Origin of the sequence: Paenibacillus sp. FSL R5-0470 (genome assembly GCF_037975205.1) — a bacterium.
In the GTDB taxonomy this organism is placed as follows: domain Bacteria; phylum Bacillota; class Bacilli; order Paenibacillales; family Paenibacillaceae; genus Paenibacillus_AQ.
Genome location: NZ_CP150238.1, coordinates 2,479,309 through 2,536,979, shown reverse-complemented (window position 1 = coordinate 2,536,979; position 57,671 = coordinate 2,479,309). Strand labels below are relative to the sequence as shown.

General features: G+C 42.5%; 42 protein-coding genes (2 of these 42 only partly in view). 15 read left to right on the top strand and 27 right to left on the bottom strand.

Annotated elements, in window-relative coordinates:
* The 5 genes from MKY99_RS10830 to MKY99_RS10810 form a co-directional block, all read right to left on the bottom strand.
* Positions 1–1,308 carry the 5' portion of a sugar ABC transporter substrate-binding protein gene (locus MKY99_RS10830; protein ID WP_339270422.1) on the bottom strand. Its footprint begins 330 nt before the window's first position, so the window shows 1,308 of its 1,638 coding nt (coding positions 1–1,308); its start codon is at positions 1,306–1,308; its stop codon lies beyond the left edge, outside the window.
* 120 nt (positions 1,309–1,428) lie between these two features.
* Complete coding sequence (locus tag MKY99_RS10825) at positions 1,429–2,316, bottom strand: carbohydrate ABC transporter permease (RefSeq protein WP_042187049.1); 888 nt, start codon at positions 2,314–2,316, stop codon at positions 1,429–1,431.
* A 14-nt stretch (positions 2,317–2,330) separates the two neighbouring features.
* A complete protein-coding gene (locus MKY99_RS10820; protein WP_042193674.1) occupies positions 2,331–3,272 on the bottom strand; it encodes an ABC transporter permease subunit in 942 nt (313 codons plus the stop codon).
* A gap of 276 nt (positions 3,273–3,548) precedes the next feature.
* The gene (locus MKY99_RS10815) at positions 3,549–4,559 is read right to left on the bottom strand and encodes a LacI family DNA-binding transcriptional regulator (protein WP_042187045.1); all 1,011 of its coding nucleotides are present in this window, start codon (positions 4,557–4,559) and stop codon (positions 3,549–3,551) included.
* A 128-nt stretch (positions 4,560–4,687) separates the two neighbouring features.
* Positions 4,688–4,975 (bottom strand): ArsR family transcriptional regulator, encoded by a 288-nt coding sequence (locus tag MKY99_RS10810; RefSeq protein WP_081382732.1) that lies wholly within the window; start codon positions 4,973–4,975, stop codon positions 4,688–4,690.
* 129 nt (positions 4,976–5,104) lie between these two features.
* Between MKY99_RS10810 and MKY99_RS10805 the strand changes: the two genes are divergently transcribed.
* Entirely contained in the window at positions 5,105–5,356 is a 252-nt protein-coding gene (locus MKY99_RS10805; RefSeq protein WP_339270420.1) for a hypothetical protein, read from the top strand.
* Between the two features lie 31 nt (positions 5,357–5,387).
* On the opposite strand, the gene MKY99_RS10800 is transcribed toward MKY99_RS10805, so the two are convergent.
* From MKY99_RS10800 to MKY99_RS10790, 3 genes are all read right to left on the bottom strand, one after another.
* The gene (locus MKY99_RS10800; protein ID WP_339270418.1) at positions 5,388–7,769 is read right to left on the bottom strand and encodes an alpha-L-arabinofuranosidase C-terminal domain-containing protein; all 2,382 of its coding nucleotides are present in this window, start codon (positions 7,767–7,769) and stop codon (positions 5,388–5,390) included.
* 197 nt (positions 7,770–7,966) lie between these two features.
* Positions 7,967–8,872 carry a hypothetical protein gene (locus MKY99_RS10795; protein WP_042187039.1) on the bottom strand — a complete coding sequence of 302 codons (906 nt, stop codon included), beginning with the start codon at positions 8,870–8,872 and terminating at the stop codon, positions 7,967–7,969.
* Positions 8,873–9,079: 207 nt separating this feature from the next.
* Positions 9,080–9,901 (bottom strand): AraC family transcriptional regulator, encoded by an 822-nt coding sequence (locus MKY99_RS10790; RefSeq protein WP_339270416.1) that lies wholly within the window; start codon positions 9,899–9,901, stop codon positions 9,080–9,082.
* Positions 9,902–10,017: 116 nt separating this feature from the next.
* Here MKY99_RS10790 and MKY99_RS10785 point away from each other — a divergent pair, with 116 nt between their 5' ends.
* Positions 10,018–13,131 (top strand): glycoside hydrolase family 2 TIM barrel-domain containing protein, encoded by a 3,114-nt coding sequence (locus MKY99_RS10785; RefSeq protein WP_339270414.1) that lies wholly within the window; start codon positions 10,018–10,020, stop codon positions 13,129–13,131.
* A gap of 63 nt (positions 13,132–13,194) precedes the next feature.
* On the opposite strand, the gene MKY99_RS10780 is transcribed toward MKY99_RS10785, so the two are convergent.
* Positions 13,195–14,025 carry an AraC family transcriptional regulator gene (locus tag MKY99_RS10780; RefSeq protein WP_339270412.1) on the bottom strand — a complete coding sequence of 277 codons (831 nt, stop codon included), beginning with the start codon at positions 14,023–14,025 and terminating at the stop codon, positions 13,195–13,197.
* Positions 14,026–14,147: 122 nt separating this feature from the next.
* Here MKY99_RS10780 and MKY99_RS10775 point away from each other — a divergent pair, with 122 nt between their 5' ends.
* From MKY99_RS10775 to MKY99_RS10765, 3 genes are all read left to right on the top strand, one after another.
* The gene (locus tag MKY99_RS10775) at positions 14,148–15,608 is read left to right on the top strand and encodes an alpha-L-fucosidase (RefSeq protein ID WP_339270410.1); all 1,461 of its coding nucleotides are present in this window, start codon (positions 14,148–14,150) and stop codon (positions 15,606–15,608) included.
* 208 nt (positions 15,609–15,816) lie between these two features.
* Entirely contained in the window at positions 15,817–16,842 is a 1,026-nt protein-coding gene (locus MKY99_RS10770; RefSeq protein WP_339270408.1) for an ABC transporter substrate-binding protein, read from the top strand.
* 140 nt (positions 16,843–16,982) lie between these two features.
* The gene (locus tag MKY99_RS10765) at positions 16,983–18,638 is read left to right on the top strand and encodes an AraC family transcriptional regulator (protein WP_339270406.1); all 1,656 of its coding nucleotides are present in this window, start codon (positions 16,983–16,985) and stop codon (positions 18,636–18,638) included.
* Here the strand turns inward: MKY99_RS10765 and MKY99_RS10760 are convergent, their stop codons facing one another.
* The 4 genes from MKY99_RS10760 to MKY99_RS10745 are packed head-to-tail and all read right to left on the bottom strand — an operon-like array spanning position 18,639 to position 21,553.
* Positions 18,639–19,364 carry a hypothetical protein gene (locus MKY99_RS10760; RefSeq protein ID WP_339270404.1) on the bottom strand — a complete coding sequence of 242 codons (726 nt, stop codon included), beginning with the start codon at positions 19,362–19,364 and terminating at the stop codon, positions 18,639–18,641.
* Positions 19,361–20,074 (bottom strand): hypothetical protein, encoded by a 714-nt coding sequence (locus MKY99_RS10755; protein ID WP_042187031.1) that lies wholly within the window; start codon positions 20,072–20,074, stop codon positions 19,361–19,363. Before MKY99_RS10755 ends, MKY99_RS10760 begins: the two co-directional genes overlap by 4 nt.
* On the bottom strand, positions 20,071–20,925 hold the full coding sequence (locus tag MKY99_RS10750; protein WP_042187029.1) for an ABC transporter ATP-binding protein: 855 nt from the start codon (positions 20,923–20,925) through the stop codon (positions 20,071–20,073). Before MKY99_RS10750 ends, MKY99_RS10755 begins: the two co-directional genes overlap by 4 nt.
* Position 20,926: 1 nt before the next feature.
* Positions 20,927–21,553, bottom strand: coding sequence for a TetR/AcrR family transcriptional regulator (locus MKY99_RS10745; RefSeq protein ID WP_339270402.1), 627 nt, complete (start codon positions 21,551–21,553; stop codon positions 20,927–20,929).
* Positions 21,554–21,726: 173 nt separating this feature from the next.
* On the opposite strand from MKY99_RS10745, the gene MKY99_RS10740 reads away from it, so the two are divergent.
* The 3 genes from MKY99_RS10740 to MKY99_RS10730 all read left to right on the top strand — a co-directional run bounded on the left by MKY99_RS10740 (position 21,727) and on the right by MKY99_RS10730 (position 23,806).
* Positions 21,727–22,638: a YafY family protein gene (locus MKY99_RS10740; protein WP_339270400.1), complete on the top strand. Its 912-nt coding sequence runs from the start codon at positions 21,727–21,729 to the stop codon at positions 22,636–22,638.
* A gap of 79 nt (positions 22,639–22,717) precedes the next feature.
* Positions 22,718–23,233, top strand: a complete 516-nt coding sequence (locus tag MKY99_RS10735) for a DinB family protein (protein WP_339270398.1) — start codon at positions 22,718–22,720, stop codon at positions 23,231–23,233.
* Between the two features lie 3 nt (positions 23,234–23,236).
* A complete protein-coding gene (locus MKY99_RS10730) occupies positions 23,237–23,806 on the top strand; it encodes a YdeI/OmpD-associated family protein (RefSeq protein ID WP_339270396.1) in 570 nt (189 codons plus the stop codon).
* A gap of 135 nt (positions 23,807–23,941) precedes the next feature.
* On the opposite strand, the gene MKY99_RS10725 is transcribed toward MKY99_RS10730, so the two are convergent.
* From MKY99_RS10725 to uvrA, 3 genes are all read right to left on the bottom strand, one after another.
* Complete coding sequence (locus tag MKY99_RS10725; RefSeq protein ID WP_339270394.1) at positions 23,942–24,472, bottom strand: HAD family hydrolase; 531 nt, start codon at positions 24,470–24,472, stop codon at positions 23,942–23,944.
* Between the two features lie 20 nt (positions 24,473–24,492).
* Positions 24,493–25,506, bottom strand: a complete 1,014-nt coding sequence (locus MKY99_RS10720; protein ID WP_339270393.1) for a LacI family DNA-binding transcriptional regulator — start codon at positions 25,504–25,506, stop codon at positions 24,493–24,495.
* A 264-nt stretch (positions 25,507–25,770) separates the two neighbouring features.
* On the bottom strand, positions 25,771–28,275 hold the full coding sequence (gene uvrA, locus MKY99_RS10715; protein ID WP_339271592.1) for an excinuclease ABC subunit UvrA: 2,505 nt from the start codon (positions 28,273–28,275) through the stop codon (positions 25,771–25,773).
* Between the two features lie 261 nt (positions 28,276–28,536).
* Here uvrA and MKY99_RS10710 point away from each other — a divergent pair, with 261 nt between their 5' ends.
* Entirely contained in the window at positions 28,537–28,974 is a 438-nt protein-coding gene (locus MKY99_RS10710; protein WP_339271590.1) for a MarR family transcriptional regulator, read from the top strand.
* Between the two features lie 98 nt (positions 28,975–29,072).
* Here the strand turns inward: MKY99_RS10710 and MKY99_RS10705 are convergent, their stop codons facing one another.
* From MKY99_RS10705 to MKY99_RS10670, 8 genes are all read right to left on the bottom strand, one after another.
* Complete coding sequence (locus tag MKY99_RS10705) at positions 29,073–31,826, bottom strand: alpha-mannosidase (protein ID WP_339270391.1); 2,754 nt, start codon at positions 31,824–31,826, stop codon at positions 29,073–29,075.
* 45 nt (positions 31,827–31,871) lie between these two features.
* Positions 31,872–35,021, bottom strand: coding sequence for a beta-galactosidase (locus tag MKY99_RS10700; protein ID WP_339270390.1), 3,150 nt, complete (start codon positions 35,019–35,021; stop codon positions 31,872–31,874).
* Positions 35,018–36,337: a glycoside hydrolase family 125 protein gene (locus tag MKY99_RS10695; RefSeq protein ID WP_339270388.1), complete on the bottom strand. Its 1,320-nt coding sequence runs from the start codon at positions 36,335–36,337 to the stop codon at positions 35,018–35,020. The genes MKY99_RS10700 and MKY99_RS10695 overlap by 4 nt, the downstream gene beginning before the upstream one ends.
* 123 nt (positions 36,338–36,460) lie before the next feature.
* A complete protein-coding gene (locus MKY99_RS10690; RefSeq protein ID WP_339270386.1) occupies positions 36,461–37,978 on the bottom strand; it encodes an ABC transporter substrate-binding protein in 1,518 nt (505 codons plus the stop codon).
* A gap of 85 nt (positions 37,979–38,063) precedes the next feature.
* Positions 38,064–38,987, bottom strand: coding sequence for a carbohydrate ABC transporter permease (locus tag MKY99_RS10685; protein WP_076283087.1), 924 nt, complete (start codon positions 38,985–38,987; stop codon positions 38,064–38,066).
* A gap of 19 nt (positions 38,988–39,006) precedes the next feature.
* A complete protein-coding gene (locus MKY99_RS10680) occupies positions 39,007–39,936 on the bottom strand; it encodes an ABC transporter permease subunit (RefSeq protein ID WP_231573424.1) in 930 nt (309 codons plus the stop codon).
* A 280-nt stretch (positions 39,937–40,216) separates the two neighbouring features.
* A complete protein-coding gene (locus tag MKY99_RS10675) occupies positions 40,217–41,785 on the bottom strand; it encodes a response regulator transcription factor (protein ID WP_339270383.1) in 1,569 nt (522 codons plus the stop codon).
* Positions 41,785–43,599 carry a sensor histidine kinase gene (locus MKY99_RS10670; protein WP_081382735.1) on the bottom strand — a complete coding sequence of 605 codons (1,815 nt, stop codon included), beginning with the start codon at positions 43,597–43,599 and terminating at the stop codon, positions 41,785–41,787. The genes MKY99_RS10675 and MKY99_RS10670 overlap by 1 nt, the downstream gene beginning before the upstream one ends.
* A gap of 248 nt (positions 43,600–43,847) precedes the next feature.
* Here MKY99_RS10670 and MKY99_RS10665 point away from each other — a divergent pair, with 248 nt between their 5' ends.
* The 4 genes from MKY99_RS10665 (at position 43,848) to MKY99_RS10650 (ending at position 49,877) form a co-directional block, all read left to right on the top strand.
* Positions 43,848–46,979 (top strand): alpha-mannosidase, encoded by a 3,132-nt coding sequence (locus tag MKY99_RS10665; RefSeq protein WP_339270380.1) that lies wholly within the window; start codon positions 43,848–43,850, stop codon positions 46,977–46,979.
* Between the two features lie 168 nt (positions 46,980–47,147).
* On the top strand, positions 47,148–48,338 hold the full coding sequence (locus MKY99_RS10660; protein WP_339247092.1) for a pectin acetylesterase-family hydrolase: 1,191 nt from the start codon (positions 47,148–47,150) through the stop codon (positions 48,336–48,338).
* Positions 48,339–48,382: 44 nt separating this feature from the next.
* The gene (locus MKY99_RS10655; RefSeq protein WP_052404243.1) at positions 48,383–49,003 is read left to right on the top strand and encodes a TetR/AcrR family transcriptional regulator; all 621 of its coding nucleotides are present in this window, start codon (positions 48,383–48,385) and stop codon (positions 49,001–49,003) included.
* A 94-nt stretch (positions 49,004–49,097) separates the two neighbouring features.
* Positions 49,098–49,877 carry a helix-turn-helix domain-containing protein gene (locus tag MKY99_RS10650; protein WP_339270378.1) on the top strand — a complete coding sequence of 260 codons (780 nt, stop codon included), beginning with the start codon at positions 49,098–49,100 and terminating at the stop codon, positions 49,875–49,877.
* 55 nt (positions 49,878–49,932) lie between these two features.
* On the opposite strand, the gene MKY99_RS10645 is transcribed toward MKY99_RS10650, so the two are convergent.
* Positions 49,933–52,788, bottom strand: a complete 2,856-nt coding sequence (locus MKY99_RS10645; protein ID WP_339270376.1) for a glycosyl hydrolase 115 family protein — start codon at positions 52,786–52,788, stop codon at positions 49,933–49,935.
* A 237-nt stretch (positions 52,789–53,025) separates the two neighbouring features.
* Here MKY99_RS10645 and MKY99_RS10640 point away from each other — a divergent pair, with 237 nt between their 5' ends.
* Positions 53,026–54,768, top strand: a complete 1,743-nt coding sequence (locus tag MKY99_RS10640) for an SGNH/GDSL hydrolase family protein (protein WP_339270374.1) — start codon at positions 53,026–53,028, stop codon at positions 54,766–54,768.
* Positions 54,769–54,821: 53 nt separating this feature from the next.
* Here MKY99_RS10640 and MKY99_RS10635 read toward each other — a convergent pair whose 3' ends face one another.
* Positions 54,822–56,186 carry an MATE family efflux transporter gene (locus MKY99_RS10635; protein ID WP_339270372.1) on the bottom strand — a complete coding sequence of 455 codons (1,365 nt, stop codon included), beginning with the start codon at positions 56,184–56,186 and terminating at the stop codon, positions 54,822–54,824.
* A gap of 183 nt (positions 56,187–56,369) precedes the next feature.
* Between MKY99_RS10635 and MKY99_RS10630 the strand changes: the two genes are divergently transcribed.
* The gene (locus MKY99_RS10630; RefSeq protein ID WP_339270370.1) at positions 56,370–57,251 is read left to right on the top strand and encodes a LysR family transcriptional regulator; all 882 of its coding nucleotides are present in this window, start codon (positions 56,370–56,372) and stop codon (positions 57,249–57,251) included.
* A gap of 73 nt (positions 57,252–57,324) precedes the next feature.
* Here the strand turns inward: MKY99_RS10630 and MKY99_RS10625 are convergent, their stop codons facing one another.
* Positions 57,325–57,671: the 3' end of a 2,3-diaminopropionate biosynthesis protein SbnB gene (locus MKY99_RS10625; RefSeq protein WP_339270367.1), read on the bottom strand. The gene runs 619 nt beyond the window's last position; only the last 347 of its 966 coding nucleotides appear in the window; its start codon lies off the right edge, out of view — the gene reads right to left on this strand; it ends in the stop codon at positions 57,325–57,327.

The window sequence follows — 57,671 nt, the reverse complement described above, 5'->3', positions numbered from 1 at the left end:
AAAGAACATAAATTCGCCCATCCGGTAATCCTTTTTAAATTTATCGGCATTATTCAATTGAAGATCTTTGATTTCAGGTAAAAATTCAATTTTACCATCTTCGTTAACCTTATAGGTTTCCCCTTCAATACCATAGTTCATAAGTTTTTGTCCTTCTTCACTCAATAGATAAGTGTAGATCTGAATCGCTTTGGCAGGGTCTTTAGCCTTTTTAGTGACATAGGTAATCATCCAGCCTGTAATTCCTGACTGATTCAACGTTGGCTCATGTCCAACTGTGCTTTGCGGTCCATCAATAGCGATATATTCTTTGTCTGGATTTTCTGTCATGAAGATTTGCAGGTTACCACTTTGTTGAGGTGTTCCATCGAGCATCAGCGTTGCATATTTACCGGATTTCAATTTTTCTTCAAAAGCCGTCCCGTCATCTGCAAAGCTGTCATCGCTGATGTCACCATTTCTGTAGACTTCATTTAATGTTTTCAACCAAGTCAGATAATCCTCATCTAGGTTACGGTTGTAGAATTCACCATTTTCGGTTTCCATCGGTACGCCGATGAAATCCTGAAGAACATCTCCCAAAGAACCAGTGCCTGTGCCAATAGAGTTAAAACCAAAAGGAATCATTGCCGGGAATTGCTTTTTGATTTGCTGCATAACACTCTTGAATTCTTCAGGAGTTCCAATGGTTGGTTTTCCAATCGCTTCGTAAACATCCTTACGGATTACAAATGCCGTTTTAGCAGGAATGTTACCGCTGTCAAAATCGTTTTGCGTATTAGAATAGTTAGGATAGCCATAAGTCTTACCGTCTGCTAATTGGAACCAGTTCATCGTATCTTTTGCTGCTACTTTATTGAAATAAGGATCATATTTATCCGCCAGATCATTCAAAGGCAATGCCCAAGTTGCGGCTTTTTGTACCACTGGTGAGTTCGAATCAAAGATAGTCAGCATATCCGGCATTTCGCCACCGGCAAAAATAGTATTTAACTTCGTGTCGTCCCCAGTAATGAATTTAATATTGATGTTCAGGTCCTCTTTAATCTTTTTAGTAACGAGGTCCTTACCAAAGTCTGTGTTCCACCAATCCGCATTTACATACCAAGTGAGATCCGTAGTTTCTTCTTTTTTATCAAGCTTCCAAGCTGGTGTTTCTGGGTCAATTGTATATCGCCCTTCAATGGAACTTAATTCTTTGCTGGAGTTATCAGAACTACCCTTCGATCCACAACCCGTAAATACCAATACAACAGCCATAAGCGCAGTACAAAGTTTGAGTCCTTTTTTCCCAAATGCTTTGTTCATCCCTTGTTTCCCCCTAAAAAAGTTTTGGTAGTAACGGAAGTGTAGATCTGATAGTACAAGCTACACTTCCGATGGATCATTTCGTACATAAGTGTTTGCTATAAACCCCCTCCAATCTTTCTATTCTTTCACCGCCCCCATCATCATTCCTGAAATAAAGTACCTCTGTAATATTGGATACATCACAACAATCGGCAAAGTTGTAATGACAATTGTTGCTAGTTGAACCCCTTTAGTAGTAGTTTCGATAATCGCAGATCCGCCGACATTTTGCATGGATTGCGTTTGCGACTGAACGATAATTTCATAGAGCTTCATCTGCAGCGGATAGAGTGCTTGATCGGTAATGTATAATTTGGTGGTCATAAAGTCATTCCACTGCCCAACCCCGTTAAATAACGCGATCGTAGCCATAGCCGGCATGGAAAGAGGGATAAAAATCTTCAGGAATATACGCCAGTCACCTGCACCATCGATTTTGGCTGACTCTTCAAGTGAATCCGGTACGTTTCTAAAGAAGTTCATTAGAATAACTACGTCATAATAACTGAACAAGGCCGGGATAATATAAACCCAAAAGCTGTTCAATAGACCGAGTGATTTAATCAATAAATACGTTGGAATCATACCACCTGAGAAGAACATGGTGATTACACCCATGGCAACGTATAGCTTGCGGCCACGTATGTATTTTTTACTCAAGCCATAACCGATCATCGCGCAAAAGAATACGTGGGTAATGACACCGATGAACGTTTTGGCAATAGAGACTAGAAAGGCTAATCCTATCGTCTCGTCATTAAATACTGCGCGGTAATTCTCTAAGGAGAAATCAGTAGACCAGAATATAAATCCACCTTCCGCGAGCGCCTTACCTGAGCTTAAGGAGGATATGACCACATTCCATAAAGGAACAACGATAATTACTGTACAGATACAGAGTAAAATAATATTTATAGTGTTAAAGATTCGACTGTCGAGATCTTCTTTAGCTACCGTACGATTCACAAAAATGCCTCCTTCTACAGAACTGATTGATTATCATTTAATTTGCTGGACACTTTGTTGGCACTAATCAGTAGGATCACAGAAACAATGGAGACACCTAAACCAACAGCAGTAGCATAAGAGAAGTCACCTTGCGTCATACCCATACGATACACATAAGAATTGATTACCTCTGCTTTGGCACGGTTCTGAGAATTCATCAAGACCAATGTTTGATCCAGATTCGATCCTAATAAACCGCTTACAGTCAGAATCAGATTTAAACTGATAATTGGCTTCATATTAGGTAGGGTAATATTCCAAATTTGTCTCATACGACTTGCCCCATCTATTTTGGCAGCTTCATAATAAGTAGGATCAATTTTGGACATGATGGCTAAGTATAAAATTGTTCCCCAACCTGCCTCTTTCCAAATATCCGATAACGTTGCAATCCACCAATACTTGTTCGCATCAAGCAAGATATTTACCGGTTTCGAAATGATCCCCAAATTGAGCAGGATTTCATTAAACATACCGGAGGAAGAGAACCAAGCAATCAACATCCCGCCCAGAACGATCCAGGACAAAAAGTGTGGTAAATAAGAGATTGTTTGTACTATTTTCTTAAAGCGTCCACCGCTTAATTCATAAATCATGACGGATAGAATAATTGGAATAACAAAACCTATAGCTAATTTCAGAAAGCTGATCCCCAAGGTATTGACTACAGCATCCCAAAAATATTTGTCTGATAAAATAATTCTGAAATTATCAAGCCCCACCCAAGGTGCAGAATCGAGCGTGTCTATTACGGTGTAGCTCTTAAAAGCAATCGTTAATCCGTAAATAGGAATGAAACAAAAGATAATCATAAAAATGATTCCCGGGATGACCATGGACTGAATCTCCCATTGCCTCTTATAATCAATCACAAATTCTTTGACCCTCTGTCCCATAGGTTTCTTACTGTTCATTGGATTCTTCCCGTTCACTGGCACTACGGCTAATTTATCCACGTTTTTCTTCTCCCCTCCAAATCATGATCCCCATAACAATAAAAACGTTTTTATTTCTTTTTAAAAAAAACCTCCTAAAAGCAATAAAATTATCAAGCATAAACGCCTTCAGTGTCCTTATCAGGACGATATGCGTTTAAGCGAGAAATATAAGTTATAAAGTATAGGTGCAAACTTATACTTTCTTATATTTAAAAATGATCGGGTACTATCTTGTTGCCCTTCTTGAAAGCGTTAGTACCGATCAATCTTCACTTGAGTAGAACCACGTACAATTAGTTCACCTGGCAATTTCATCATTTCGCCCTGTTCCTTCTTCTGAATCATGCGAACCAGGTGATTTATAGATAGAATACCTTGTCTGGCAATTTGATTTCTTACCGTCGTTAATGGCGGTGAGAAGTACTGCGCGATATCAATATCGTCAAACCCCATAACGCTTATATCCAACGGGACTTCATATCCATTCGATTTCAAAGCTTGAATACATCCAATGGCACTCAAATCATTCCCCGCTAAAAAAGCATCAGGCATTTTTTCAGGACTTAAATGAACTAGAGACTTTATAGCGTTATAGGTGCTCTCTTCCTCAAAATATCCTTGGATAATATACTCTTCGTTCGTCGGAAGCTGATATTGACGCAAGGCGGCCAAGTATCCTTCTTTCCGCTGAACACTGTCATACATCTCATCTACACCAGATATGTAAGCAATTTTCTTGTGTCCCAGACTGATTAAATATTTAGTTGCTTCGTAAGCAGATTCAAACGAATTAAAGATTACGCTTCCCATCGTTTCATTCTTAAGTGGTCGATCCAGAAACACAGCCTTGATCTTGTCTTTCACCATTGCGGCAATTTCTTCTTCATCTATTCTCAGCTCTTCGTAGATAATGACACCATCCACACGTCGGCCTAGAATATTGCTCATAATTACTTGTTTATCCTTTGTAACAAATACATTTAAACCATAACCTAACCGATCACATTCACGAGACATGGACTCCACCAGCTTATAGAAGTACGGGCCCGCTACACTTGTCGTGAAAAAACCTAGCATTTTAGTTTTTCCGTTTCTTAAGAGCTTGCCATTTAGGTTTGGAACATAATTTAATTGCTTCGCGACCTTAAGCACATGTGATTTGGTCTCCGGATTTAATACATCAACGTCATTTAGTGCGTTGGAAACTGTAGAAATGGACACTCCAGCCTCTCTAGCAACGTCTTTGATAGTTACCTTTTCCATAACGATTCAATCTTCCTTTACAAATAAAAACGTTTTTATAAATTTAAAATATCATAAAAACGTTTTCATTACAATATATTTTTTTTATTTTTATTAATTCTCTATTTCGTATCATTCACAATATCTGATTAGCAGATTCCCCGAGATCCTGATAATTTAATCTGCAGGCAGTTCGTAGACAGTGAGCAATACTTATATGTCCCTCCATCCACACGTCTCATTTTAGAGTTAATCAGGCCTGCTTTTTGCAGCTTGGCAACATGGGTGCTAACCATCGCACTACTTATATAGAGCTCGGCAGCCAGTTCTTTAATATGCATCTCTTTTCGGTCTAGTAGTTCGATAATCCTTAACCTGACTTCACTTGCAAGTGCTTCATAGACTCGAAGCGATTCTGTATCTGTAGTTAAGTGCATTTTATTGTCTCCTATGCCTTTGAATTAGTATTTTTATGTATTCACAAATCACATTTCTTAGTTAACAATAATATTAATCATTAATTTAACATAAGCGAGATAAGTATGGATGCAGTGTAGCTACTACCTGTGATTATATTCAAGCTAAGAAAAAGAGCAAGAAGAAAATTAGAGTTCGAAGATGTATACACACTAGAAGAACACTGGTCGTGGCTGCTGTCTCATTACATTACTAAAACATGTGAACCGTGTAAAGATGGTCTGCATCGGCCAGCTATTAATGATATTGCACCTATCATGACCGAGAATATCCTAGAATGTGATCGTCTGTGGGTGAACAGCTATACAACCGGACATAAACGCCCCTTTGAACCTTTTTAACACTAAGGATTCAGAGGGGCGTTTTTAGTTTTTATTTTATTCTAAAAATCGTTACGGATTGTTTAGGGAACTCATAAAAAAAACTGCTGCCCATCGTCGTAAAATTGGTTTGCTTAGGAGAGACAAGCTCTTTATTCTCGAAGTTATTTTCATCCTCAAGCTGGTACCCCGACAGTTCATATACTTCGATGGACAAGTCCTTTTTTGCCATCTCTTCTAATATAATCTCAGCAGAAACGCTGTCCTCTTGTACATTCACTGTCTTAAGAATGATATCCCCTGTGGAATCCTCCATGCTTGCTGTGTAATACAGCGGTTCGATGACCGGAAGTTTGTCCTCCGTCTCATTGATCAGCTCTCCGTTAATATAAGTACGAATATGTCTGTCTGATACTTCTAGCTTCAGATCGTATTCTACGTCTGTTTCAACTGTAAACATAGAATGTGTAAGCACAGAGTTTCTCCCGTTAATAATTGATGCCACAATGGAATCCTGATTCTGCCAGCCACCTAGTTCCCAATACAAATGATTCTGATCATCTGCTTTACCAAAATAGAACACAAACCCTTTATTCCCTGCGGTTCTAGTAGCCTTAAAATTCAAGGTATAGCTCTCCCACTCCGTCTCTCCAAGCTCTAGTGTTCGTTTGGCCGTTCCGTTCTGAGCAGGATCAGGCAGGTTTGATACTTCTTCTGACAACTCAGAATACGTCTTCACTTCTCCCGTAACATTGTTGACCAGTGTGATTTCTGAATATCGAGCAGCGGATGCATCCACACCCAAGCTAATCGCTCCTGTGATCGCTTCAACTTTGCGTTCCTCAGGTACTGTGAAGCCGTTCGCTTTTATCTCCAGTAGCTGATCTCCCTGATGGTTCATGAATAGCTTTTGAACATAGTAGTTCGCAGTTCCGTACACTTCATGATTATTAAACCAGATTAGATCCGGCTTCCAGTTGATATAATCCACATTGCAGAGCATGGGAGCATAACATGCCAAACCAACCGCATGAGCGTTGTTCTGAAGTCCTGTCATAAAAGCCGCTTCCACTAATGCGTTATAATAGGTATTGCCCCATGAAGCATATTCACCTAAGAATACTTTCGGTTCGTCGCCCTTAAAGTCATCATAACGATGATGATTCGCCAGGAACCATTCAGGTGTACAGTAATAATGCTCGTCTACAAGATCAGACTTATTCTCTTTTGCCGATGTCCAGCCCCGTTCATATTCCTTACCAGCAGAGAATGGACCGCTCGAATTAATGACCTTAATATCCGGATATTTCTCTTTAATGGCTTGATGGAAGTATGGATATCTCTCGAAAAAGGGTGCACCTACCTCTTCATTGCCGATGCCGATATACTCTAGCCCAAAAGGTTCCGGGTGACCAAGGTTCGCACGTATCCTTCCCCACTTCGATGAAATGTCCCCATTGGCAAATTCGATCAAATCCAGTGCATCCTCAACCCAGGGCATTAATTGACCCAGCGGCACCATACGTTTATGATGCGGATCGTATCCGCCCGGAAGAACGGGAATCGGCTTAGCTCCAATATCCTCACAGAACTGAAAATATTCAAAGTATCCTAACCCAAGCGTCTGATTGTAGGACCAGTTATTCCGCCTTGCCGGCCTTTGTGCCACATCCCCTATTGTATTCTTCCATCTGTACATAGAATCTCTGTCATCTGGATTTAAGGAACCGTCATGTACCAGACAACCTCCCGGAAACCGCATGAATTTAGGCTTTAAGTCGGCGAGTAACAGTGAAATATCTTCACGCATGCCCCCAGGTCTGTTCATAAAGGTCTTCTCCGGAAACAGAGAAACCATGTCCAGATATACCCTCCCGCTGCCTTTGGTAGCGATTACAAGACGTGAACTAGTATCTGTAGCCTTAGACTTAATAACTGCTTCGTATCGAGTCCATTCGGAGTGATTCACAGCGATTTCCGCTTCACCATGAATGATACCATTTGTACTTTCAATGGATACGATAAGGGGTACGTCAAAGCTTGTCTCCCGACGAGCATATACCGAGAACTTATAATTCTCGCCCTCTTTTACTGGAATACCACTATTGAATCCCAGATTCATCAACCCAACGCCGTCACCTTCAGCCACAATATCAATGGCTACATAATGTGGATTACGATCATTCAAGGGCTCGCTATCTTCCACGGTGATTACGGTTTTCCCATCTCCACGTTCTATATGCTCCCAAGCCATTAACGAATGATAATCGGCCCGATCTATCGGATCAAATTCAAAGGATCGATTCTGAACTAGCTCAGCATAAAGTCCACCATCTGCCGCATGATTTAAATCCTCAAAGAAGATTCCAAATAAATCACCTAATGCTGCACCACGCTTCTGTGTATGTATTGTCAGAGTTCCTTCTGTCTTCATTCTTTCATCACTCCCTTGTAAAATTCAGTTTAGTTTATGTTTATATTATTTAGTTCATATCTATATAAATCATTATAGTGAGTTCACTTCACATTCGTCAATTCAGATGCTTTGAATGTACAACAAAAAAGCCGATATCGTATGAGAATCCATACAACATCAGCCTTTATAACACAGGTCCATTTATACCTACTCATTTATTTGGCAGTCATTTGCCCTACTAAGAACTCAACAAAATCAGTTGATTTGTTCTTATCTTCATCTTCTCCAAACACCCCAATGATCATCTTCCGTGAATGAATTGGAAGGTCTGTAGCAAATTTCGTATCTGTGATATCTACGCCTGTGATCCATTCTTCACCGTTCTCCGTATTTTTTATACGTTTCAAACGAATATCATCTAAAGGAAGTCCCGCTGATTTAACAAACGGCTCTAGATTCTTAAGTCCCTGCTGTTGTCCGATCCAATCAAAAGTAGCATCATCCAAAATAAGAATATTCGGACGATCCGCCGCCAGCATCGCCATCGCGCGCTGGATATAAGTCATGTCTAACGCGCCTCCACCTTCTCCACCTGTTGAGGGAAGGTATACGACTTCCGTCTTTACCCGCTTCCAAGCTGGATAACGATTGACGATTTCTTGTTTAAGCTCTTCATCCTTACCTGATGGATCTTGAGATTCATAGTTTCCTAGAAACATGATAGTTACATCCACTGGCGGGAGTGAAGCTTCATATTTTTTGGCTTGATATTGATTATAAAGAGCGTTACCTCCAAAGATTAGCACTAACAGCACAACGATAGATACAAATGTATGGACTTTGTATAGCCTAAAAAAATTCTCCGATTTACGCGCTATGCCGGAAAATGCTCCCCATTTCTCTAGCCGCTTGTCCTCTGCCTCCTGAATTTCCTGCTGATCTAAGCCGTCTAGGATCGTTTTGTAAGCCAGAAATTCTTCTTCATAGGCTGCAGCCTCAGTTTCTGAGGAATTTGATTTACGGCGTTTCAAATGCAAATCAAACTTTTTATTCAGTTCCTCCCGGGTAATGTCTACAGGCAAGTCCAAACGTTCGTATGCCTCTTTTAACTTCTCATTCAAATTGATGACTCCTTCCTGATGCTTAACTAGATATCTTATCGAAAATTTGGTTCTATGTATTGATTTCAGGTGAACATACTAATTATGCAAGAGAATGAGCGAATTCGTGAAATAAACAACATATGAACTCAATTAAACTATATCATGGAGTGCTAGACGCTAACAAGTAAGCGTTTATCATAGGGCTTAGAGGCATTCTCTATTACACTAGTCCAAACCATGCAGCTGTTTAAATTGCTCTGGACTCATTCCAGTCAACCGCTTAAACACTAGACAAAAGTAGCTGGCATTCTCGAAGCCCACTAACTGAGCAATTTCATACATTTTTTTATCTCGTTCATTGAACATTAGCTGTTTACTCAAGTTTATACGTTGCTTGTTGATATAGGTTACAGGTCGATCATGAATTGTTTTTTGAAAAAGCCTGCATAAATACTGTGGCGACACTGCAATAACCTCCGCAAGTTCCTTTAATGGGAGGGTCCTATGAAGATTCCTTTCTATATGTCGCAACACCGGTTTAATTCGCTCCAATTCAAGAGCCTCGTTTAGAGGAGAAACTAGGTTGCTTTTTAAATCCAGCAGCAGCGCGTATAGTTGTTTGGATCGTTCCAGATTCGTTTCCAGTTCATTACTATCTGACAAGTTGAGCATTTCTTTTAAAGGATTTAGCCACTTATCCTCCTTCAACCTTGCAGGGCCTGATTCGCGGATTCCTGCGTACAGCAGCATTTGACCGGCCTCTCTACCATTAAACGAAATCCATGACAGCTTCCACTTACTACTGATTGGCGCATACGAATGCGTAATATTCGGGAACAAAAAGAATACATCCCCTGAACCCACAATATATCGTTTCTCCTGAATGACAAGTTCGCCTTTGCCTTCGTGAATCTGATGTATTTGGTAATCCGGAAATCCGGTAGGACGTAAGGTTTCTGCCTGATGCTGCCAAAATCCAATGGTTGTAGCATACAGCGGCAGCATATTCGTATCTTCCGTTTGGCAAAAGATTATTTTACTCTCCATCTGATCACTCGTTTCATATTTTGTTATATTGGATGAAAAATCTTTTATATCTCTTACCATTACTCCAATTTATAATATGAATATAATAACATCACTATTATAAAGGAGATTTACTCATGCGAGCAAAATTTGTTTACCAGCCTCCTGCAAACGGTTATCCAGAATGGAATAATAATCCGGAAATCTTCGAACTAAATCGCTTGGATGCACATGCTTCCATGATCCCTTATAGCAATCTAACGCAAGCCCTGGTGGGAGATAAAGAAACCTCGCCATACTACAAAACGCTTAATGGTATTTGGAAGTTCTCTTTTTCCGAAACACCGGATCTACGGGTCGTGGATTTCTATAAAGCTGATTTCGATTGCAGCAATTGGGCTACGATTCCTGTACCTTCTCACTGGCAATTCCATGGGTATGATTACCCGCAATATACGAATGTCCGATATCCTTGGGCGGAATCTGAACCTGATCTCAAGCCACCCTTTGCTCCGACAAAATATAATCCCGTAGGCTCGTACATTCGAACCTTTACTGTACCTGAATCTTGGAACGGTCAACCTGTATACCTTAGCTTTCAGGGGGTTGAATCCGCTTTCTATGTATGGGTAAACGGAGAACGGGTCGGTTACTGTGAAGACACCTTTACACCTTCCGAGTTCGATATTACCCCTTATTTAATTGCTGGTGATAATAAACTAGCTGTCGAGGTCTATCGTTGGTGTGATGCCAGTTGGCTGGAGGATCAAGATTTTTGGAGGCTTAGCGGTATTTTTCGGGAGGTCTATCTGTACACGGCCCCTTCTGTTCATGTTGCTGATTTTTTCGTTAAAACCGAGCTAGATGAAGCTTTCGTACATGCGGATTTAAACGTAGACATCAAAGTAGAGAATTATTTTAACGAGAAACTAAACCCTTATACACTCCAAATGCAGCTATACAATAAAGAGGATCAGCCTGTATGGGAGGCTCCAGTATCTACGTTTACTTCCTTTGATCAAGAGGGTGTTCAGCATTTCAAGCTTTCTGAACATGTAGAAGACCCTTATAAGTGGAGTGCTGAGACACCGTATCTGTATACATTGGTTCTCTCCATGATTGACGATAAAGGAAACACTACTGAAACGGTCAGCTGTAAGGTCGGATTCCGTACCTTTGAGATCAAAGACGGACTTATGAAGATCAACGGCAAAAGAATTGTACTTAAAGGCGTTAACCGGCACGAGTTCTCTTGTGACACAGGACGTGCGCTATCCAAAGACGACATGATCCGAGATATCAAACTGATGAAAACACATAATATTAATGCGGTTCGGACCTCTCACTACCCGAATCAGTCTGTTTGGTATGAGCTTTGTGATGAATATGGACTTTACGTTATCGATGAAACCAATCTGGAAACACACGGTACTTGGCAGTATGGGCAACAAGGTATACATGAGGGAAATGTACCTGCTAGCAAACCAGAATGGCGGGCCAATGTGATTGACCGTTGCAACTCCATGATGCAAAGAGACAAGAACCATCCTTCGGTTATCATCTGGTCACTGGGAAATGAGTCCTACGGTGGTGATAATTTTATCGCCATGCATGACTATCTCAGAGAAGCTGACCCGACACGACCTGTTCATTATGAAGGAATCTTCCATTGCAGAGAGTCAGAAGCAGCTAGTGATATAGAGTCGACTATGTATGCTAAACCGCACGATGTTGAAAAATATGCGCTAAGTCATCCTCAGAAGCCTTACATCATCTGCGAATATAGCCATGCTATGGGGAATTCTTGCGGTGGACTACACCTATACACCGATATGTTTGACAAGTACGATGTATTTCAAGGTGCATTTATTTGGGATTGGGTGGATCAGGCTATCCGAACCAAAACATCCGAAGGTGTCTCATATTTAGCATATGGAGGTGACTTTGGTGAGTCGCCACATGATGGAAACTTTAGCGGAAACGGATTACTTTTTGCCGATCGTTCGGTTACTCCAAAGCTATTTGAGGTCAAAAAATGCTATCAAAATATTAAAGTAACTGCTTTAAATATCCGTGAAGGTCTCTTTCAGATTCGTAATAACTTTTTATTTACCGACATTGAACAATACGAACTTAAATGGGAAGTTGCTTTAGACGGAGTAACTGCGCAAGAAGGTTTGCTGCAAATCTCTGCTGCACCAGGAGAAATCGTTGAATGCACTATCCCTTATGAACTGATTTCACATAGAGGTGATCATGAAGCTATTCTGAATCTCTCCTTTATTCAGCGTTCAGAAACTTCTTGGGCTGATGCTGACCACGAAATCGCTTGGGAACAGTTCATTCTGTCCCCGCGTATCGTGACAAAGGTTCAAAAGACAACAGATGGAACGTTACATGTGCAGGAACATGAAGGTGCATTGACCGTACAGGGTGGGAATTTCACTCTAAACTTTAATACAACAACTGGTGAGCTAAACTCATACCATGCTGCCGGTAAAGAACATCTGCTTGAGCCCGTAAGACCTAACTTCTGGAGAGCGGTCACGGATAATGATCTTGGCAATGGATTGCCAAAGCGCTGTGCAGTGTGGAAGCAGGCTTCTAATGAGCGGAATCTGTTGAGCATGGTATATAGAACTGAAGGAAATCTCTGTTTCGTTTCCACCACTTACCTTCTGCCAACGAATCCGTATTCCACCCTTCTTGTTCAGTATGAGATTCGCCCTGACGGATCTTTAGAGATCCTGCAAGAACTGAATCCGGGTAGTAGCGATCTGCCAGAAATTCCTGAGTTCGGAATGATGTTCGTGCTTGCTGGAAGACTCGATACCCTTTCATGGTACGGCCGCGGACCCCATGAGAATTATTGGGACAGACAGACCGGAGCACCACTTGGCCGCTATACGGGCAAAGTCAGTGACCAGTTCACCCCTTATCTTAGACCGCAGGAGTGCGGCAATAAGACGGATGTCAGATTTGCTTCGATTACAGATGGCAACGACGGATCAGGACTTTATTTTGATAGTGCAATCCCTATGGAGATTAATGCTCTGCCTTGGAAACCCGAGGAATTGGAAGCACATGATCACGTATATAAATTGCCAGTCTCGAACAAAAGCGTACTGAGAGTCAACTACAAGCAAATGGGAGTTGGGGGTGACGATAGCTGGGGTGCACCAACCCACGAAGAGTTCACTCTACCGGCTAATCGCCCATATGCATTCCGTTTCACCCTTTCTCTTCTCTAATTTCATCTATTAAAAAAGGCCGTCTCTGGTTGGTTTCTACCAAACAAGACGGCCTTGTTCTATTTATTTCAGCACTACTGTTCCTTGTCTGAATTCCGAAGGACTCAGTCCAACATTTTTTTTGAACTGTTTGGAGAAATAATAAAGATCACTAAAACCGAGATCATGGGCAATCTCACCGACAGAACGTTGCGTGCTCCTCAATAGCTCCTTGGCCTTAGTTATCTTTTTTCTGGTTATATACTGAATGGGTGGAACTCCGATTTGCTGTTTAAATAGCCGGATAAAATAGTTGGGATGCATGTACGCAATCTCTGCAAGCTCATGTATGGTGATATTACGCTCGATATGAGCGTCTATGTAAGTTAATACTTTCGTTAATTTTTCGATCGAGCTTGGATTCTTAAAGGTGATTTCGTCTACATCTATGTTCATAATAAAATATGAAAATAACTCCATTAACTTACTTTTCGCTAACAAATGAGCATACACCGCATCAGATTTCATATGACTCGTTAGACTACTGAATATCTCTTGGATTACATGAGGATCTACTTCTCTGCATACATGACTTAACTCTATCATATTGAATAGATTTATATCTCCGACTTTTGCGCTGAAATGGCACCAATACTTCTCAAAGGGTTGATCACTTATGCAAGAATAAGATTGATTAGCTCCCTCAGGCATTAAAAAAAGCTGACCAGGCTTCGGATAATATTCCCGATCTCCAATCTTTAACCACCCCTCCCCATCGCAAATAAAATAAAATTTACTATAGTCTGGTGTATAGTCGAGATCTCTCCAGTCACGGCCACAAAGATTGTAATCAGCCATAAATAAATCAACCTTTAAATTGGATAAATAATTTGTAAGCAAAACATGGTTATCCATCCCTTACTCCGCCTTATCAGGTTAGTTTTGTACATCTAAAAGTTAATGTCCTACATTTTGTTTCCTACATCTAATCACTACAATGAAGGTAAGAAATAAGCGTTTGAAAGGATGAGCACAACATGATGGATAAAAGCAAGTATTTAAAAGTGATCGACGATACCATTTCAAATGGAAGATTCAAAGACGATTGGGATTCACTAAGTCAATTTCAAGTACCGACGTGGTATGAGAAAGCCAAGTTTGGCATTTTCATTCATTGGGGTCTTTATTCGATTCCGGCCTTCGCTAGTGAATGGTATTCCCGAAACATGTATATACAGGGATCAAGCGAATATGAGCATCACATTGCTACTTATGGTGAACATAAAGATTTTGGCTATAAAGATTTCATCCCCTTGTTCAAGACTGAGCAGTTCAACGCTGAGGAATGGGCTAATCTCTTCAAATTATCTGGTGCCAAATACGTGATGCCTGTAGCAGAGCACCATGACGGCTTTCAAATGTATAAGAGCGCTTACTCCCACTATAACACATATGAGATGGGTCCCCAGCGGGATTTAGTTGGGGAAATGAAAGACGCTTTTGAGCATCAGGGATTAGAGTTTTGTGTATCTTCCCATAGAGCTGAACACTGGTTCTTCCTGTCTCATGGCAAGGAATTTGATTCCGATATTCAAGAACCGCTTGTATGCGGAGATTTCTATTGGCCATCTATGACGGAACCCGATCATCAGGATTTATTCGGCTCTCCGCCGAATAAAGAATTTCTGGAGGATTGGTTAATTCGCTGCTGTGAGCTGGTGGACAATTATAAGCCGAAGGTCTTTTACTTTGATTGGTGGATTCATACAGCTGCCTTCAAACCCTATCTTAAAAAGTTCGCCGCTTATTATTACAATAAGGGAGATGAATGGGGGACTCCGGTTGCAATTAATTATAAGCATGATGCATTTATGTTCGGCTCAGCGGTACCAGATATTGAAAGAGGACTTTTCTCCGAGCTTAAGCCTTATTTCTGGCAGACGGATACAGCTGTAGCCAAAAATTCATGGTGTTATACAGCGGATAATGATTATAAGTCTGCCATGGAGATCATCAGAGATTTAGTAGATATCGTAAGTAAAAACGGCAATCTCCTACTCAATATAGGACCTAAAGCAGACGGAAGCATCCCCGCTCAGGATCGGGAGATTCTTCTTGCCATTGGAGATTGGCTAAAAATAAATGGTGAAGCGATCTATGATACAACCTACTGGCGCACCTTCGGTGAAGGTCCTACTAAGATCCTCGAAGGGCAGTTTACGGATGGAACCACAAAGACTTTCACTAGTGAAGATATCCGTTTTACAGTTAAAGGAAGTTGTCTTTATGCAACCGTTCTTGTATATCCAGAGAATGGGATCGTTCATATCCAATCTCTTAAAGAAAAGTCCACCCACTTCCATGGGATAATAAAAGATATCCATATCTTAGGATTTGATGAACGGCCTACTTGGGAAAGAACAGATGAGGCATTAACCATTTATACGTCCACTGTCCACAGTGAGGCTCCGGTTGTTTTACGGATTGAGTTAGATTAAGATAAAAATAGTTTTCTCATCAGTCCTAATGTAGTTACTCTACATTAGGACTTTTTTGAACCACGTCAGAACAATAGGCTTGTACAAATCAAATAGCCTTAATGTGTTTTGTCCATTGAGTAAAAGGAAACTTTAATTTATGATAGTTTTCGTCGAGAATGATTATCATTATTGGTGATCGCTACATATTTTAGGGAGGCAATATTATATGAATAAGGTAAGACAACCGTTCACCGTATTATGTGTACTCTTTCTGATGACCACATTACTACTCGCCTGCGGAAACTCAGGAGAACAACCAGCCAAGAACAATGCGTCGAACGCAGCCGGAAATAATACTTCAGCTACCACTGTACCTTCTCCAGAAACATCCGACAAGGGCACTAATGAAACTGCGGCAACTACTCGCTCCTACACGGATTACATAGGCCATACCGTAGAAATACCTGTTAACCCGAAGCGCGTGATTTATTCAGGAGAAACCTATGGTGATCTACTCGCACTTGGTGTGCAAGCGGTAGGATATCCACTTTCCATGGGTGAGGGTCAGGTTTTTGAAGATCAGCTACAAGGTGTCGAAGATGTAGGGTTCCCTATCAATCTGGAAAAGACGCTGGAACTTCAGCCTGATTTGATTATCTATGCAGGAACTGATGAAGCTGATTTCGAGCAGCTGTCCAAAATCGCACCCACGATAATATTTGATACATTTGCCCCACTAAATGAACGGATGCTTGATATTGGTGGAATTCTTGGGAAAACGACCGAAGCAGAGGCATGGCTGGCTAAGTATAAAACGAGTGAAGATGCCATGTGGGAACAATTAAAGGCAGCGGGCATAAAAGAAGGAGAAACAGCTTCGGTCTTTACTTATTATCCTGGTGACAGACTATTTGTTATGGCGACGACCGGACTTTCGCAAGTCCTTTATGGAGAGAATGGCTTCAAGCCAACCCCAGCAATTCAGAAGGTCCTTGATGAAGGTATGGGATTCCAGGAAGTATCCATGGAAGTGCTTAAAGAATATGCCGGAGATCGGATTTTCATTCTAACTCCTGTGGCCGATGAAGCCAAGCAATCCACAGCTACTCTATTAAAGAGTCCGATCTGGAAAGGTCTCCCTGCCGTCAAGAACGGATATGTCTATACTCAAGATATTATGAAGACTTCAAGTGATGCAACAACAAGAGAATGGCTGCTCGGTGAACTCCCACAGCTTTTGAATATGAAATAATTTTCACCTTCATGAAGCGTTTGGCACTTAGCTGACAGAAAACTGCAAGAAGCATGTCAACAGCTGTTGATATGCTTCTTTATTTTATATACAATGAATTAATTGATAATGATTCTCACTAAATGAACGGAGGCTTCCTCTTGCTGCAAACATTACCCGTCGCTGCACCGCTCCGCTCGTTGCTGTTTCAGCTGACTGATGCGGAACTACATATTCAACCGGCAGGCTCTTGCGCTAAGGCTCTTTCAGCTCACTTTTATAGACTTCTAGTATTCACTGGCGGTAGTGGACAGCTGATCCTTAGCGATCAAACCATAACACTGACTACAGATACATGTTATCTCCTATCTCCTGGAACTTCCTATAGCACGGACAATCAAGAGACGACTCTTTATTATTATCTCATCACTTTTACAGCAATTAATAACGCCGAGTTTCCCGAATATTATTCAGAGGAACTCCTTCCAGGTAGGCAGGAGCTAATTGTCCACCCGTTCACTAGGGTAATCCGCCTTGCTGAAGATCTGCTTATGAGCAAAAAAAATGCCGATGATGTGCATTTTTTTAAGCGGCAATTAAAATTCCAAGAATTGCTGCTCTTACTCTTTGAGCATAATTATCCTTCCGAGCAGGTGCCAAGTCCCGCGGATTCCGTGGAAAAGACCATCCAATATATGCAAGATCACTATACGGAGAGTATCACCGTGAAGCAACTGGCTGAGCTCGCAGGGATAACATTGTGGCAATATACTCCGATCTTTCAAAAGCTTACCGGAAAAAGACCGCTCGATTACCTGACCGAACTGCGCATTAACCATTCGAAGCGTTTCCTTCTGGAATCCTCTGAACCGCTGCGTGAGATTGCTCGTCTGGTTGGCTTCTCCGATGAATATTATTTTAGTCGCCGGTTTCGTCAAAAAACTGGAATTACACCCGGACAATATGCGCATCAGCAAGGTCGGAAGCTTACTGTGGAAGACTGGACTGGCCATGTGGTGGATATTCCGGAGCGTCCCAAGCGCATTGTCTACCATGGTGAGACGCTTGGCGATCTTCTCGCATTAGGTATAAAGCCTATCGGAGGAGGTGAGGTCTTTGCATGGAACAGAGTCTATAAACATCGACTTAAGAAGCTCTCTAACGTTGGCTTTCCTCTGGATCCGAAGCTTACCGCTTCATTACATCCTGACCTAATTATTATAGCTAATTCAGATGATAAGGCCTATCGAGCAGTCGTCGACATCGCCCCGACACTTACCTTTGATTCATTTGCTCCACTTGAACACCGTATGCGGACACTTGGAAGCTGGTTGGGTAAGCAGCATGAAGCAGAAGCATGGCTGGATTCATTCGCAGCAAAAAATGCTGCCATGTGGCAGCAGCTTTATATGAATACTCTTCGACCTGGAGAAACAGCTTCTGCATTGATTTATGACCATGGAAATCATCTATATGCTATGGGAATGTCCGGTTTGTCTACTGCTCTCTATGCCCCTAACGGTTTACAGCCCACAGATGAGATCAAAGCGATTCTCGATGGAGAGTTAGGATTTGCAGAAGTCGATCCAGCAAGGCTGCCTTTCTACGCCGGAGATCATATCTTTATGCTTATTCCGGAACGTCAAGACTCGCGAGTTGCTATGGAGAAACTACTAGACAGCTCACTATGGAAGAATATACCCGCTGTACGTAAGGGGCAAGCTTATCTGCTTGACGGAAGCAAATGGAACTATGGAGATGCTTTAACACGTGAAAAGCTTCTAACGCTGTTGCCTAAGCTGCTTGGAGGAGGCTAATCAATCAGCTCTTTTAATAAAAATCCTGACCATGATGCTCAGAAGACTCAAATGAAATAGGAGTTCCACCATAAAGTATGCAAACACAATAAAACCACTAGAAGCTTCTATAACAAAAAATAACTTAGCAGGCCAATAGGTAGGAATCCACGCCCCGATAAATTGCCATGGTGATGGAACAAAATAAGCTACGATTGGTCCTGCTATAAACAGACCACCGATCTTTGATAAAGCTAATCCTTCTACCTTATTTGCAGCGAAAGAAGCTAGGAATAATGCAAAACAAGGGGCTTCAAATGCTAGTAGTATAAGGATGTATATATGCTCTAATTGGAAGCTAGATAAGCCGGAGACTATAAAAAATAGCGATGAAAGAAATGTACAGAGTAGAGATGGAAGAACTAGACGATACACCATGTACCCTCTGCGCATTAATGGTGTAACCGCGTAATAAGAGATGACATTCTCATCTCTTTCATCAAGCATTAAAAGACCTGTCATCATACCGGTTAGCATTGGAAAGGTCATGACTAAGAAAATCGCAGCAAAGCTACTATATTTATATAAATCGAAAGCATAACCGTTCGTAAGCCAATCGGCTATCATTGGAAATCCAAATCTTGAGACGACTAGAAGTGCTAAAGGAGCAAAGATGCCGACCATAAGCACTGGGTCCAAACCAGTATGCCGGATATCGCTTATAAAAAGCATACGATACTTCTTCATTTTCTTGCTCCTCCCTTACCTATGCGCATCATTACATGATTTTCGAAGGACATTTTTGCCCATACGTATATCACAACATTCCATAGCAGTAATATCGATATGGAGTAGATGTAATTGCCAAATGACATAGCCGAGGTTCCCGAACTCAACAAGCGAAGTGTTCCTTCCGTAGGAAGCCATAAAAAAAGTTTGGAGTTCCACACCTTAAAATAACCAAGCAATGGAAGTATAAAAGGCAATGCGAATACTTGTGATAGTAGAATGAAACCATTAATTGTCTGGCAACGAGCCACAACTCCAATCGACAATAGCGTCATAAAGCTTGACGTTAGAATGATTCCAGTAGAAAAGCCAAACGGGGATTGCGGAATCCCGCTTGCTACTACATGAATAACCCAAGCGGCTAACAGGGAGAGTACAGATAATGAGCCTGCTTTTGAAAGTAAATATTCTCTTACACGAATCGGAGTAACAAATAAAGGATCATGGATGCCCTGGTCTCTTTCCAGCAGCACAATCCCCCCTGCGAGAATAAGCCCTAAAGCACTCGGATCGCTAAAGGTCAATAACAACATCGTTTGTTCTCGATAATGATCAGGAATAAGATGCAGCAATACCAAATAAAACGCACAGATAATGACGTAGATCCAATAAAACCCATGCCGCCATTGAAACCGGATGTCAAAGGCAAACGCAGATCTGAATCTCATGTTAACTGCCTCCCAGTTACGTCAATAAATATTTGTTCCAAAGACGCCTCCTGCGAATGAATGGTTTCTATTGGATGTTCACGAACAAGCTTTAAGAAATATTCATTCTCCCCTATATCATCAAGTGAGAATTCCTCATTTCTAACTTCATTATGATGGCGGTATTCCAGCCGCACTCGTTTTTTTCCATTTAGAAGCTTAAGCTCCCGAGGAGAATCAATCAACTTAATCTGACCATCTACAATAAAAGCAACCCTGTCGCAGAGCTCCTCAGCGGCTTGCATATTATGTGTTGTAATAATTACAGTTGTCCCATTTGCCTTTTTTTCCAGGATTAAATCCTTCATTCGTTTCGCATTAACGGGATCGAGCCCGGAAGTGGGTTCATCCAGAAATAGAATTTGCGGGTTATTTAAGAGTGCTCTACAGAAATTCAGCCGCATCTTCATCCCCTTCGATAACTGGGAGACCTTCAAATTTGCAGCTTCAGTGAGATTTACTTGCTCCAGGAGAAACCTCGGTTCCGCTGTTCTCCCTGAATACAGAGAGCGAAATAGCTGCAAATTTTCCAGCGCAGTAAACTTCGAATAGAAATTTGGAAACTCAAAAGCTACCCCTATTCGCTCAAAATACTCCGGTCCGGTATTTCTTATTTCCTTGCCCATTACGTTAACGCTGCCGAGATAATTTTTTAAGACTCCAATTAGTATCTTTTGAGTTGTGCTTTTACCCGCTCCCGAAGGACCGAGAAAACCAAACACTTCTCCTTGAGGTATGGAAAAGTTAAGTCCACTAAGGGTTGGCTCTTTTATTTTTGGGTAGGTAAAATGAAGCTCCTTCACTTCGATCATTTCAAACTCCCCCAGTCATATTATCTTTCAAAGAAGTCATCCCCTCAGCCAGAACCCCTATCAAAAGCTCTATAGTTGCCTGATAGCGTTCATCACCGATCTCTTCCTTATGCAAAGACAGGAGGACTACAGAGCGAATCATGCTTACGATTAATCCCGGGTCAATCCCAACCATGATACCTTCGGCTTGCCATGATTGAATGAAAGGAATAAAAAAGTCTTTATCCTCTGTAAAATTTTGTTCCAACAACTCATTAGGTAACTTTCTTAATAGCTGCTCCATTTCGCTTCTTACGAACATCTGGCGGACGATCGGACTCTCTTCCATCATGCGGAAAGATTTCAGTAAAAATAATCTGATTTCTTCCTTGTTTACAGGCACGCCTACGCTAAATGAATCGAACATTGTACTACGAATTCGTTGTTCCTCTTTAAGCAATATGTGATAGAACAATTCCTCTTTCGATCCAAAGAACATGTAAAACGAACCTTGCGCAATCCCGGCAGCTTTTGTTAATTCTTCAACACTAGTTTTTTTAATGCCATGTACTTCAAAACAGCGGCGACCTTCTGTCAACAATTTATGTTTAATCCATTCTCTTTCTTGTTCTGTGAATTTCTTAGGCATACATCTCAACTCGCTTTTATGGTTTTATGAATAATTTTATTTTATATTCACAAGTTAACCCACCAACCATATTTTGTCAATCTTTTTTTCTCTGTAAGCGCCAAATTAGCTTGAAAAATCTATGCTATAATCATGCAGTAACACGAAATGGACTAATGGGTGGGAATACATAAATGAAGTTGGAACGTTTGATTTCCATGATCTACAAGCTGTTGAACCACGAAGTTTTATCTGCCTCCAAGCTGGCTGAAGAGTTTCAGGTTTCCCAGAGAACTATCTATAGGGATATCGATGTCATTTGTGCCGCAGGCATCCCGGTCGTATCGTATCAGGGAACTAAAGGCGGATATGGCATCATGGACGGATATAAAATGGATAAAAGCCTGCTCCGTTCTTATGATGTCACTTCTTTGATTACCGTGCTGAACAGTCTCTCTTCCGTTTTTGAAGACGAACAAGCGCAAGGAACCATTGAACGGCTGCAAACGATTGGAACAGAACAACAGACTTCTAGTCTAGCGGTGGATTTTGAAACTCGTCGTATGGATCCCGATGCACTTTCTCTTTTACGTACGGCTATTACGGAACGAAATATTGTCCGTTTTGATTACATCAATGTAAAAAACGAACGCACAACCCGTAATATGGAACCAGTAAAGCTTCATTTTAAATATAGCAACTGGTATATCTATGGTTATTGCCAGGAACGACAGGATTATCGAGAGTTCCGGCTATCCCGGATGATGAATTTGCTTCTGACACAGAATACCTTTCATTCCCAACATGAGGTACCCATAGAGGCCGGTTGTTCAAACAGGGCCGATCAGGTTGAGGAAGTCGTTATCCGGGTGGGACCTGAGGCTTTGGCAGAAGCGCTGGACCAATTTCACCAGGTGGATAAGGAATTTCATACTGATGAGAGCATGACGATGCGAATTCCTGTGTATAAACCATTGGAAGCCCGCTGGCTATGGTCAATTCTGCTAAGTTTCGGCAGCGGCGCTGAAGTCCTCGAGCCTCTTGCACTGCGAGGTATCTTAAAAAAGCAGCTGCAAAATACCCTAAATCTTTATGAAGAAGTATGACAGTCTGCTGTCATACTTCTTCTTTTATATTAACAACAGCTACAAAATAATCTATCACAATTCAAAAGGAGATCATACAATGACCAATCATCCAGTAGAAATGTTTAATTACCACATTTGGGCGAACCAAACGATCTTGGGAAGAATCAAGGAACTCTCTCCCTCTGTGCTAAATCAAGAAGTGAATAGCTCTTTTCCCACCATCGCTCATGCCCTTAGCCATATCTATGCGGTGGATACGATGTGGTATCTGGTTTTAACAGGCACTGGTATGCCTGAGGCTTTTCAAAAAAGTATCCCGCTAAATATGAGCATTCTAAATTCGGTTGATGAATATGCTAATCTTTTTGCCCAGCTATCTGAACAATACAAAGAATGGATACAAAACCAAACCGATTTGGAGCAGACTATTCTACTTGATAACCCATTCGCTGGAATCCGGCAAACACGTCTATCAGAAATTGTGCTGCATACCGCCAATCACGGGACTTATCATAGAGGTAATATATCTACTATGTTACGTCAGTTAGGACACGCTTCTACCATGAACGACTATTCCCTTTTTTGGTATCAGATGCCTGCGGAAGCTATTTAATTTATGCAGATTGAAAATCTAATTACAGTGAAATCGAGAGAACATTTAAGAGCTTGGCTTCAGGAAAATTGTAAGACTGAAAAATCTTGTTGGGTACTCGTAAGTATGACGCCAAACCCAGAAACATTGCTATATTTGGATGTGGTTGAGGAATGTTTGTGCTTTGGATGGATCGATGGAGTGAAAAAGAAAGTTTCTGAAACGGAGCTGGCGCAGCGACTGTCTCCCAGAAGCAAACGAAGCTCTTGGACAGAATTAAATAAAGAACGTGTCCGCCGCCTCGATAAACTGGGGTTAATGAGTGACGAAGGAAGAAAGGTACTTCCGGATATGAATCTCGCTTCTTTTAAAGTCGATAGGGTTATAGAACAAAGGTTAAAAGAGGAGCAGCAAGTATATGAGAACTTCTTAACCTTTCCCGCTCTTTATAAAAGAGTCAGGTTCGACACGATACAAAGCAATACACATCAACCAGAATTATTTAAGCGTCAATTAGATAAATTTATAACAAACACTAAAGAAAATAAAATGTACGGTCAATGGCATGATCATGGACGGCTTCTAAATTATTAAGCTGCTAGATCATAAGATTGCTTTGTAACTCTTGCAGATTGATTAAAAAGATGAGAAACCCAGTCATTCTCATGACCTTGGGTTTCTCTTTTTGTATTTAAATATGGAAAAATAGCATAATGAACGACCTCCAGCTTACTTGAGCTCAGCGTTCAGCCTCTCAATCAACTCTAGCAATTGCAGCGGCTCACTAACTGTATACGTCGGACGCTCAGACTCATCTGCCGGCTCATGGGAATAACGGGGCGTCCAGCTCTGAAAAATGCTGGTGATGCCTAGCACATTGGCCCCTTTCATGTCACGGCTAAGATTGTTGCCAATCATAACGGTACGTGAGAAATCCGCTTCAGACAAATCAAGCGCACCAATAGCTGCCTTGAACATGCGCGGGCTTGGCTTGACTGCTTTGATATTCTCGGAAATGATCATGGCGCTGAAATAATCGTTTAGTCCATGCTGCTTAAATACATTTTTGAAGGATTGCGCATCACCGTCTGCAACCAGAGCAAGCGTGTATCCTCTCTCATGCAGGGTTTGAATCGTGATATCTGCTCCCGGAATCAGATCCGCACTCCGTACGATTCCTTCTTCATCCCTAATTTCAGTCGATTCATCAACAATGGTATCTCCGCTGTCAAAAAAGATAATTAACCTTTTCTCGTCCATGTTCTCAATAACCGTCCTCTTTATTTAATGGGTGAGTTGCCTGTGGATTCTCGGATCACCAGTTCAGGCTGCAATACAATTCTTCGCTTGATATCATCTGTATGATCCCGACTGCCGATCAGCAAATCAAATGCCATCTTCACCATCTGATTCATCGGTTGAGCAATAGTTGTTAACGTTGGATTCGTCACGGCTGACAGAATGGTATCGTCAAAACCAATGATAGAGAGCTGTTCCGGTACAGATATTCCCTCTTCCTTCGCAGCCTGGAGTGCGCCGATGGCAAGCAAGTCGTTGCAACAGAATAATGCTGTCGGACGCTCCGCGCCGTGGAGAATCTCGGATGCTACCCGTTTCCCGTCTTTTATATTCGACTCGCACGCGAAGATATTCTTCGGGTCCAGTGAAATGCCAGCCTCAAATAATCCAAAGCGGAAACCCCTGACCCGCTCAAAGCTGCTGCTTACATTGAAATCCTCTGACAAAACTGCCATCTTGCGATGACCTTTTTCAAGCAAATGTTCTGCGGCAATAGTGCCTCCTTTGAAGTCATCGTTCAATACACGGTGAACAGCTATGCCTACGGTCTCCCGAGCGATCATAACTATGGGGAAGGATTTCTCTACATGGAGCGCCAAGATATCCGCATTTCCCACACCTGTTCCGATCAGAATACCGTCAACATTTTTTTGCTCCAACAGCCGAATGTATTTCTCTACGCGTTCATCTTTGTTATCTGTGCTGCACACAATAACACTATACCCCTCGGAGTGAGCCAGATCCTCTACGGTTCTAGCTATCTCGGAAAAAAAGGGATTCGAGACATCTGGAATAAGAAGACCAATGGTATAGGTCTTCTTCCCCATTAGTGCCGAAGCAATGACACTGGGCTGATATTGCAGCCGCTTCATCACCTCAAGGATTTCATCTCGCTTCTTGTTGCTTACTTTTCCTTTACCGTTAATCGCATTGGAGACGGTAGCAATTGATACGCCCGCTTCCCTGGCAACATCATATATCGTGGTCGTTTTCATGGTATTAACCTCATTATAAATATTAAGTGGATTGGAGTCTTTGCATCCTCCCTTCACATAAGTTAAGCGCTTAACCTAATGTTACTATGACGACAGCAATAAATTCAATTCATTTTTCTTGGAGGTTTAGATGCTTCGTCTTCTGCCGCTCAATGCTAGGGTTGGTGAATACGCTGGAAAACACAAAGAAGTGCCCCGAAGCCATGAATTGTATGGCTTCGGGGCACTCTCTTTTTTCCAAATGGATATCTGATTTAAAATGGATTAAAGCCCCTCAGCCAGAATCCGTTTTAAGAACATCCCTGTATAAGATTCCTGTACTTCAGCGACCTGCTCCGGTGTGCCTTCAGCTACAAGCTTACCTCCAACTGTGCCCCCTTCAGGGCCAATGTCGATCACCCAGTCAGACTCCCGAATCAGTTCTAAGCTGTGCTCCACAACAACAACCGTATTTCCCGTATCTACCAATTTGCTCAATAAGGTATGAAGTTGCTTGATGTCTGACGGATGTAGACCTGTCGTTGGTTCATCGAGCAAATAGAGCGTATGATTTTTAGATGGCTTGCTCAGCTCTTTGGCCAGCCTGATCCGTTGTCCTTCGCCGCCTGATAAGGTTTTGACAGATTGTCCCCATTTAAGGTATCCAAGACCCACCTCACATAACGTCTCAATAATACCGGCCATTTTGGCCTCCGACTTAAGAATCGGCAAGCTTTCCTGTATAGACATGTCCAACAGATCTGAGATAGAGAAGCCATCATACTTCACCTGTAAGACCTCATCCGTAAACCGTCTTCCTTTGCAGGCGTGACACTTTACTTCTAGATCAGGCAGAAAGTTCATGTCTACGGACAATACACCAAGTCCCTGACAGGTTTCGCACCGTCCCCCCGGTGTGTTAAAGGAGAAATGCTTGGAGGTCAGTTTTCTTTTCTTCGCCTCTGGCAAAGCCGCAAATAACTGACGCAGATGTGTAAATACATCGGTATAGGTCGCTACATTAGAACGTTGCATTCTACCCATGGGTGATTGGTCAAAGATCACAATGCTCCCGACTTCACCTAAACCCGTAATCTCCTTACAGCCTGTTTGTTCATGACCATTAGAGCTTCCTTGCGCAAGGATATCAAATATAAGCGTGGACTTACCCGAACCCGAAACCCCTGTTACAGATACAAGACAACCAAGTGGAATGGAGACTTCTTGAATATCAATATTCCGGTACTGTGCCTGCCGGATAGTGATCTGCTTTCCGTTCCCTTTTCGGCGAATACGTGTGGGAACTTCGAGACGCTCTTCTCTGAGATAAGCTCCTGTAACCGAAAGCTCGCTTGCCATCAAATCTTCTAAACTACCTTCACCAACAACGATTCCACCATGCAATCCAGCACCTGGACCCATATCAATAATATGATCCGCAGCACGCATCATCTCAATATCATGTTCAATAACGAGCACAGTATTCCCAAGATCACGCAGCTCCTGAAGCACACGAATAAGGCCAACTGTATCCCGAGGATGTAGTCCCGTCGTCGGTTCATCCAGAATGTATAACACACCGGTCAACCCTGAACCCAGCAGTGATGCTAGACGCAGGCGCTGTGCTTCCCCGCCAGATAAAGAGACTGTCTGCCGGTTCATGGAAAGATAACCTAGGCCAACATCGATAATCCGCTTTAGTCTAGTAGGCATATCATGAAGGATCGGTTCAAGTAGATGTAGACCTTCGGCAGGCAGTGCCGCCTCCAGTCCTTTCGTCCACTCATATACCTCACTAAGCGACCAGTCGGATACATCTATGATCGATGCGTCAGCTACTCGAACTAGACGAACTTCTTTTTTCAGGCGAGCTCCTAGGCATTCCGGGCATTGCTGCTCATGAAAAAATCCGCCATCTTTCTCCTGCGCACCAGCCTCCCCTTCCTTCTCCTTATACCGCCGCCACAAACCGGGTATAACACCTTCAAACTTCGTCCCTTGGATTGGCTTAATATTAGGGAAATGGCGTTTAAAAGCTTCACTCTCCACACCGTAGTAGAGCAAATCACGCTGAATCTCACCGTAATCCTTCAACGGTTGATCCGGGTCAAACACAAATCCGAAATGTTTTCCCGCCGCTACTAATATCCGCATCTGTATATCCCGATGAACGCCATTCAGAGAAGCTACTCCCCCCTCTTTCATGCTAAGCTCTGGATTAAATACCGCTGCTTCATTTATAGTCGCCACAGACCCAAGTCCACCACAAGCTTCACAAGCCCCTTCCGGCTTATTGAAGGAAAAATGTGACATGCCAAGTTTCTCAAGCTCAGCTCCGCAATGCGGACAGCCCATCGACTGACCTTCCATTTCCTCGTCTTCTTCTATTAGTAGCCCCCTCGCTTCAAAAGAAGGTGGTATGCTACCCTTGCAAGAAGGGCAAATCCGCTCCCCTAATCTAGAAAAAATAAACCTGACAAAGGTATAAATGTCAGTTACAGTCCCTACTGTCGAGCGTGGATTACGATTCGTAACATGCTGTCCAACGCTAATGGATGGGGACAGTCCAACAATGGACTCGACCTTTGGTTTACTGATCGTATCTGAAGTCATGCCCATGGAATCTAAATACTGTCTTTGGCATTCCCGCTGAAGTGTATCCATAGCTAACGTCGATTTTCCTGATCCCGAAGGTCCCGTCAGAACAACAAGCTTATACTTAGGAATCGTGAGCGAGACATTCTTCAGATTGTTCTCTCGTGCACTTTTAATAACAATAGCTTCTTTCACCATGATTCCCCTCTCAATTAAAGCAATCACACCTAGATACATCTCTTATCCATAACCATTTACGAATGCTGTCATACTACTTTTTTTTGCAAAAGTATGCTTAATTCGATAGAATGTATTTGTAAAATAACACATTTTAAAATAACTTCATAATCAAATATCTTGATTGACGAGATATAAAGATTTTAAAAGGGGCGTTATCCTTTGTCAAGCCATGAACAAGCACAACCTACACCAGAGCAAGAACAATTCACCTTACTCATGCGTGGTCTGGGAACCCGAACGGTGGTATACCAGCAAAACGTAGCCGCCTCTCTTGGGTTATACAATAATGATTTTTTGTCTGTGGATATCCTGCGTGAAAAAGGCCCCATTACCGCTGGAGAGCTGTCCAAACTAACTGGACTTGCCACAGGTAGCGTTACTGCATTAATAGATCGTCTCGAGAAAAACGGATACGTTCGCAGACAAAATGACCCTAAAGATCGCCGTAAAGTAATTATTGTCCCGTTGTATGAAAATAAAGAAGATGTCATTAACACGTACATGCCACTTCATACCGCTATGGTTAAATTGGCTGCTTCCTATACGGATGAAGAACTTTCCCTTATTTCACAATTTTTAGGCAAAGCCAGCACCGTTCTAGACGAGCAGATTGATCATCTCAGTTCCCCAACACGTAGTAAGTCTTCTTCTTAAAGCTCATAGTTATAAACTTAAAAGGACGATAACCAAAGAGTCGTATGACTTTTGGTTATCGTCCATTTGTTAAATTATAAGAAAAAAATAAGTTAATTCTATCTCCGAATACCAATCGTTACAATTTCGCATGGACCGATCTGTAAGGCCGATCTACCTTTCTCTTCGCGAGAGAGTGGATGGCTCTCCTCTTCCAGGATCGACGTCTTATAGAAATACTGCTGCGGTATCGTTGAACGGATGGTCAGGTCGGTACTCTGCTGACTCATGTTGTACCAGCGAAGCAGTAGGTCTCCAGTCTGCTCGTTCATTTTTAGAGAGGAAAATGCGAGCTCCTGACTCTCCCATTCGAATGGAGTATGCACCGGAGCAATCACTCCTTCATGTACATCAGTCTGACATACGACCCAAGGAATCTGGAATTGATAAGCTTCAGCAAAAGCACCTGAGGTTATACCATCTCCTGTGTGTGGGATAAGCTCCATACGTACAACGTGCTCTCCGAGACATTGCGCTTCTGGAGTTGGGAACAAACCCCAGTCTCCCAATTCACCCACGCTACGGAGTAGTGTAATCGCAATGGTGTTACGACCATCTCTTAACACTTCATATTCATTTAATCCAAAGTTAGCGACGGTTAGACCGGCTGTTTCATTGCTGATATCAACAAAGGCCTGCTGATGCTGCGTGTTACTCGGATTCATCCATTCTGTAGCTGGCTCAATATTCCGCTCCGCAACCTCAAACATCGAATCCACATGATGTGTGGCGGTGTTCAACTCTGTCGGAAATAGCGCACGAATCCGGTGATCTTTGGCTTTATTGTCTATCGTAGTTTCGATATGCAGCCCCTTCCCGCCCCGCTCCAAGCTAATTACGGTACGAAGTTTAAGAATGACTGTGTCACTACTGCGCTGCGCTTTCCGCTCCGGGTAGTACACAAGAGCACGCTGTTCCTCGTCCAGCTTATTATCTGCCGAGGCTGGAATCTCCCAGTCATGCTTAATTTCCACAGATGCTCGATAAGGTGTATTTTCCAGAACGCAAATATTCGCCTGTAGTCCCTTGGTCGTTAAAGCTTGTTCACCCTCTGGCTGTTTATACATGTATTCATTCCCGATATCACCTGTGTTCTCATACACACCAAGATCCCGGTAGGTCATGCCACTGGCTTTGTCACTTAGCGTAAATGAACCATTATCATGGATCACTACTTTGATGGCCTCATTCTCCAACACCCGATCCCCTTGAAGCAAAGATTCAGGAGCTATAGGCAACCCTGCGTTAGCACGACGAACCCACGCATATGCACGAAGACCCAGCGCCGGAACTTGCCCAGCTTCAAAGGTAAGTCTTACTCGGCGGCACATATAGGGCTGGCGGAATTTATCGTCAGGCAAATCATAACCAAACTGAAGACCCAAATCCTCCATCTGGCATGTAATGGCATTCCCTTGATCGTCTACTAATTCACGACCGTTTAAGTCAATATCTTTCATACGGCTGGCCGTTTCTTCTAGAGAGAAACCCTCTCTCAAATATAGACGTGCCGCATCAATTTCTATGCTCACTGTACCCGTGCGTCTCCACCCTGTCATATTCATGACTACTAACGGAAGCACTTCTTCACCATATGCTGCAAAACCGGACGTATCCACAGCTTCAGCGATCATGCGCTTACTATCATCAACAATGGTCTCTGCTACATGACGGCTTTTATCAAACCGGGTTACCATTTCGCGATGTACCTCATCCACGCTGCAGCCACAAATGCTGTCGTGAGGGTGATTCTGCATTAGCGTCTTCCAGGCATAGGTGAACAGATGATGAGGGTAATCTTTGCCCAATACATGTGCGAATGAAGCGAGTGGCTCAGCTACCTTTTCAAGCAAGACTTGCCCTTCCTGATTCATCTGTTTCAAATAGACACGAGCAGATGCGGTATTCACTAACGTCCCCCATCCGTCAGTGTGCTGGCTCCGCAGTTCGCCCTTTACGGTCGACAAATTGTTGTGATCCATTACATCCTCTACAGCCTTAAGGTAATCAGGGAAGTTGGAATGGATAAACTCCATATCTGGATATAACCGCTTCGCAGTTTCAATAGCCTCCGGCAAATCCAGTTGAGCTGGTTGATGATCGCAGCCGTTCATGAATAGTAGCTCGCCTGTAGAGGCAAATTTCCGAGCATCTGCTAACTTCTTCTCCCAGAACTCTTTTGCCTCTGCTTCATTCACTGGCACCTCGTTTCCGTTCGAATACCAATTCGCAAATAGAATTCCAAGCACTTTCGATCCATCCGGACCTTCCCATATCAGCTCGGAGAACGAAGATTCATATCCACCGTCCGATACTGTATTGTTGAATCCAGTCGGCTTTACACCTCTTCCAAAAAAGGCATTATTGATGCCTGATTGCTTCATTAATTGTGGAGTCTGACCCACTAGACCAAAGGTGTCCGGAAAATAACCGATCTTAGAAGGTTCACCGTAACGCTTCGAATCCTGATGACCAATCTGCATATTACGTACATTTGCCTCTCCGCTGGTAAGGAAAGCATCTTGCAGAATATACCAAGGTCCAATCAGTAGACGACCTTCCGTAATATGTTTTTGTAGACGATCTTGATTCTCGGGGCGAACTTGAAGATAATCTTCCAGAATGATTGTCTGTCCGTCAAGATAAAAACTCTTAAATTCACCATCCTCATCCAATCGATCCAGCAATTCATCGACCAGTTTAATCAGGCGTACATGATGCTTCTCATATGGAAGATACCATTCCCGGTCCCAGTGAGTATGAGAAATAATATGGGCAGTCTGAGGTTTAATAGATTTATCTGAACGATCCAATGTGAAGACCTCCTTATATGCAATACGTACTCTCTACTAAGATGCTTAATGTAGTAGATGTGGATAAGTTATATGAATTTCGACTTCCTGCTGGCGATACACGCCAAGAAGATCACCTTTATAGTCCGTAGCAAACAGGACTGAACGTTCCTGTTCCAACAAGAACGCGTAGGTTCGGCCAGTGGCTGAATCCTTCACCTCGATTTTCGCATCCTGAGCATATTCCGATACGAAGGTGAAGAGCGCTCCTGTAGCAAAGCTCAATTTCCGTCCGTAGATACCTACTAAGTCCCCTCCGCTAATCCACTCCAAGTCACACTCCACATGAGCAGCATGGAGCGCGTAACGATACAGTGCAGATGTAGTATCACTTCGGTCGCTCAATTCAACGGGCAGTGGACTCCATAGGAGTCGACCCTTGCCAAGCGGGATGTTTATGACTGAGTCTATAGTAGAGCTTCCGCTTCCGCCGGATTCGTGAATCATCGTTTCCTTCGATACCTCAGCAATCCGTCGGTGACCGAAGGAGACGGGGAGTTCTTGGCCTTGAAGGCTAAGAACTTCTTCACGGCGCACATTACGCAATTCACGCTTGCCAAGAATATCACTTAAGCGCTCTGAAGAACGCCAGTAAGCATCAATGTCGAGCGGGCCTGTAGCAAGCAATACCGCACCTGTCTCTTCAACGATGTGTAACAACCTTTCCATCGCTGCATCATCGAAGTTATGCGCGCTTGGCAGTATAATAAGCTTCACAGGATGGTTTTCCAAATCATCTAGGTGGTATTCAGAAGCCCCTCTAAAAGGCATCTTTAGATCATATGAAAGAATACGGGTAAGCTCTGTTGTAGCAGCGAAAGCCAGCTTCCGGTTAGAGAAATCATTCGAATACGGAAACACCACAGCGATCTCTTCCAGTTTTCGATCTCCAAATACGTCACGAATGCCTTCTATAAATTTCCCAAAGTCATAAGAGACATCCGCCTCTGGCTTTTCGGTTCCATCTGCTCTCAATGCTCCGATATGGGACTCATTCGCATTATCCATATAGAAGTTCGTATTCCAAATCCAGTGTATGGCCCCCGCACCAGCAGTTCCAAACGTATAGGCATATTTGCGTTCAAGAAGATTTCGCAGCTCTAGCTCCGAACGTTTGGCTCGTCCATCAGGAGTTTCTACATACATGACGCCAGTCTCTTGAATTAGGTTTGGCTTATTAGGCGTCTTGGCAAAGATGCCATCCCACACCAGATAATCATTAAACCACCAGGAATGAACAGTGGTGTAATCCACCGTCTCCTCGTAGAAGAACGGTGAAGGTCGCTGCGCCCCTAGCCCTTCATCCTGCCCAACCGTAACCATCTGATCTGGACATTGCTCCTTAATGGTGTCATATAACTGCCTCACCCACCGGTTATGCATATCCATGGAGAACAAGCAATAATCAAGCCAACGCGTCCCTCTTTTAGCAATGTGCATATCCTGTACATCGAAGTTCATCTCTTTCGCTTCTGGCAGCCCTGCCGATGCAAAGTCCGGAAGCTGTGCGGGTGTCATATTCCAACGTTCCTGTAGTACTTCGATTTCCCCATGTCTATGTCGAAGCCATTCTATGAAAGCTTGTTGCTCGAAGCGATCATGACATGAACTCGGACCATCCGAGAAAATCCGTGCCGGATCAAACATCGACGGTTCATTAATAAGATCCCAATCTACATTCGAAGACGCTTTATGACGAGATACAATAGAACGAATGAACCGCTTCTGAGCCTCAACACTTTGTGGGTCCAAATAAGGATTTACCCCACCCCACGTTTCCGGTGTGAAGGAGAAGAACGTGAAAGTCACCTGAAGATCATGCTTCTTCGCCGTCATGATAAAGGCATCAATCGCTCGCAGTACCTCTTCTGAAACATGACCATCGTCTTGCATCACGTTACGATAAGCAGTCCAGATTCCTGTTCGGATCCAGTTAATCCCTGCCTTCCGCATTTGACCCATATCGCGATCCCATACCCCAACGTTCGGCAGAAATAGAAATTTCCGTGCCACATCACTCGTCATATAAGTCATCCCCACAACAGGTAGCGGACGCCCATCTTTTATGAAATAATCTCTTCCACTCGTTACCGGTTCACCTGCTGCCAGAAGTTCAGGGGCATGCCCCCAGAACCCTTGACGTAGAATGCGGACCTCACCATCACTGGCTTCCGCTTCGCAGACCACTTGGAACAGACCACTCCTAATTTCCAGAGGAATAGGCACCCGAACGATGTTAAGCTCAGCATTAGCCTTCATCTCCAAACTATGGGACCAACGGAAGGCGGGATCGGATTCATGCTCAACATGCATTGTAAACTTCCATTTGTCTTCATTTCGCAAAGAAGGTTTTACCCGCTCAAGCTGCTGAATCTGAAGTGTCAGAGAAGCCCGTTCTCCTGACTCATATGACGCGTAATTTGGCTTAATCCACATTTCCGTTACACCCTTACTACAGAAACGAACCCACTCAGACATCGCGGACAGCCCTTTTTCCTTCCATAAAGAAGCCGTTGCAGCCGTATTTACGAACAGCCAGCGTGAGCCTGCAAATAAACCAATCGTATTCTCCCAAAGAACTACTGGAGCAGCAGTTTCCCGCCCCTCATGCGTAATTCCCTTCAGAAGCGGGTAAATCCGTGTGCTCATCGGACCTGCTGACCCCATTTGATGGGGTAAATCACTCGTCTTCGTCGTATGTGGCACAAGGTTCCATGTCTTTTCACTCGCTATAAAAAGAGCTTCTTGCCCCTTAAGCAGAGGAAGGACATCTGATGCAAGCAAGGACTGGTTGCGAGAACAATCAACACGCAGTACCTCATGAATAGACAGCTCTTGATGATAAGAGGTCTGTTCCGCTTCCACATGCCATTGTTCATTTTTCCAGCGAACGGGTTGTTTGAAGGGGGCACCTCCAATGCTGATCAGTCCACCTCCTCTTTGCAAATAGGCTAGAATGTCTATCCATGCCGCTTTTGGGAAATAGGGTGCATGCAGATTAATGAAACATCCACCTTCGGTTTCCTTAAGCGTTGCTGCAAGCTGATTCGCATTCACGATTGTACCGAACTCACGCATGGATTTAATCGCGTCACTAGGAATCGAATTGGAAATTGGGAAATCAGAATCATAGAATATGATTACAGGTCTGCTCATAGTAGTCCTTCCTTCATAGTTTTGTAGACTAGTTGGGAGAACAGACTATTGGACCAGGCAAACCATTTTCTAGTGAATATATTCGGGTCATCGACATGAAATCCTTCATGCATAAAACCAGTCCCCGCATCCGTTGCCTCTAACATCGCAAGCATGTCCAGCTTCTCTTCCTTCGTGGAAGCCGTCAAACCTTGCATAGACAATGCCATATGCCAGATATAATCTTTCGGAGTATGTGGACTGCCAATACCTTTCGCTGCTGTTCCTTCAAAGTAAAAAGGATTCTCCTTGCTCAACGCAAATCGGCGTGTATTCTGATAAATCTCATCATCTGCTGTAACATAGCCTAGATAAGGAATCGACATGAGTCCCGGTGTTCCCGCATCATCCATCAAGCAGTAGTTGCCGTAGCCGTCGGTCTCATAGGCGTAGATTGGCCCAAATTTCGGATGACGATAAATACCATACAGCTTGATTCCATGATCAATGTCCGCTTCTAATGCTTTAAGCTCTTTTAGAAATTCAAGATCACGGAATACCCATTCTGCAAATTCCTGCATATGACGTAATGCAACAACGGCGAACATATTCCCCGGGATATTGTAATGGAAGTCGCAAGCATCATCGCTTGATCGGAACCCGGACCAGACCATCCCCGTGTAATTTACAGGCATACCAAGGCCGTTGTTGCGTAACGTATCTTCAGGAATTCCATTATTACGCGTAAAGCTGTAAGGAGATAATTCAGCATGGCGCTGCTCAGTTCTAAATAAGTTGTATATTTTGACCATTGCTGCCTTAAATCCGGCGTCGAATATATCAGTTTTCCCCGTTTCTTTCCAATAGGCATAAGCCAGACGCATAGAAAAACAGAGAGAATCAATCTCGAATTTACGTTCCCACACCCAAGGGGACATTTCCGTGATATCGCTAGTGCTCCAATGCCAGTCATTCGCTGTTTCGTTAAACGCATTGGCATACGGATCAATATGTATATACTGAATATGTCGTTTAATTAAACCGCTAATGATACGTTGAAGATCCGGATCATTCTTCGCAAATGGCACATAGTGCATAACCTGCTCCACAGAATCTCGCAACCAGGAAGCTGGGATATCACCAGTAATGATGAATGTTGTTCCATCATCCATGAGCTTAGTCGTAGTCTCAAGTGTATTCGGAAAGCAGTTCTTGAAAAGCTGCAATAGTTTAGGCCGATGAGCTAACTTCTCCTCTGCTTCGTTCAATACTTCTTGAATCGCTTGTGGAAGCGGAAGCTTCGGCATTGAGATGGCTGGCAGTCTGAATTGTTCCATATTTCCACTCCTCTTGATAAAAATGAGTATAGATAGAGAGACGGGCAGCATAGCTGCCCGTCTCCACTAATCCTATTTGCGTTACCTTTAGATTAATCGTAGGCGTTTTGTTACGTTCAAAGCTTATTTCTTTGTCTGGTTCCACTCATCAAGCTGCTTTTGAACTTCAGCAATGACTTTATCCAGTCCAGCTTCTTTAAATTTCTTGGTTGCTTTTGGCAGATATGTTTTAGGATCAACAGAACCTGTGTATAGCGCTGGCATAAATTCTTTAGTTACGTTGTTGATGGCCGCTACTTCTGTTTTTACAGGTGTAGGATCAAATGCAAAACCGAAGGTAGGGGCTTCTTTTGATGAATCATTAAACTTCTTGAAAGCATCCCATTTATCAGCAGGGTCATCAGCATGCAGATAAGTCAGTAACATATTTCCAAGCGTGAAGCCTGGCATTGCATAGCTATCTTGCATAGCTGGCAGATCTTCAATGACATTCTCGGAAATTTTCTTATAATGAGTGCCTTCGATACCATAGTTGAGCAAATTGCGTAAGTACTTATCTGTATTCAAAAGATTCAAGAACATCATAGCCCGTTCAGGATCACCTGAGGTTACGGAAATAGCGTGCATCGAACCTGCAGCGGACTGTGTATACACATAAGGCTCATGCATAGGCGAAGTTACAATTTCATAACCTGCTGAACGAGACCAACCTTTTTCTGCATAAGGCTGTGTGATTTCGCGATCGGCAAACCATTTACCTGTCTTAATGTTATCAATACCTTCAAGTGTTGCAACGTCTGGGCGTAAGTAACCTGCTGTGTAAAGTCTGCGCATCGTATCTAACGATGTTGCAAGTTCAGGTGTCTCTAGAATATTAACAACCTTGACATCTGTGGAATCCATATAGACCCCGATAGGTAACTCATCACCTAGTACATAGTCAAATGGCATGAATGGTTTAAAGCCTTTAGGAACAGCTAGCGGTGTAATATCCGCAGGCTCATTCTCTTTAATCGTTTTAAGTAGTGGCTCTAGATCATCCAATGTACGAATGTTGGAAATGTCCATGTTGTATTTATCAACATATTTCTTATTGAAGCGCCATACCCATTGCTGTCCAAGCTCCTTATTTACAGGAACACCATAGATCTCACCTTTAATCTTAGTTCCTTCTAAGAAACGTGGGTCCAAAACCTCTTTCGTTTCCTTTCCATACTTATCTAGCAGATCGTTCAGACCCAAGAAGGTACCGTTAGCTGCATTACGGCGGAAATCATTTGTCCAAGAAGAGGTAAAGGCAATGTCATAAGGCTCACCAGAAGCGGTAATGACTTGCATCTTCTTATCGTAATCACCCCAATCGAACATCGTAATGTTCAACGTCGCATTAATTTTTTCTTGGGTATATTTATTAACTTCTTTTAATACAAGATCCAAATCCTTTTGAGGTCCACCAATTAAATACATCTTCAGCTCATATGGCTTTAATTCCGATGTACTCCCTGCTGAATTCCCTGCTGCCGCTGAATTGTTTGTTTCTTTAGCAGCATTTGTATTATTATTCGAACCACATCCAGCAAGAAGGCCAGACAAAAGCATTGTTCCAGCAAGAGCGAGCGTTAAACTTTTTTTCACTTTCATTTCTATTTTCCCCCTTTAGTTTAATTAACTCTTTATTTATATCGACTCCTGTTCTAGCGATTCGAATAAATACATCTTAGTAGTGTTACTCTTTTAAAGAGCCAACAGTTAAGCCTTTTACAAAATACTTTTGGAAGAAGGGATACGCTAGTGCTATAGGCAAGGTCGCCAGTACAACCATCGCCATACGAACGGTTTCTGTCGGCAATGTCGCAGCAATCTCAAAGCTTGATCCCATCTGCATGCTGTTCTGGATAACAAACTCCATATTATTCTGAATTCGCATCAGCATCGCTTGGAGCGGTACAAGACTCGCATCATCTATATACAGCAGCGCATTAAACCAATCATTCCAATAGCCCAGCGTACAGAACAATCCAATGGTTGCAATCCCCGGTAATGAGATCGGAAGTACAATTTGCAGGAATGTCCGAAACTCCCCTGAACCGTCGATTTTGGCTGCCTCAATGAGTGCATCAGGCACTGAAGTCTGGAAGAAGGTCCGCATCACTAGGATGAAAAAGGCATTCATCGCTATTGGCAATATTAAAGCCCATATCGTGTTGTACAAATGTAAAAACTGTGTGGCCACAATATAGTTTGGAACCATTCCGCCTGAGAATAACATCGTGAAGAAGGCGAAGAAGCTGAAAAAATTACGATAGCGAAATGATCTTCGAGAAAGAACATAGGCGTAAGTTGTAATTAGAAATAAGCTAATGAGCGTACCTAGTACAGTAACAAGTAAGGTAACTCCAAAGGAACGAAATAACTGATCACCTGTGTTAAAAATAAACTGATACGCCGCCATACTAAATTTTTCTGGAATTAAGCTAAATCCATTTAAAGCGAGTACTTTCTCATCTGTAAAAGAAATGGCTATGACAAACAAGAACGGAAACACACAGGTAAAGGCGAAAACTCCAATCACAATATTGAGTACCACATTCCAAAAAGGAGTAATGGCGTTGTTGTCGACTTCTTTTGGCTTACGTTTGAATACTTCCATAACGTCAATTGACTCCTTTCTAGAATATCGCGTTTTCTTTGCTGATCTTTTTCACAATAGAATTCGTTACAATTACCATGATAAATCCAACGATCGATTGATATAGACCGGCTGCTGTACTCATCCCCAGGTTTCCTGTCGTACTCATGCTTCGATAGATATAAGTATCGATAACATTCGTTACGGAGTATAGAACACCGGAATCCCGAGGTATTTGATAGAATAGACCGAAGTCAGATCTAAAAATACCACCAATCGCTAGAATAGTTAGCGTTACCATTAAAGGTTTAAGCAAAGGAAGTGTAATAAACTTAATTTGCTGCCATTTGCTGGCCCCATCAATCATTGCCGCTTCATAATAGGACTTGTCGATACCCGCTATTGCCGCTAAGTAAACAACACTTGAATAACCAATTGATTTCCAAATTCCCATGAAAATTAGGATATATGGCCAAAAGCGAGTATCCCCATACCAGGAAACAGGATCGCCTCCGAAGTAAACAATCACTTGATTCAAGATCCCTTTATCTACACTTAGGAAGCTGAATGTAAAGAAACTAATAATAACCCAAGAAAGAAAATAAGGCATAAACATCGCCGTTTGATAAACTTTGGCCATCCGTTTGTTCACTAGTTCGTTCAAGGTGATTGCTATGCCCACCGCAAGAACTAAACCGAGAGAGATCAACGCCACGTTATACAGTATCGTATTTCTTGTAATAATATAGGCGTCCTCTGTCGAGAACAAAAAGTTGAAATTTTCAAGGCCAACCCACTTACTATTTAAAACGCTTGCAAAGAATCCGTCCCGATGAATCTTGAAATCCTTAAATGCAATAATGGTTCCGAACATCGGTAAGTAACAAAAGATTAGGAACCATATTGTCCCTGGTAATACCATAAACCACAGTACTTTATCCTTATTTAAGCTTTTGAAAAATGCAGACACTATTCCACATCCCCCTTCTCTATCCCCAAACAATCCCCGTAATACCCTTTCGATCTTATTTCCTTGCCCCTTTAACTATCTTTAATTCTGCGCTATAAAAGCGGTTTCATAAAGTTGAAAAACTCCAGAATGATATGTAAAAATTAAAGATCGCAAGAAAAAATGACCTCCGTGAGGCTTGAAAATCCTTAAGATTTGAACAAAAAAAAGGAAATATTCCCGTGACCAACGTTCGTGAACCCTCCACTTGAACGTGATACCCGGGAACATTTCCTAAATCCTACGCCTTTTCTTTTTTATACATCTTTCGAAGTTCTGTTGGAGATATGCCTACTGATTTTTTGAACTGGCGATAAAAATACGCTGGATCTAGATACCCTACTTCAGCTGCTATTTCATTGGTTAATAACGTAGTTTGAAGCAGCAGTTGTCTTGCTTTTTCAATTCGGAATTGGTTCACATAATCAGAGAAGCTTCGCCCCATCTCCTTCTGAAATAGCTGTCCCAAGTAAGTAGGATGCATATTCATTCGCTGACTGAGCGTCTTCAGAGATAGTTCTTCTCTATAATGTTTGCTCACTTGATCCACCATATATCTCATATTCGGACTGAGCTCATCACTCACTAGCGATAATTGGTCCAGCGTTTCATTCACACTTTCCTGCACATGATGAAGCAACTGCTCGATGGTATGGATACGTAGCAAAGGATTAAACACAGCACTGAAGTTACAGTTTTTCTCCATATTCTTAGCGATCAACATTAATTCAATCGCTACGTTGTAATTATCAATGCGTGTAATCACGCCACATCCGAACAGCTTTTGGAATGTTTCTGCGATAAATTGATTTGCCGCCTCACGCTCGCCAGATAATAATAATTTAGTAAATGCTTCATAATCAATTTCGAGCTTTTCCTCATGTAACACCATCTTAGACAGTTGGTCCACATCTATAATCGGGTAGCCCGGCAGCATCAGATGATCCACATATAAACTTTTCGCTTTTTTATAACTTTGTGGTACTTCTTGAAAAGTATATTCCTTACTTCCTATCGTAATCCAGACAGACTTTCCTAATTCATGCATAATCTCACATTGCACTTGTTGCAGCATGCAATACATTTCTTCTTTGTTCTCATCTTCAGTCGACTCCGCAACAATAAGAACAAGATCACCTTCCATATCTATAAATACAATAACTGTTCCGCGCTCTGCTACGGACTGCACAGCGATACGATAACATTCTTCCATAAGTTGATTAGGGTGCAGTTGACCCTCATCCTCTTCATGTTCCGTAATAAGCCGAATCGCAGCCACCGTAAAACATGAACAGTCCAGAGAAATATTTAAGACTTTTGAACGATGCAATAGCTCCTGTCGATCTATATTTCCAGTGACCCAACGATTTAAAATATTGTTACGTAAAACTTGCTGATCCTCCTTCGCATGAAATTGTTCAACATCCTCTTGATTAAGGACCTCAACAATTTGCTCAATGGTTGATTCCAATTCTTTTATGTTAATGGGTTTAAGAATATAATTTTCAATGCCTAGACTCATTCCAGCTTTTAAATACTCAAATTGTTCATAGCCGCTTAAGATAATAAATCTCATTTTTGAATCAAAAGACTTAATTTGTTGAATGAGTTCAAGTCCCGTCAGCTTTGGCATCGTAATATCTGTAATTAATATGTCAATGGCTTCGTTATGACTACGCAAAAAAACTAAAGCTTCTTCCCCATTACTCGCTTGCCCTGCGATTCTTAGTCCATAATCTTCCCATTCGATCACTGAACGTAATCCTTCAAGAATAAGAGGTTCATCATCCACAATAAGTATGTTGTGCATTATTTAATACTCTCCCTTACCACTGGTATATTCATGATGACTGTTGTTCCTACACCGATCTCACTAGCAATCGATAATCCATATTCAATCCCATAATAAAGCTTAATTCGCTCATTCACATTACATAGTCCAAGCGAGGAAGGTGGTGCATCCATTCGCATACTGACTTGAAGTGTTTTTTGAAGTTCCGTTAGCTTGCTGGGAATAATCCCATTTCCGTTATCTCTAATAGCAATTTGAATGCTACCGTCTGATTCAGTTACTTCAATGCGGATTAGGTTATCAGAGCGTTCGGGCCTGAATCCGTGAACAATATAATTTTCAATGACCGGCTGAATCAGCAGTTTAACGATAGAACAATTCATAGCCACTGGACTTATTCGTGACTCGATTTGAAGCTTATCTTTATGCCTAATCTGAAACAGCTCAAGATATAGATTGCAATATTCAATCTCATCAGCGATGGTAACAACCATACTTTTCTTAATCATCGTTCGGAATAACGTAGATAAAATGTAAATCATCTGACCTACATCCTTCGCACCTTGCGAAATAGCCCGCATCCTTATAGCTTCAAGCGTATTATATAAAAAATGCGGATTAATCTGCGATTGAAGAGCAACGAGTTCTGCATTTTTTTGCGTAATTTCTGAAATGTAAACTTTATTAATATACAGTTCTAGTCTTTCACACATATAGTTAAAATTGTTGGCAATGAGCTGCAATTCATCCTCCCGGTTAAGATGAATGCGCGTGCTTAAGTCGCCTTCCTGTAAGCGCTTCATAGATTTGACAATGATCTTCACTTTTTTAGAGAAACGTAAAATTATTCCGTATGTAATGGACATTGCCGCAACAATTAGTGCTGCCGTAATCCCGATAATCCAATTTCGTACTACCACCATTTCTTTGTTTACCTGCGACTTCTGAATGATTCCTGCCACAATAAGACCTGAGCTATTCGTTGTATTTAAGTTAACTTTAGATAATCCATCCAGTGCAGTCCAGTTGTCTGAATAAAGACCAGCGATATGCGGATACTGCTGTCCCATATACCTTCCTAAGGAATCATATATGACGTCACCGCTTGGTGTTAGAACCAACACTTGGCCATTATTCTCTGTACCTTTCGTACCAAGCCATTTTGAAATAAGTTCAGCATCAAAATCTATAATGAGCATACCGATCGTTTTCAATGAAATCGGATCTTTAAGCTCCCTAGTCATCGTATACAAATTGTTATTGTCTTCCCTTATTTCCTTAAGTAATAATTTTTTCTCATGCGAAACCCAACCATTCTTGGGTATGGGTGATTTTTGCTCCGAAATATCTATATCTCTTTTGTAGAGCTGTCGTGTATTATTTTTATATAAATAATAAAATTCTTTCTCAGTGCTGTATAAGATAACGTCAGAGATACCACTTTTCTGATTCAAATACGTTTTGAAGTAAGTATCGAATGTATGGGGTACGAAGCTCCCAATTTCAGCAAACTGATCTAAACGATATTTAAGATAATCTCCATAATCATGTTGCAAAAAGTAGGACAAATCCTCACTTACAGAAGCATCACTATAAATTTGCTGGATGGCCAATTGAATCCCTTCGTACTGCTGATTCATATATAAACTCACGTAATCCAGTACCTCTCGATTAGCATCAACATGTTGACGCGTGATCGTCTGTTCATAGTATTTATAAACGGTAATGGAAGAGGCAATAAGCGTAATAATGATGATGGATGAATATATAGCTAAAATTTTATTAAACAGCTTTTTTCGTAAATGATTTTGATAAAATTTCTTTATATTCAACAAATTCACCTTCCTTCAAAATCTAGCCTTTAGGATTAGAAGCTTAACACCACCTTTCTTTTTGTGCAATGGGAGCGCATTCATTTTTAGATGTAAATCTTTCCTCCTTGCAACCTTTTTCTTTATCATGAGTTTACATCTCGCTAAAAATCGTCTATAGTTGGTTTCTACCCCCCAAACAAACCTGTAATCACCCTATAAGTCTTATAATCCTCGTCCCCCATCAAGATAATGGAGGGCTATTACTCATGTTTCTAACCAAACGTAAACTCAACTCCCAACTAAACGAGATTTCCGAATATCGTTACCGGGATCGAATACACATTCCTTTTTTCAATTCTATGATTGACGAACAAGGTGAAATTGCAGCGGAACCACCCGTGGATGGAGAATGGTCTAAGCTACAGGTTGGCGATACCTGGAAAGGCCGCGATTTGTATTTATGGCTAACGACACAGATAGACGTACCCGCCTCTTGGGCAGGACGCAGGGTACTGGGTCGATTTGATTTTGGCGAGACGGGTGCCGGAAACAACTCCGGCTTTGAATCTTTATTCTTTTACAATGGTAAACCCTATCAAGGTGTAGATTCCAATCATACAGAAGTGTTCTTGCCGGATGAAACGGTAGGTACGCAGCTTCCTCTTACCTTCCGTTTATGGTCGGGTCTAGAAGGTGGCGGTCCTAAAAAAGATCAAACACATGGCATTCGTATGGCAGAAATTTGTTGGCTGGACGATGCAACGGATGATTTCTACTTTACTGCACTTGCTGTAGTTGAGACGCTGAACGTACTCGATTCAAAAACACCAGAATATACACAGCTGCTAAGTACAGTAGACCGCTCGTTTCTTCTGATTGACTGGTCTCGTCCAGGTTCAGAGGTCTTCTACGCTTCGATTGAGGAAGCTCGTAATTATTTGCGTGATGAAATTAATAAAATGGAAAAGTCTTCGCCAGTTACTGTTACCTGTATTGGTCATACCCATATTGATGTAGCTTGGTTATGGCAATTGAAGCATACCCGTGAGAAATGTGCGCGTTCCTTCTCGACCGTACTCCGTCTGATGGAAATGTTCCCTGACTATACTTTTTTACAAACTCAACCTCAGCTTTATGAATACATCAAAAACGATTATCCAGAAATCTACGAGAAGATTCGTGAACGTGTAGCTGAAGGACGCTGGGAAGCTGGCGGTGGCATGTGGCTCGAGGCAGATTGTAACTTGACCTCAGGTGAGTCTCTTGTCCGTCAATTGCTATATGGTACTCGCTTCTTGCGTAATGAATTTGGTGTTGAATGTGATTATTTATGGCTGCCGGACGTATTTGGCTACAGCTGGTCCTTGCCACAAATTCTAAAAAAATCAGGAATTAATACGTTTATGACCACGAAAATTAGCTGGAATCAATACAACCGCATGCCACATGATACCTTCCAATGGCGTGGTATTGATGGTACTGAAGTATTAACACACTTCATTACAACACCAGAGCCTTGGTCTGAAGAAGATTCTTGGTTCTACACCTATAATGGCCGCATCATTCCTAAGACTGTAAAAGGAATTTGGGATACGTACCGGGATAAAGAAGTGAATCGCAATTTATTACTTTCTTACGGATATGGTGATGGCGGCGGCGGGGTTAACCGCGAAATGCTAGAGATGCGCCGCAGACTCAACGATCTCCCAGGACTACCGAAGATTGAAACAGGAACAGCAGGAGATTACTTCCGTAATCTGCAAGAAACCGTTGCTAATACAGATCGTTATGTCCATGTATGGGATGGTGAGCTTTACTTAGAATATCACCGTGGCACGTACACTAGCCAAGCCTACAATAAGCGGATGAACCGCAAGCTTGAGCTGCTATACCGCGAGGCGGAATGGCTAAACGCACTGCAAAGTGTGGTGTCTGAAGATTGGTCGAACTATCGTCAGACCGATTTAGACGAGGGTTGGAGAATTATTTTGCGTAACCAATTCCATGATATTATTCCTGGTTCTTCAATTCGTGAAGTGTACGAAGACAGTACGATTGAATATGCTCAAGCCGAAGCCATTGGTCAATCTGTATGGGAACAATCTACGAACCTACTAGTGAACGGAAGTGAAGCCGGTAAATATACCATCTGGAACAATGCTTCTTGGGAATTAACTGAGCTCGTAGAAATTACTATAGAGCCTGGCATGGAAACAGGACATTGGATAAACACAGAAGGTAAACCATTACAAGCTCAGCGTGAAGGTGACCGTTGGATCATTGAAGTGTCCGACATTCCTTCTCTCGGATACACCACCATCTCCTTCGTGGCAGATGTGAGTTCTGAGCCACTAAGCACTCCATTCAAGCTGAATGAATCAGGAATTTCAACGCCTCACCTTGAAATAGCGTGGAACGAGCAAGGTCAATTGTCATCCATCTATGATAAACACGAACAGCGTCAAGTATTAGCTAATGGAAGTCACGGTAATGTGTTCCAAGTGTTTGAGGATAAACCATTAGCACATGAAGCCTGGGACATTGACATCTACTATCAGCAAAAAATGCGCGAAGTAATCGACTGCACTAGCATTGAAGTCATAGAAAATGGTTCATTGCGTTGTATTGTGCAATTCACATGGAGCTATATGGATTCCACGATTAAACAGCAAATGATCTTACACGCTGGGCATCGTCGTATCGACTTCGTGACGAACGTAGACTGGCATGAGAAAAAACAGCTAATGAAAGTAGCCTTCCCTGTTGCGATACGAGCTACCGAAGCCACTTATGATATCCAGTTCGGTAATGTTAAGCGTCCAACACACTGGAACACTAGCTGGGATTACGCTAGATTCGAGACTGTGGGTCATCAGTGGGCAGATTTATCAGATCGTGGTTATGGCGTTAGCTTGTTGAATGACTGCAAATATGGCTACGACATCAAGGATAATGTGATGCGTCTATCCCTAATCAAATCGGCAACACACCCTGACCCTGATGCGGATCAAGGCGAACATTCATTCACCTACTCTATCCTGCCTCATACTGGGGATTGGCTACAAGGTGATACCGTCCGTCAAGCCTGGTCCATCAACAATCCACTGCGGAGCACCATGGGGCAAGCTGAAGTAGAAACAAAGTCCATGATTCGTCTTTCTACGAATACGGTTATGGTATCTGCCCTTAAGAAATCTGAAGATGGTCAAAAATTAGTTGTACGTGTTCACGACTATTCCGGAAGCCGCCAGCAGATTGATATGACGAGCGACTTGAACATTATTTCGTGGCAAGAGTGTAATCTAATGGAACGTCCTGAAGGTGAGGTTCACACTGAACCTGTCATTACCTTTGTACTTGAACCTTACGAAATTAGAACATTTGAAATCGAAGTATAGAATCTAATTAAATGAAGTAACATACAAAATCGGGGTGTCCCTGTAGCCATGTATAAAAGGCTGCGAGGACACCCCGTTTTTCGATTATGATTGTTTATTTTGAATTTAAGTATACACATTGCGCAATGAGTTAACGTAGCGTATACTCCAATTAAGGGAGAGATGTATATGAGAAGAATGGGGAAAATTACGATATTCACATGCATTGGATTATTGAGCCTTGCTTTGATTGCTATTCTTGCGATTAGCGCTTTTGTGATCAAGAGACCGGCCACCGCCACCCCCGTAATCACGGAAGTGAAGCCTTATGAGTGGAATAAAGTCAAGCTGGACGGAAATGTCATTTCAAGTGATGGATCAGAGTATTTTATCTGGAATAAAAAGGGAGAGACTAATAACTGGATTATCTTTTTTTCCGGGGGAGGGGCCAGTTGGGATGCCCAAAGCGCCGCGCACCCAATCAAGCTAATGAACTTCATTAAAGGTGGAGATACGGGCAACTATTTCCAGAACATCCCCTTCTATATGCTGACATTGCTGAGAGGTATGATGGATACGGATAACCCTGCCAATCCTTTTCATGGATGGAATGTGGTCTACCTTCCCTATTCGACGGGTGATTTCCATATCGGTAACCGTACGGCTGAATATAAAAAAGAGGACGGCAGTACCTTTACAATGCGTTATAACGGCAGCAATAATGTGCGAAGCAGCCTTGATTGGATATATGCCAACGTGGAAAAGCCCGGCAAACTGCTAATTGCAGGTGAAAGTGCTGGTGGATTCGGGTCCGCCTTCTGGGCTCCGGAGATCGCCTCTCATTACAAAGACTCCGAGATCTTCCAATATTCAGACAGTTCCTTCCTGAAATCAGACAAGTGGCCAAATGTTGTGAATAAGGAATGGCAGGCAGACTTCGTTAAGAATTTTGGGTATACCCCTGAAGCGGATATCATCGGGGCAGCATTTAAAGCGAACGGTCATCTACTGCCTGCGAATACGGTAATATTGCAATCCTACTCGGTATTTGACGAGATTCTGATCCACTTTCAGAACAACATCAACGATTACAAGGGGCCCAGAGATCAACGCATTATTAATGAATGGTCACAGGAAATGCGGCAATCTGTATCTTCTTTAGCTGCCACTTTACCTAATTATTATTACTATCTGACCGACTATGGGCTAAATGCTAAGACGGGTACAACCCCGCACACTTTTGCAACCAGAGAGACCTTCTTTCAGGCTGAACAAGATGGTGTGAAGCTTCTGAAATGGCTAGGTGATGCAGTCAACCATCAGAAACCCTATTCAGTTGGGAGCAAGTTCCTCATGACGTCGAAGCCAGCTCAGAAATAGCACAGAATTAGCGAAATACTCGCACAAGGCAGGAGAGAAAATTAATGAATTTGCGTGAAAAGCAGATGCAAATGACGAGGGAGATCATTAAGGATACAGCGCTCAGCTTGTTCTGTGCTCAAGGTATTGAGCGCACGGATATGGCTCAAATTGCAGAACAAGCCGGGGTCTCCCGGCGCACTTTGTATCATCATTATAAGGACAAAGAAGAATTAGCCGCTCAAATCTATGTCCTTAACCTGGAGCGGATGTTTGGACAGCTGCTGTTTGATTTTGATTTTGAACAGCCGGTACAATCACTGGAGAACATTCTGGATAAATATTTGGCGCTAAGAGATCATCAGGAATCACTGATCTACTATGATGCCATTTTTGGAGTTTACTACAGCACGCTTTCTAAGAATCCTGCAGAACTGCCTGACTTTAAGAAGGCTATGGAAGGCTGGTATTCGCGACTTATACTGCTTGACACAATAGCAGTGGCTCCGGAGGAAAAAAATAAGTGGTTGAACATTCTGCAGAAGTCCACCCACCTGTATTTCATGTATTTACAAAAAGCCGTTATTATTACGCATCAGCGGGGCGGTGTGGTTACGGAGGAAGACCGGGCAACGGACCGACAATTCAAGGATTTCATTATGCATGGCGTACGGCATTCCCGATGATTAAAAGAGTCTTTTCGTAATAGGTTTCATTTCGGTATAATATACCAATCGGTATTCGTACGGCTCTAGTTATATGGAAGGAGCAATGGCTGAAATGGACATTGGCAAATATGAGAATCTAGTTCCGAATGTTTTTTTGTTCGTCGACCGCAGATCCTTCCCGGATTGGGAGATAACGAGGAGCAAAATTGATTTCCATGACCTTACCTTCATTGTGGAAGGGAAATCGAACTATTTTATTAATGGGGAGAAATTTACGGTTGAAGCTGGTGATATGCTCTATGCCCCTTCCGGAAGTATTCGGGAAGCGCAGACCTTTAAGGAGGCACCCATGCGTTCTTTTGCGTTTAATTTCTTCTGGCAGGGGGAGGACAATCATGTGCAGCTCCCTTTTGAGACCGTAACCAAAAACTGGAGAACTAAAGAGATCCTAGCGGACATCAAAGATTTCTCGCATGTATGGATGGACAAACAGCCTTTTTATAAAATGAAGGCCAGAGCCATTTTTCAACTGATCGTATATCGCCTGTTAAGCATAACCCACCACCAAGAGACACCTCTGATCGATCTGAGAATCCAAAAAGTAATGACCTATATTATGGATCATTATTCGGAGGAAGTTGCGATCAAGGAACTAGCTGATTTGGTTGCTTTAAATCCTGTATATCTTGGCAAGCTGTTCAAGCAAAACACCGGTTCCACCTATAAGGAATTCATAAATAAAGTACGGGTGAACAATGCCGAGATGATTCTGTCCGCAGGTGGCTTCAATGTGTCCGAAGTAGCAGAGCACTGTGGTTATCAAGATGTCGCCTACTTCAGTAATGTTTTCAAAAATATCAAGGGTTATCCTCCGTCATCTGCCTTGAAATAACGGAGGACCCTGAACCATTCGGGGATTCAGCCCTTCAATTAGCTCTAACTATGAATTAGTGCGTCCCCCTAGTATAGAAGCTCTCCTCTGGGCCCAAATAGGAATACGGCAGCTCCGCAGCGGACAACACAAGCTTTTGCAGGACCAGGCCCGCATCCAATCCGTAAAAGCGGAGGGTATGGATCCCCTTCGTTAAAGCATGAATGGTGGTCACGGTATGGATATTATTCATAACCGCGCGGCACCACGGTTCATTATCATGATTGCCGCCCGCAAAATCCGTAGGTAAAGCATCCGTAATCACTGCCGTCTGTGCATCGAAGCCTACCGCATATTTTAATCCACTGAACTGTGACAGGTTGTTTGTCGGAGCAATATACGCGGTTAAGCTGTAATCTGCATTCTGCTGTACTAAAACCTGATATTCCAGATAAGGCGCATTCTCCGGCTGTTCAAAAGATACCGTATCCAGAAACATTTTAACCGAGGATAAAGAACGCCCATAGTTAGCAATGGTCTTCCATTCCACCCCTGATTGTGCAACACGACTTGAGGTATGCTCCGCTTCAATGGACACTGTATTATGCGTCTCGATAAAGGTCATCGCTAGCACATCCTGAATGTCAGTGAAGTTCACAGCTACACTAACCTTAACGGTGCCTCCGGCACCAGAGATCGTAATTTCACCCGTCGATGTCTCGCGAACCTTTTCCCAATCTACAGAAACCTGTAAGCTCTCCCCAGCCTTGATCCAACCCGATGTTTTCTCAAGCTTAATCCAAGCTACATTACTTCTTGCCTGATATTCAAAGCCCGCTTCTCCACCGTTGCTGATAGTAATGCAATAGTTTTCTTTTTGCAGATTTGTAAATACCGGAAGCTTTGCCGTCCCCGCAACATACGCTTGCTCCGTACCTTCAACATCAACAATCAATATAGAACCTTTAGCGGGAATCAACGTGCTCACCTCTGGATATTTCCACCCCTCTGCATTCCAGTGAACATACCCGACATGAGGGGAACTCATCATTCCTTGCCATTTTCCTTCTGTAATTCCGCTATTATAAACCTGCTCCAGGTGTTTATCCCTATCGATGGCTTCATGAGTCAGGGTAGCGTAGGTATTGGCCAATACACTGCCTCGTCCAGCATATAGCTCGTTAAGTCCAGCATATATTTGCATTTTGAGCACATTGGCTGATGCAGCAGCAGGGAAATATACAAGCTGGTAGTACGCATCTTTTAATGATTCAGGAATAAGAGCATAGTATTGGTCAGCGGCATTCTCCATCCTAATCGCCTGCTTCAGCACTCTCTGTGCCTCATTGTAATGGATAGGACTGAAGGTTGACGGATAAATAATCTCCGGCTTGCGGCGGCCGTTCATTCGGGTATACTCACTCAGCAATTGCGCGATGCCCAGGCATGTCTCATGTTCCAGTGCATATCCGAACTGCTGCTCTACCCATCGTTTGGTATATTCCTCAGTCCGGTTAATCGCTCCGGTACCCCAAGCTTCAAAATCATAGGCCAATTCCATAAAGTAGGAAATAGGCAATTCCATAGGCTTCAAATCCCCGACGTTCACAATCCATACATCACGGATGCCATAGTCGAATGCCATACACATTTGCTCCCAAACCTTCTCCAGCGGAATCGTGTTTAACCATTCATAGGAATGTGGACCCCCATGATAGTCAAAATGATAGTACATCCCCCACCCTGCACTTCGATCGCGTTCGTGTTCCGTTGGGATTTTGCGGAGATTGCCAAAGTTATCATCTGCCAGCAGGATCGTAACCTCATTCAGGACTTCCCAGTCCTTCAAGCCTTCAACCTCAGCAGTGCCATACCAATACTTCTCCACTTCCTTGTATACGGCTAGAATTTGGGGCGAGTGCTCAAGATTATATTTCTTTAATAATTCTTTTTGCGTAAGGATGATATCCTTCAGCAGGTCAATATTCTCCTGGTCGGAGCCCTCCAGCGCAGAATCACTTTCTCCCCGCATCCCTAGTGTGATTAAATTGTCAAAGTCCTGATTCCGTTTGATTCCATCTTCCCAGAAATCCGTAATAGCTTGTTTGTTTCGGGCAAAATCCCATAAGTTACTTGTTCCATATTGGTTGTATACCTTCTGCCATTCACTGCCTGCCCGAAATAAAGGTTCATGATGGGAGGTTCCCATTATAATGCCGTATTCCTGTGCATGCTGGGCGTTGGCGATTGGATTGCTTTTACCGTTAAGGCTGAATTCGGCACTCCACATCGCTGGCCATAAATAATTCCCCTTTAATCGAAGAATTAGTTCAAACACCTTGTCATAGAAATCTTCATTAAAATCACCAAATCTTTGAGTTACCCAAGAGCCCAAAGACGGCCAGTCGTCATTCAAAAAAATCCCTCTGTATTTAACCGAAGGTTCTTTGGAAATCCTATGTAGCTGGCTATCAGGTAAGATCAAATCTGCTTTTTTCTCTGGTATAACATCTGCCCAATATTTCCACGGACTAACGCCAATTTTTTCAGAGATAGAATAAATCCCGTACATCGTCCCGCGTTTATCGCTTCCCACAATGACGAGCGCCTTGTCCACTCCTGCTGTCGGTTCTTCAACTACCTGAATTTTATAACATTCCCTTTTCCCTTGGATGGCGGACACATCCACTGTCCCTTTCGCAATTAAACGATCAATAAGCTCATTACTGCCGATCGATCCAGCGATTATAACGGTTCCATCCAATGCCTCCAATTGTGTATGTATTTCAGGTTCAACCTCTGTTACCTGTTTAACATCTGCTGCAAAAGACTGAGTCACGCGGCACAAACCGGCATAATCCTTCCCTTTGGGATCCACGTAAATCTTAGCAGCTTTGCCCTGCTTCACAAGGATTAATTCCTGCGTAGGCATGATTATTCTCCCCTTAAGCATCCTATTTTCGTATGACTAGGCACATTATATAAGTAAGCGATTTCAACTTCCATGTGTAAACTAGCAAGTTTTTGTAATTATTAAATGAAACTTTGTTTATTGGTTGAACAATCTAGATAATTGGTGTTACTGTTAACAGGTATTCCCTTGTAACAGAATCATTTCTTTGCAAGCGCATCCATAGCAAGAGAACCTTATAAAGCGAGGATGATCCATATGGAAAAGAATAACGAACTCATTGCAGGCGAACAGATTGAAGGTCCGAAAGCTCCAAAGGACCCGGCTGATCGTAGAAACGGCTTTTTTGTGCTGTATGAAACAGCAATTGAAGCAACAGCAAGACCTGAAGGAAAACCTTCACAAGAAGTTTATCTGGAAGGCAGCTATCTGATCGATAAGACCAGATTTATAGGCGGCGTCACAGATAAAGCAATTCTGGAGCTTCTGGGGAGCAGTGCAGGATTTCGCAAATTAGTCCACAGTATTGGAGTATCCGTGAGAAGGACTAACGCGCAGGAAGATCCAGTCACTTTTTTATTGCAGCACTGGGGCAAAACTAGTAAATATGAAACCGGAAGTTATTTACGTGTACCCTGCCCCGCCGATGGTTCAGAGGTTATTTTGAAGTTAGCAGATAATCCGGGTTCTGAAGAAGATGATGTGCTCGGAAAATTTGCTTTTGAATTTAATCACGCAGGCGAACTGGCGATTGCGAGTGTTATTTTTTATTTGCATGACGGTTATTCTGTTCCAGAGCTAATCCTTGAACCACCAGTTGCTTTTGAATCGAATGAGTACCAAAAGATCATTACACAATCCTTGCTGAACGCTGGCAATAATAAAAGATTAAAAGCTGCCATGAATAAGGCTATAAAGGGCGAGGAAGTCACGATCGCTTATATTGGAGGTTCCATTACTCAAGGAGCCGGTGCTAAGCCGATACACACGGAATGTTATGCCTATCAGTCGTATTTAAGATTTAAAAACTTATTCGGCACAAATGGTGGCGAGAACATCCATTTTGTGAAGGCTGGGGTCGGCGGAACACCCTCCGAGCTTGGCGTCATCCGCTATGAAAGAGATATTCTTAGAGACGGTTCCGTAACACCAGATATCGTGGTAGTGGAATTTGCGGTAAACGACGAAGGGGATGAAACGAAAGGCAATTGTTTTGAAAGCTTATGCTTAAAAATACTTTCCGCCGATCATCAGCCAGCCGTAATCCTTCTGTTCAGTGTGTTTATGAATGACTGGAACCTGCAGGATCGGCTCTCCCCCATTGGCCGCCATTATATTCTTCCTATGGTTAGTGTAAAGGATGCCGTATCCGAGCAGTTCCGCCTGAGTAAAGCTGAAGGCAACATCATCTCGAAACGGCAATTTTTCTATGATATCTATCATCCGACAAATGAGGGTCACCGGGTAATGGCTGATTGTCTCGCTTATTTATTCACCGAAACCCATAAATCACTAATGAATGAAGATGAGATCTTATTGGATCAACGACCGGTTATCGGGAATGATTTTACAGGAACCCTCCTGCTGGATCGAAAAAACTATATTGACGCAGGTAAGATCGAAGTAGGCGGATTTTGGGGGATAGATACCGATTTGCAGCGGGTAGAAATGGATGCTGACTCTCACGGTACTCCGGAATTCCCTCATAATTGGATGCATTCAAGGGCGTCTGGTGAAGAAAGCTTCAAGCTGACAATAACGAGTAAAAATCTCATCCTCGTATACAAGGATTCCGGCAGCAGCGAATTCGGCAAGGCGGATATCTTCGTAGACGGCAGCCTTGCAGTTACTGCTGATCCTCACGTGAACAACTGGACACATTGCAATCCGGTAATTCTATATCAAAACGAAGCTAGCAGTGAGCATCAGATAGAAATCAAAATGGTACCCGAAGATCAGGATAAGTGTTTTACTATACTAGGCTTCGGTTATACCCTTTAATCAGTTGCACCAGTTGCAAGACAGCCCCGATGTATTCTTCATCGGTGCTGTCTTTATTGTATCGCTTGGAATTTAGTCCATTTCCCACTAATATACCGCCAAATAAACAATGCCGCTTTAATCAACCAATCACAATAGACTGCAATCCACGTTGCAAACATATCCATATGAAACCAATATACTAGTGCATAAGCGAACGCAATTCTACAACAAATCATAGTAATCATGCTTACGACCATAGGAAATTTCGCATCTCCTGCCGCCCGAAAGACACTTGGCAGTGCATTTCCAAAAGGCCATATCAGCATCATGACGATTGCATGGCTCCATACGATCATGGTTGCCCATTGCTCCGCTTCCTCTGAAAAATGATACATGCGTAGTAAGCTTGGAAACAAAGCTAGACTTACAACAGAACTAACGATCTGTGCCACATAGATCATGCCAATAATCTTCCTTGTATAATACCTAGCCTGAGCATACTCGCCAGCACCCACACATCTCGAAATCACAACAGACATTCCTAATCCAATAGCCATTCCAGGTAACGCTTGCAAGGAAGCGATCGTACTGCCAACTGAATTTGCTGCAATAGCTGCTGTTCCAAAGGTGGAGACTAAACTCAATATCAATAGCCGTCCAATATAAAACATTCCATTTTCCAGTCCATAAGGTACACCAATTCTCATCATCTGCTTGATCATCTTGCCATCAAATTTATGCCGCAAGGTCTTTTTCAGAGATAAGAGATTCTTTGGGTTAGATACTAGAACAAGAATACAAACTGCAGCCCCTATTCTGGAAAATAACGTTGGAATAGCGATACCTGCCGTTCCCATGTCAAGTCCATATACCATCAAGCCATTCCCTGCTATATTCACAAGGTTCACAACCAACATTATTTGCATGGGTAGTTTGGAGTTCCCCATCGTTCTGAATACGGCTGCACCTGCATTATAAAGCGCTAAAAAAGGAACTGAAACCCCAACAATTAATAAATAAGTATTCGCGTGTCCATACACTTCAGTTGTAATCGTTCCAAATAAACCATGTAAAATAAATCCTTTCAGTAAATAAATCAAAACCATAATCACTAGCCCCACACTACCAACAAACCAAACTAATTGATTCGCTGCTTCTCTAGCCTGATTCTCCCGCTTACTTCCAAGATATTGACCCACAATTACAGTACCTCCAGTAGCGAGCGCTGCAAATATACTAATCAACAGTAACATCACCATTTCTACTAAAGATACACCCGATACTGCTGACTCCCCAACAGAGGCTACCATGACAGAATTCACCAATCCCATCATAGCTTCTAATAATTGCTCTATCATTAAGGGGAGAAATAATTTCTTTAGTTGTAGATTGGAAAATAATAATGGTTTCGTGATTGCAGTTTCTAGTTTGCTCATTTGTTTAACTCCATTTTGTAGTCGTTTTAAGTCACAGAACTCATACTTCCATGGTAGTTTCTAAAGCAATAAATATCTAATGCCTATGATGAATTACGTATCATGCTTAATACGTATCGTTTAATCTGGGAATTCTAGATGTTATTATTAAATGAGGTAACAACAGAGGAGGAATGAACAATCATGGATGTTCGTGTTCTCAGATATTTTTTAACAGTGGCTAAGATTGGCAATATAACAAAAGCAGCAGAAATCCTCCACATTACCCAGCCCACTCTAAGCAGACAGCTAATGGATCTGGAAGAAGAATTGGATACCCGCTTGTTTATTCGGGGAAAACGGCAGATTACTCTAACAGACAGTGGACTTCTGTTTCAACAACGAGTAAAAGAGATCGTTTCACTACTAGATAAAACAGAAAGAGATCTGGCAGAACAAAAAGATTTGCTTGGTGGAGTTGTTTCTATCGGATGTGTGGAGTCCACTGTATCCAGGGCGTTGCCGGAGTTATTAGAGGAATTTTCCAGTCGACACCCTAGGGTACAATATGAATTGTATAGTGCGGATGGGGATGATATTCGGGAGAAGCTGGACCGAGGTAATATTGACATAGGTATATTATTAGAGCCCATTGAAGCCGCTAAATATGATTATATTCGCTTGCCTTATCAGGAACAGTGGGGAATTCTGATGCGACGAGATGATCTTCTCGCCCAGAAGTCTTCTATTGGTATTCAGGATATTCTTACTTTACCGCTAATCCTACCTCGACGTACCATTGTGCAAAATGAGATTGCAAGCTGGCTTGGGGTCGAGAATGAGAGTCTTCGTATCTTTGCCTCACATAATCTTTTGACAAACGCCATGCTTCTAGTAGAACGAAAGCTTGGCTATGCCATTTGTGTGAGTGGCTCATATTCTATCCGGGAAAGTGAACGTACTTGTTTTGTTCCATTTGAACCTGAACGAACTACAAGTCATGTTTTGGCTTGGAAAAAAAATAATTTATTCAGCTCAGCCACTGCACATTTTATTCAATTTATAAAGGATACCTATAGTGCATAACATACTGAATAACCCGCTTAGTAAGCGGGTTATTGCTGTTATATGGACAGAATTGCTCTCATTCTTGCTCTCCTTACTCCAGCTCGGTCCCTATCCCTTTTTCCCTCGCCTTGTTTACGTAATACACCGCTGTAGCGATATCAAAGACGGCCATCCCCATCGGGCAAAAGAAGATCGGTTCATCTTCGCCGAATTCATCTAGGCTGTGGCGTAAGACAACATCGGTAATCATCTGGGTGTCAGCACGAGTGAGCCCCTGCTCCAAATGAAGCTGCTCAATATCCGTATTCTCACGGCACACTTCATCCCAATCGTCGACGATAATGGCTTTTAACGAAGCTAACGCCTCCGGCTTATAATCGCGCAGTGAAACATTCAACAGAAGACTACCTTTTTCAGGATACAGATCGATATACCGAT

What these genes read in the sequence shown, in the direction of transcription:
- MKY99_RS10820 (WP_042193674.1), bottom strand. Translation starts at nt 3,272, where the DNA reads ATGAACAGTAAGAAACCTATGGGACAGAGGGTCAAAGAATTTGTGATT.
- MKY99_RS10815 (WP_042187045.1), bottom strand. Translation starts at nt 4,559, where the DNA reads ATGGAAAAGGTAACTATCAAAGACGTTGCTAGAGAGGCTGGAGTGTCC.
- MKY99_RS10810 (WP_081382732.1), bottom strand. Translation starts at nt 4,975, where the DNA reads ATGCACTTAACTACAGATACAGAATCGCTTCGAGTCTATGAAGCACTT.
- MKY99_RS10800 (WP_339270418.1), bottom strand. Translation starts at nt 7,769, where the DNA reads ATGAAGACAGAAGGAACTCTGACAATACATACACAGAAGCGTGGTGCA.
- MKY99_RS10790 (WP_339270416.1), bottom strand. Translation starts at nt 9,901, where the DNA reads ATGGAGAGTAAAATAATCTTTTGCCAAACGGAAGATACGAATATGCTG.
- MKY99_RS10785 (WP_339270414.1), top strand. Translation starts at nt 10,018, where the DNA reads ATGCGAGCAAAATTTGTTTACCAGCCTCCTGCAAACGGTTATCCAGAA.
- MKY99_RS10780 (WP_339270412.1), bottom strand. Translation starts at nt 14,025, where the DNA reads ATGGATAACCATGTTTTGCTTACAAATTATTTATCCAATTTAAAGGTT.
- MKY99_RS10775 (WP_339270410.1), top strand. Translation starts at nt 14,148, where the DNA reads ATGATGGATAAAAGCAAGTATTTAAAAGTGATCGACGATACCATTTCA.
- MKY99_RS10770 (WP_339270408.1), top strand. Translation starts at nt 15,817, where the DNA reads ATGAATAAGGTAAGACAACCGTTCACCGTATTATGTGTACTCTTTCTG.
- MKY99_RS10760 (WP_339270404.1), bottom strand. Translation starts at nt 19,364, where the DNA reads ATGAAGAAGTATCGTATGCTTTTTATAAGCGATATCCGGCATACTGGT.
- MKY99_RS10755 (WP_042187031.1), bottom strand. Translation starts at nt 20,074, where the DNA reads ATGAGATTCAGATCTGCGTTTGCCTTTGACATCCGGTTTCAATGGCGG.
- MKY99_RS10750 (WP_042187029.1), bottom strand. Translation starts at nt 20,925, where the DNA reads ATGATCGAAGTGAAGGAGCTTCATTTTACCTACCCAAAAATAAAAGAG.
- MKY99_RS10745 (WP_339270402.1), bottom strand. Translation starts at nt 21,553, where the DNA reads ATGCCTAAGAAATTCACAGAACAAGAAAGAGAATGGATTAAACATAAA.
- MKY99_RS10740 (WP_339270400.1), top strand. Translation starts at nt 21,727, where the DNA reads ATGAAGTTGGAACGTTTGATTTCCATGATCTACAAGCTGTTGAACCAC.
- MKY99_RS10735 (WP_339270398.1), top strand. Translation starts at nt 22,718, where the DNA reads ATGACCAATCATCCAGTAGAAATGTTTAATTACCACATTTGGGCGAAC.
- MKY99_RS10730 (WP_339270396.1), top strand. Translation starts at nt 23,237, where the DNA reads ATGCAGATTGAAAATCTAATTACAGTGAAATCGAGAGAACATTTAAGA.
- MKY99_RS10725 (WP_339270394.1), bottom strand. Translation starts at nt 24,472, where the DNA reads ATGGACGAGAAAAGGTTAATTATCTTTTTTGACAGCGGAGATACCATT.
- MKY99_RS10720 (WP_339270393.1), bottom strand. Translation starts at nt 25,506, where the DNA reads ATGAAAACGACCACGATATATGATGTTGCCAGGGAAGCGGGCGTATCA.
- MKY99_RS10710 (WP_339271590.1), top strand. Translation starts at nt 28,537, where the DNA reads ATGCGTGGTCTGGGAACCCGAACGGTGGTATACCAGCAAAACGTAGCC.
- MKY99_RS10700 (WP_339270390.1), bottom strand. Translation starts at nt 35,021, where the DNA reads ATGAGCAGACCTGTAATCATATTCTATGATTCTGATTTCCCAATTTCC.
- MKY99_RS10695 (WP_339270388.1), bottom strand. Translation starts at nt 36,337, where the DNA reads ATGGAACAATTCAGACTGCCAGCCATCTCAATGCCGAAGCTTCCGCTT.
- MKY99_RS10690 (WP_339270386.1), bottom strand. Translation starts at nt 37,978, where the DNA reads ATGAAAGTGAAAAAAAGTTTAACGCTCGCTCTTGCTGGAACAATGCTT.
- MKY99_RS10685 (WP_076283087.1), bottom strand. Translation starts at nt 38,987, where the DNA reads ATGGAAGTATTCAAACGTAAGCCAAAAGAAGTCGACAACAACGCCATT.
- MKY99_RS10675 (WP_339270383.1), bottom strand. Translation starts at nt 41,785, where the DNA reads ATGCACAACATACTTATTGTGGATGATGAACCTCTTATTCTTGAAGGA.
- MKY99_RS10665 (WP_339270380.1), top strand. Translation starts at nt 43,848, where the DNA reads ATGTTTCTAACCAAACGTAAACTCAACTCCCAACTAAACGAGATTTCC.
- MKY99_RS10660 (WP_339247092.1), top strand. Translation starts at nt 47,148, where the DNA reads ATGAGAAGAATGGGGAAAATTACGATATTCACATGCATTGGATTATTG.
- MKY99_RS10655 (WP_052404243.1), top strand. Translation starts at nt 48,383, where the DNA reads ATGAATTTGCGTGAAAAGCAGATGCAAATGACGAGGGAGATCATTAAG.
- MKY99_RS10650 (WP_339270378.1), top strand. Translation starts at nt 49,098, where the DNA reads ATGGACATTGGCAAATATGAGAATCTAGTTCCGAATGTTTTTTTGTTC.
- MKY99_RS10645 (WP_339270376.1), bottom strand. Translation starts at nt 52,788, where the DNA reads ATGCCTACGCAGGAATTAATCCTTGTGAAGCAGGGCAAAGCTGCTAAG.
- MKY99_RS10640 (WP_339270374.1), top strand. Translation starts at nt 53,026, where the DNA reads ATGGAAAAGAATAACGAACTCATTGCAGGCGAACAGATTGAAGGTCCG.
- MKY99_RS10635 (WP_339270372.1), bottom strand. Translation starts at nt 56,186, where the DNA reads ATGAGCAAACTAGAAACTGCAATCACGAAACCATTATTATTTTCCAAT.
- MKY99_RS10630 (WP_339270370.1), top strand. Translation starts at nt 56,370, where the DNA reads ATGGATGTTCGTGTTCTCAGATATTTTTTAACAGTGGCTAAGATTGGC.